We start from the raw sequence: 53,360 nt of genomic DNA on the forward strand, positions 1-53,360 counted from the left end.
GGTTCCGCGGCCGGAGCCGCCGGTTCGGCGATTCCGGCCGGAGCCGCGCCCCGTCACCCGTCAGTCCCCGCGGGCCAGTCCCCGCGCGTCAGTCCCCGGACGTGCCCGGCCTGCGCACCGACAGCAGGTCCTCCAACTGCTCCTCGCGGGCCTGGGCCGCCACGAACAGCAGCTCGTCGCCCGCCTCCAGGGCGTCGTCCGGGTTCGGCGCCAGGACCCGCGTGCCGCGGATGATCGTGACCAGCGAGGTGTCCTCGGGCCAGTCCACGTCGCCGACGCGGGTGCCGGCCAGCGCGGCCTCCGGGGGCAGCGTCAGCTCGACCAGGTTGGCGTCGCCGTGGCTGAAGCGCAGCAGCCGTACGAGGTCGCCGACGCTCACGGCCTCCTCGACCAGGGCCGACATCAGGCGCGGCGTGGACACGGCCACGTCGACGCCCCAGGACTCGTTGAACAGCCACTCGTTCTTCGGGTTGTTCACCCGGGCGACGACCCGCGGAACGCCGTACTCGGTCTTGGCGAGGAGCGAGACGACCAGGTTGACCTTGTCGTCACCGGTCGCCGCGATCACGACGTTGCAGCGCTGGAGCGCGGCCTCGTCGAGCGAGGTGATCTCGCAGGCGTCGGCCAGCAGCCACTCGGCCTGCGGCACCCGCTCCACCGAGATCGCGGTGGGCGTCTTGTCGATCAGCAGGATCTCGTGCCCGTTCTCCAGCAGCTCACCCGCGATGGACCGGCCGACCGCACCGGCCCCGGCGATAGCGACCCTCACCGTGTTTCTCCGTTCACTCCAGCGCGACGGCTGCCGGTGTTCCGCCCGTGCGTCATCGCCCGGCCTCCTCGGGTCCCTCGGCGCACACGGCCTCGACCTTCTCCAGCGCGTCGGTGCGCATCGTCACGTGCACCAGGTCGCCGTCCTGCAGGACCGTCTGGGAGTCCGGCAGTATGGCCTCCCCGAGGCGGGTCAGGAACGCCACCCGGGCACCCGTCTCGTCCTGGAGCCGGCCGACCCGGTGGCCCACCCAGTCGGGGGAGATGTGCACCTCGGCGAGCTGCACGGCGCCGCTCGGGTCCCGCCACAGGGCCTCGGCCCCGGAGGGCAGCAGCCGCCGCAGCATCTGGTCGGCCGTCCAGCGGACGGTGGCGACGGTCGGGATGCCGAGCCGCTGGTAGACCTCGGCGCGCCGGGGGTCGTAGATGCGGGCCGCGACGTTCTCCACGCCGAACATCTCGCGGGCCACGCGCGCCGCGATGATGTTCGAGTTGTCGCCGCTGCTGACCGCCGCGAAGGCGCCGGCCTCCTCGATGCCCGCCTCGCGCAGGGTGTCCTGGTCGAAGCCGACCCCGGTCACCCGCCGGCCGCCGAAGCCCGAGCCGAGACGGCGGAAGGCGGTGGGGTCCTGGTCGACGACGGCGACCGTGTGCCCTTGCTGTTCAAGGTTCTGCGCGAGGGCGGAGCCCACCCGGCCGCAGCCCATGATCACAATGTGCATGAGGTCCTTACCCCACACCTTTCGCTGCCGTGGTGGGCACCCGCCGGGGCCGCCACTGGTCCGTCATGTTCGTACGGCGGTAACGCTACCCGTCCGCGCCCGTGCGGAGGCCACCGCGGTCGCCGTGGCCTCCGCCGCCCGGTCCCCGTACGCCGGTGTCGTCGCGGCGGTGCCGCAGGGCACCCGGCCACCACACCCGCGGGCCGATGTCGCGCACCAGCGCGGGCACCAGGAGCGAGCGCACCACCAGGGTGTCCAGCAGCACACCGAAGGCGACGATGAACGCGATCTGGACCAGGAAGGCCAGCGGGATCACCACCAGCGCGGCGAAGGTCGCGGCCAGCACGACACCGGCCGAGGTGATCACGCCGCCGGTCGCGGTCAGCCCCTTGAGCACCCCGAACCGGGTGCCGCGCCGCAGCGCCTCCTCGCGCACCCGCGTCATCAGGAAGATGTTGTAGTCGACACCGAGCGCCACCAGGAACACGAACCCGTACAGCGGTACGGAGGCGTCGGTTCCGGTGAAGCCGAAGAGATGCGTGAAGACCAGGGCGGACACCCCGAGCGTGGCGACGAAGTTGAGCGCCACCGTCGCGACCAGCAGCAGCGGCATCAGCAGCGAGCGCAGCAGCAGCACCAGGACCAGCAGGATGATCGCGAGGACGACCGGCACGATCAGCGTGCGGTCGTGCGCGGCGGTCTGCTGGGTGTCGTACTGCTGGGCGGTGTAGCCGCCGACGGCGGCGTCCGCGCCCGGAACGGCGTGCACCGCGTCCCGCAGCCGCTGCACGGTCCGCTTGGCCGCGTCGCTGTCCGCGTCGTCCTCCAGCGTCGCGTCGATCTGCACCCGGCCGCCGACCACCAGCGGCTCGCCGCCGCCGGGCCTGCCGTCCCGGGTCACCGGCGCGGCCGAGGCCACACCGTCGGTGCGCTCGGCGGCCTCCACGACCCGCCCGGCGCGGTCCGCGTCCGCGATGATCACGGCCGGGTTGCCGGATCCGCCGGGGAAGTGCTCGCTCAGCACGCGCTGGGCGGAGACCGACGGCGCGCCGCCCACGAAGATCTCGTTCAGCGGGACGCCCTGCGCCTTGAGCCCGGGGGAGAAGGCCGCGCACGCCGCCAGCAGCAGCAGGGTCCCGGCCCACACCCGGCGCGGGGAACGGTCGACCAGCGCGGCCACCCGCCCCCAGACTCCCTGGCCCCTGCCTCCGGAGGCACCGGCGTCGTCCGGGTCCACGGTGGGGGCCGGCCGGGCGGGCCAGTACGCCGCCCGCCCCAGCAGTACGAGCACGGCGGGCAGGAAGGTGAGCGCGGCGAGCACCGAGCAGATGATGCCGATCGCGCCGACCGGGCCGAGGGCCCGGTTGTTGCTGAGGTCGCTGATCAGCAGGGCGAGCAGGCCCAGCGCGACCGTGGCGGCACTGGCGAACACCGCGCCCGCCGAGCGCCGCAGCGCGGCCCGGACGGCCGGGAAGCGGTCGCCGCGCGCGGACAGCTCCTCCCGGAACAGGGCGGTCACCAGCAGCGCGTAGTCGGTGGCCGCGCCGATGACCAGGATGAAGAGGATGCCCTGCACCTGTCCGTCGACGCGCAGCACGTCCCGCTCGGCCAGCGCGTAGACCACGGCGCAGGCCAGCGCCAGGGCGGAGACGGCGCTGAGGATCACGACGAGCGGCAGCAGCACGCTGCGGTAGACGAGCAGCAGGATCAGCAGGACGACACCGAGCGCGACACCGAGGAGCAGTCCGTCGATGCCCGCGAACGCCTCCGACAGATCGGCCTGCGACGCCGCCGGCCCGGCCAGGTGCACGGAGGCGCCGTCCACCCCGCCGGTGATGGCGCGGATGTCCTCCAGCGCCGGTTCGAGCCGCTCGCCGAGGTCACCGCGGAGCTGGATCACGCCTTGCAGTGCCCGGCCGTCCTCGGAGGGCAGCACGGGCGACGCCTTGCCCGTCACACCGGGCACGCCGGCGGTCTCCGCGAGCGCGCGGGCCGCCGCCTCGCGCAGTGCGGGGCCGACGCGCGCCCCGCCGTCCGCCTCCCAGACGACGACGACCGGCAGCGTGTCCTCCGGCGAGAAGGCCCCCTGGTCCTCGCTCACCTCGGTGGACTCGGCACTCTGCGGCAGGAAGGCGGACTGGTCGTTCGTCGAGACCTCGGAGAGCTTTCCGGCGTACGGACCGAACGCGCCGCCGGCACCCAGCCAGACGGCGATCAGGGCGACGGGGAGCAGCAGGCGGACGAGGCGCGGTACGGAGGTCATCGGCTCCCCGGATGGATGCGGCGCGTGCGGCGGAGGTGGCGCGGATCCGCCTACCCCGCGGGCGGCTGAATCATGGGCCGGGGCACCGGGACGGCGTAACCGTCGGGGCCCGCGGGTGCACTCCGCGTGTCGGACCGGCCGCCGCGGCGTGACGGACCCGACACGTCCGGGAGTTGCCGCGTTCGAGTTCCGTCAAGGTGTGCGGAGCGGCCCCGCACTCGTGCCGTTCGCCTCTCCGGAGAGGCTTACGATCCCCACCGTGTCCAAACTGACCGACGTGCCCAAGCGGATCCTGATCGGCCGGGCGCTCCGCAGCGACCGGCTCGGGGAAACGCTTCTTCCCAAGCGGATCGCGCTCCCCGTGTTCGCCTCCGACCCGCTCTCCTCCGTGGCCTACGCGCCGGGCGAGGTGCTGCTGGTGCTGTCCGCGGCAGGCGTGACGGCGTACCACTTCAGCCCCTGGGTGGCCGTCGCGGTCGCCGTCCTGATGTTCACGGTCGTCGCCTCCTACCGGCAGAACGTGCGCGCCTATCCCAGCGGCGGCGGCGACTACGAGGTCGCGAACACCAACCTGGGCCGCCGGGCCGGGCTGACCGTCGCCAGCGCCCTGCTGGTGGACTACGTCCTCACCGTCGCCGTGTCGATCTCCGCCGGGGTGGAGAACCTGGGGTCGGCCTTCCCGTTCGTCGTCGAGCACAAGACCCTCTCCGCGGTCGTGATGATCGTGGCGCTGACGCTGATGAACCTGCGCGGGGTCCGGGAGTCCGGCAAGCTCTTCGCGATCCCCACGTACGTCTTCGTCGGCTCCGTGTTCCTGATGCTCCTCTGGGGCGCCTTCCGCGGCCTCGTCCTCGGCCACGACATGCACGCGCCCACCGCGGACTTCGAGATCGCGGCCGAGCACCAGGGGATCGCGGGGTTCGCGCTGCTGTTCCTGCTGCTGCGGGCCTTCTCCTCCGGCTGCGCCGCGCTCACGGGCGTCGAGGCGATCAGCAACGGCGTGCCGGGCTTCCGCAAGCCCAAGAGCCGCAACGCCGCCGCGACCCTGGCGATGATGGGCGCGCTGGCCGTCACCATGTTCTGCGGCATCATCACGCTCGCGCTGTCCACCGACGTCAAGATGGCCGAGTGGCCGGCCCGCCAGCTGCTGCGCGACGGTGAGCCGGTCGGCCCCGGCTACCACCAGGACCCGGTCATCTCGCAGGTCGGCTCGGCCGTGTTCGGCGATGGGTCGGTGCTGTTCGTGCTGCTGGCCACGGCCACCGCGCTGGTGCTCTTCCTGGCCGCGAACACCGCGTACAACGGCTTCCCGCTGCTCGGCTCGATCCTGGCCCAGGACCGCTACCTGCCGCGCCAGCTGCACACGCGCGGCGACCGGCTGGCGTTCTCCAACGGCATCGTGCTGCTGGCCGGGGCCGCCGCGATACTCGTCGCCGTCTACGACGCCGACTCGACCCGGCTCATCCAGCTCTACATCGTCGGCGTCTTCGTGTCCTTCACGCTCAGCCAGACCGGCATGGTCCGGCACTGGAACCGGCACCTGGCCCGCGAGTCCGACCCGGCGGCCCGCCGCCGCATGCTCCGCTCCCGGGCGATCAACACCTTCGGGGCGTTCTTCACCGGCCTGGTGCTCGTGGTCGTGCTCGTCACCAAGTTCACCCACGGGGCGTGGGTCGCGCTGCTCGGCATGGTGGTCTTCTACGGGGTGATGACGGCGATCCGCCGCCACTACGACCGGGTCGCGGCCGAACTCGCGGTGCCGGACCAGCCGGGCGACGAAACGGTGCGGCCGTCCCGGGTCCACTCGATCGTCCTGGTCTCCAAGGTGCACAAGCCGACCCTGCGCGCGCTGGCGTACGCCAAGCTGATGCGCTCCGGCACGCTGGAGGCGCTGAGCATCGGCGTCGACCCGGAGGAGACGCGGGCGCTGCGCGCGGAGTGGGAGCGCCGGGGGATCGACGTACCGCTGAAGGTGCTGGACTCGCCGTACCGGGAGATCACGCGTCCGATCGTGGAGTACGTCAAGGGCATCCGCCGGGACAGCCCGCGGGACGCGGTGAGCGTCTACATCCCGGAGTACGTGGTCGGCCACTGGTACGAGCAGCTGCTGCACAACCAGAGCGCGCTGCGGCTGAAGGGGCGGCTGCTGTTCACGCCCGGGGTGATGGTCACGTCGGTGCCGTACCAGCTGGAGTCCTCGGAACGGGCGAAGGCCCGGGCCCGCAGGCGCGCGAACTGGAACGCCCCCGGCTCGGCCCGCCGGGGTCCGGCGGGGCCGCCGAAGGGCGGTGCGGGCGGGGAAACGGACCGCCGTCCGGGCCCGTAGACTGGACGGCTGCGGTCGGTACCGGATCCGGCCACCGCACCCCACCACTCAGGAGCACCGCCGCTGTGACGACGTCAGCCACCCCTTCTCCCTCAGCCGCCCCCTCGCTCGTCGGCGAGGAGTACGAGGTCGAGGTCGGGCCCGTCGCACACGGCGGGCACTGCATCGCCCGCACCCCGGGCGGCCGGGTGCTGTTCGTCCGGCACACGCTGCCCGGTGAGCGGATCGTCGCCCGGGTCACCGACGGCGACGAGAACTCCCGCTTCCTGCGCGCCGACGCGGTCGAGGTCCTCCAGGCGTCACCGGACCGGATCCCGGCGCCCTGCCCGTTCTCCGGCCCGGGCAAGTGCGGCGGCTGCGACTGGCAGCACGCGGCGCCGGGGGCGCAGCGGCGGCTGAAGGGCTCGGTGATCGCCGAGCAGCTGGAGCGGCTGGCGGGGCTGACCCCGGAGGAGGCCGGCTGGGACGGCACGGTCGAGCCGGCCCCGGGCGACAAGGTGCCCAAGGGCGAGGTCCCGGCGTGGCGCACCCGGGTGCAGTACGCGATCGACGACGAGGGCCGGGTCGGCCTGCGCAAGCACCGCTCCCACGAGGTGCAGCCGATCGACCACTGCCTGATCGCGGCGCCGGGCGTGGACGAGCTGGGCGTCGAGCAGCGGGAGTGGCCGCAGATCGCGGGCGTGGAGGCGATCGCGGCGACCGGCTCGAACGACCGCCAGGTGATCCTCACCCCGAAGCCGGGCGGCCGGCTCCCGATCGTCGAGCTCGACAAGCCGGTCTCGGTGATGCGCGTCGGTGAACGGGACAAGGGGGTGCACCGGGTCCACGGCCGCCCCTTCGTGCGCGAGCGCGCCGCGGGCCGCACCTGGCGCGTCGGCTCGGGCGGCTTTTGGCAGGTGCACCCGAAGGCGGCGGACCTGCTGGTCGAGGCGGTGATGCAGGGCCTGATGCCGCGCAAGGGCGAGATGGCGCTGGACCTGTACTGCGGCGTGGGCCTGTTCGCGGGCGCGATCGCGGAACGCGTCGGCGAGAAGGGCGCGGTGCTGGGCATCGAGTCCGGCAGGCGCGCGGCCGAGGACGCCCGGCACAACCTGGAGGACCTGGACCGGGTCCGCATCGAACACGGCAAGGTCGAGCAGATCCTGCCGCGCACCGGCATCACGGAGGCCGACCTGGTCGTCCTGGACCCGCCGCGCGCGGGGGCGGGCAAGCAGACGGTGGAGCGGATCGCGGCACTGGGCGCGCGCCGGATCGCGTATGTGGCCTGCGACCCGGCGGCGCTGTCACGCGACCTGGCGTACTTCCGCGAGGGCGGCTACAGGCTCCGCAAGCTGCGGGCGTTCGACCTGTTCCCGATGACGCATCATGTGGAGTGCGTGGCGATTCTGGAGCCTGCAGGAAAGGGGGCCTGACCTGCGGTTTTGCTGGCGTGTCGGAGGTCTCGACCTGTTTCGGCTTATGCAATAGGCCGAGGCTCGTGCATCCGTTTCACCTCGTGTTTTGTGCTGGAGTGAGGGGTGGGGCGGGCGGTTTTCGGAATTCTTGACGCTCATATGACGCTCATGACCTGTCGGCGAGACCGGGCCGCTGCCGGGGTGTGGTGAGGCCCATGAATCGCCTTGGCCCTTGGCGAACGCCCACAGGCCCCCCGCGCCAGGATGGCCCTGGTCGGCGAGGCCGAGGCCACCGCCGCTCGCCGCGGCACCGGCGATCTGCAACGCATGGGGCCTGCGGACACTGTTGGCATACATCAATGTGGTACATACGCAAGCATTGGTACACGTCGATGAAGCGGACCAATGTCTGCGCCGACCCGGAGGATCTCGCCATCCTCAAGGAGGCGGCCAGGCGGCGCGGCATCAGCGAGGCCGAGATCATCCGGCAGGGCATCCACCTCGCGGCGATGGCCAACCGTGTCCGGGACGAACCCCTCTTCTCCCGCACCTTCGAGGGGGCCGGCCGTACCCCGGTAAGCAAGAGGTGCGGGATGCCGTGGCCGACGCCGTACGCCGTGAACGTGGCACTCGCTGCCGACTACGACACTGACGCGGTCATCGCTCTCGACCGCCGCGACTTCCGTGCGGAGCGTTTGCTGGGTCGTCACAAGGCGTTCCGGGTGCTTCCCGATGACCTTCCGCTCTGAACCGGTAGGCGGAACGTCGTCTTCGCTCGTCGTGACGCTCGTTCGACGCTCTGGGCGACTGGGCGAGGAATGAGGGGCCGAGAGGTCGGCCGTGACCTGGTGTTCTGCGGGACCCGTCCGGTCCGGCACCTTCCCGACGACGCGCCATGTGGAGTGCGTCGAGGCGCCGGAGCCCGCCGGCAGGGGTGCCTGACCCGCTGCGGGTCCGGCGGGCGCGCCCGGCGGTGGCGAGGACTCCGGGGCCGGGTCGCGGCTCCGTCCCTCTCACCCGTCCCGCCCGCCGGCCGGGGTGGCGAGCACCCCTGAGACATGCAGGTAGAACGCCCGGGCCGCCTCCGCGGCGCTTTGCGTGCCGGAGAAACCCCGGTCGCGGGCGGCAGCGTCGAGTGCCGGCCGGTCCGAGGCCGGCACCTCCCAGCGGTCGGCGAGATGGGTGACCAGGAGGTCGGGGCGAAGCCGGGTCACGGAGCGGTGTGGGGCCGAGTCGGCCATGGCCTTGTTGGTCTGCCATGCGGTGCGGACCTCGGTCGCGCTGTCGAGGCGGTCGTCGATCAGGCGTGCGGCGGGTCCGTCCGGCCCCGCAAACCGGGGATGTCCCGCCATGCCCAGGCAGGACGAGCGGACCAGCAGACGGAGCAGTTGCTCCGTGGGGTCCAGCTGATGTGTCTCCGCGGGAGTCAGCCAGTGGCGGAGCTGCCGGGGCGAGAGTGAATCCCGTGTCAGGCCACGGGTGTGAGCCACTTCGACGGCTCGGGCCTCCAGGGAGGCCGGGTCCGCCGCGTCCTCGTCACCGGCCACCCACGCCAGCACGTATTCCCGCCAGCGACGGGGGAAGTCCGGGTCGTACAACCGCTGGTACTGCAGTTCGGCCGTGAACGGCACCCGTCCGCTCTCCGCGCTCCGGGGCCGGAATCGGCCCGCCCAGCTCCGCAGATACGGGGTGTGCCACGGGCCGGACGCCCAGGCACGGGTGTCCGGCGGGGTGAGAATCCCGGGCCTCCCGGGGCTTCCGGGCCTCCCGGGGCTTCCGGCCACGGCCTCGAGCGCGGTCAGCGCGTCGGCGTGTTTCTGCCCCGCCCGCGGAACGCCGCCGGGGAACGGTCCGTCGGCCCCCGTCCACCAGGCAGCGGCCCGCTCCGTGAGTGTGGAGTCCTTCGCCGCCGCCTGCTCCAGCGCCGCCTGGTGGCGGTGCGGGTAGGGGACCGATCGCGCGAGGCGCAGCAGGCGTTCCGACTCGTCCGGGTCCAGCATTCCCGCTCGTACGGCTTCGTCCAGGTGCCCGCGGATGTCGACCAGTGCCACCGTCAGCAGGCGGGAGCCGTCCGTGGTGTGCGCCACGGCGACCTCGTCGTCACCGTCGATCACTCCGTCCCGGTACATCTCGAAGATCCGGCCGACGCCGAGCATGCCGTAGGCGTGCAACTCGGCCGCCCGCAGCGCGCCCATGCTCGCCGCACCCACAACGGTGACGTCCCCGGCGAGCAGTCGCAGGATCTCCTTGTGCCGCACGGGAGGCGTGGCGTGGAACACGCCATCGATGACCAGGACGACGTCCCCGGGCCCGCAGTCGAGCGCCAGCAGGTCACCGTGGCGCACCGGGGGGTGTCTGTGCGCGGCGGGCAGGATCGCGGCGACCTCCGCGTCCGTGACGCTCGGACCGCGGAACACGTGCGTGGTCATCCGGCCCCGCCCACCCTTCGTCCGTCCCCACCGCTCATCAGCCGGCCCCTCACTCGGACAGCCGCATCCCCGGACAGATCACCTTCACCACGGCGAACTCCGCGCGGTCCTCCAGGATCACGCGCATGGGAGCATACGAGGTGATGTCCCGGATCCGTTCGGACAGCCGGGCGGCCTCCGCCACGTCCGTGTCCGAACTCGCAGCGTGGTCCGGGCGCGGTCCGCGCCGTGAGTCCGGATACGCGGACCGCACCTCGGCCCAGTCCAGGCAGGAGTCGGCCGGCAGGGGACGGGAGAAGTGGTCCGGACGGTAGGCGCCGGAGGGGATGTCGTCCCTGGTGCCGACGATCTGGGTGAGCCGTGACTGCGCGGCCTCGGTGATCGCCCGGGACAGGGCGACGGCGGGGTCGCCGTGCGCGCCCGCTCCCAGCGTCACCGTGGACGCCAGATCCTCGCGCCACAGGCGGGCGGCCGTGCACGGCACACCGGACCGGCCCGGCATGTCCTCCAGTTCGAGGAAACCGCCGGCCCGGCCGATGCGTGCGATCAGGTCCGCGCAGTGGTCGTCGTCGACCGTGTCCGGGTCGATGTACCGGCGTTCCCGTGCCGGCACGCCTCTCCGTGCCGCGACGGTGTCGCGTTCCATCACCTCGTACAGGGCGTGCACCGTGGCCTCGGCGACGGTGTTGCCGGAGGCCAGGCCGTTCGAGGACGTGGTCAGGCCCGGTATCTGCCACGAGTCGGCGGTCCGGCCGAGGAAGACGGCCGCCCGCGGGACCAGTACCGGCCCGCCGTGCGGCAGGAGGTGCGCCTCGATCCAGTCCAGCCGCGTCCGTGCGGTGATCAGGTTGCCGTCGGGCCACTCCAGCTCGCCGACGTCGTAGGGGATTCCGAGGGACTCGGCCGGAGCACCGCTAAGCACCGACTGGGGTACGGCGTTCTCCGCGTGCCACAGTTCGATGGCCTCCATGGCTGCCGAGACGCTCGCCAGGAGCTTGCTCACTCCCTTTCCCTGGGAGACGGACAGCGTGGTGGCCAGCGGCCGTACCGACATCACCACCGGGATGCCGAGGGTGTCCAGCCCGGTGACATCGGCGAGCCGGGTGATGCCGTAGTCCCGCAGGAGCGGGACCACGGCACGGTATGTGTCCTCCGGCGCACGCACCCGGTGGGTCCCGGTGAAGAAGATCTTGCTTGCGCCTGTCTCCGTCATCGCGCTGTTACTCGGGGATGTACACCAGTTCGTCGCAGATCCCGGACTGGCCCGGGTGCAGGCAGGCGTTCACGGCGCCGAAGTGGGAAAGGTCGATGTCCGTGAAGAGATCGTCGAGGCTGGCTTCCTGGGTACGCGTGGTTTCGCTCAGCATGCGAACTCCCCTCCATCCGGGGGTCGAGGATCGAAGCAGACAGCGGCACACATCACGTCCGGACGTGTCCGGGGAGCACGGCATGCAGCTCTCACGACACGTGGCAGGAGCATGATCAGACCACTGTAGAAGGGTGAACCAACCCTGACAACACGGCGTCGTGACCGGTCAATTGGGCGTCCGCAGGGGGCATGCTCCTCATGGACACGGGTCAAGTACGGTCCCGGCCGGCATCCGGGCGCGGCGCGTGGAGCCCGCTCGCCGCGGACGGCGTCACCGGCCGCGGGCCGGCCGGGGCCGTTCCCCCGCGGTCCCGGCACCGGCGCGGTCCGCCCGTGGCGAGGCCCGCCACGGGGTCCTTGCACGGCCCGCCGGGAACCCGCCCGCCGGGGATCCCGCCCGCCGGGAACCCACCCGGCGGGCCACCGTGCGGCCTGCCCGGAAACGGCTCAGAAGACCACCACCCGGCGCCCGCGCGTGTGACCGGCACGGCTGTCGATGTGCGCCGCCGCCGCCTCGGCCGGCGTGTACGACTTCTCGACGGGGATGTGCAGCCTGCCCCGCGCGATGAGGGCGACGGTCTCGGCGAGCGCGTCCGGCATGCTCCCGGCCGTGCCGGAGAACCGGACGCCGAGTTCCGGAGCGCCGAGATCGGCGATCGAGACCACCTTCCGCGGATCCCCGGTCAGCTCGACGAGTTCGCGGATGACGCCCGAACCGGCCAGGTCCAGGGCCGCGTCGACACGGCCGAGCTGCCGCACCCGCGCGGCCCAGCCCTCGCCGTACGTCGTGGCGAGGGCGCCGAGGCCGCGCAGATAGTCCTGGTTCGCGGCCCCGGCCGTGCCGATCACCGCGATGCCGCGGTCGCGGGCGATCTGCAGCACCGCCGATCCCACACCTCCCGACGCGCCGCTGACCAGCAGCGTCTGACCGGACCGCACACCGACCTCGCGAAGGACGCGCAGCGCGGTCTCCATCACGGAGGGGTACCCGGCCGCCTCCTCGAACGTCAGGCCCTCGGGCATACGGGCCCAGGCCGACAGCACGGCGAAGTCGGCATACGTGCTCGACCCTTCGCCGAACACGGGGTCGCCGGCCTCGACCCCTTCGACGCCCTCACCGACCTCGTCCACCACCCCGGCGGCGTCCTGCCCGACCCCGGAGGGCAGTTCGACCGGATGGGCCGACAGTTTCTGGCCCTCACGGATTCTCCAGTCGACAGGGTTCACGCCCGCCGCCCGGACGGCGATGCGTATCCGGCCGGGGCCCGCGTGGGGCTCCTCGGCGTCCACGAGTTGCAGGACATCGGGACCGCCGAACTCGGCGAAGCTCACTTTCCTCATGCGGCCGACCGTAACACTAACGGTTAGTTTTTTGAAACGGCTTCGCTTTTGTATTTGGTAGTGTTAAGGCATGACCGTGCCGTCCGGACGCCGTGAACGCAAGAAGGCCGCGACCCGCCAGAAGATCGCCGACACCGCCCTGCGGCTCTTCCTGGAACGCGGCTACGACGCGGTGGGCATCCGTGAGGTGGCTGCCGAGGCCGACGTGGCCGTCACCACGCTCTTCTCCCACTTCGCCTCGAAAGAGGCCCTGGTGTTCGAGCAGGACGAGGACTTCGAGCAGCGCCTCACCCGGGCGGTCACCGGCCGGGCGCCGGGCGAGCCGCTCATTCCCGCCCTGCGCCGTGAGATCCGGGCCCTGGTGCGCCACTGCACGGCGGACGCCGCCGCACCGGTCTGGCACATGGTCGAATCCTCGCGCTCGCTGCGGGAGTACGAGGAGTCGATGAGGCTGCGTCACGCGGAGTCGCTGGCAGCCGCCATCGCCGCCGATCCGGATCTGTCCCGGACCGCGACGGCGAGCCGGACGATCGCGAGGTTCGTCGTCGACGCCTACACGCTGGCCCGGGAGGCGGCCGATCCGGAGGCCGCCGTGGACGAGATCTTCCGGATGATCGAGGCGGCCTGGGAGGTCACCGGCCCCGGCCCGCGCGCGTGAGGAACGCCGTCGCGCCGCGGCCCGGCGCCGGAGGCACCGGCCCCGGCCTCGGAGGTGTGGCCGGCGGTGGGGCGGCCTGTTGAGCGAGCGGCCGGTTCACGGCCGTTCCCGGGCGCGCCGCCGGGCGGCCGGCAACGGGACGGGCTCCACACGGGGAACGACGGTGTTGGTGAGGGTCCCGAGGCCCTCGACGGTGGGGGAGACGGTGTCGCCCGGTCGCAGCGGCGGCGGGGTCCGCTCGCCGCGCAGTCCCCACAGCTCGGCGAGGCAGCCGCCGTTGCCGCAGGTGCCGGAGCCGAGGACGTCTCCGGGGACGACGCGGGTGCCGCGCGGGAGGCGTAGGCGGTCATCTCCTCGAACGTCCAGCTCATGTTGGACAGCAGGTCCTTCCCGACGACCCGGCCGTTGATCTCGGCGGTCAGGGCGAGACGCAGGAAACCGCCGGCGTCCCGGTACGGGTCCAGCTCGTCGGCCGTGACGAGGTGGGGGCCGAGGGTGATGGCGGTGTCCTTGCCCTTGCAGGGGCCGAGGCCGACCTTCATCTCCGCGGCCGATGTGGGTGGGCAGACAACCGCCGCCGTGGGCCGCGACCGGCTTCAGGCCGGGGTGGCGGTCGAGCACGCCGGAGAAGACCAGGTGGGAGAGCGCGACGGCGTTCTCGGTGGGCTGGCCGACGGTGTTGGGCAGGTACCACCGGTCCAGCCGCTCGTCGAGCGTGCAGCCGAACGGGCGCAGGAAGACGAGCGCGCCGGTGGCCTCGGCGCGCGCCCAGAAGGCTCGTAGGCCGGATCGGTGAGTTCCCGCCCCGGAGCGTGGCTGGAAATCTCCGCTCCGGCCCAGGCCCTGGTCCAGGGCGTCGTCCAGCGCGCGCACCATGAGGTCCGGGTGCTGGAGCGGCACGAGCCCGAGGCCGCGCAGCCGGTCCGGAGCGGCCGAGCAGTGCGCGGCCGTCGCCTCGTTGGCCAGCCGGCACACCTTCTCCGCCGTCTCCTCGTCGGCCCAGTAGTGGTAGTGCGACGGCGACGGGCTGATCAGCTGTACGTCCACCCGCTGCGCGTCCATCGCCGCCAGCCGCACGCCGGAATCGGTCATCCGGGGCATGCGCTCGCGCACCATGGAACCGCTGACGGCGAGGGCCGCGGCGCCGTTGCGCCGGGCGTCCGGCGCCCTCGCCCCGGCGAACCCCGGCCGCCCGGCGACCAGTGCCCCGGCCTCGGGCAGCATGACGTGGGCGTGCACGTCCACGGTCGGCGCCGTCACGGCAGCTCCCGCAGCATGGACATGGTGCGGGCCATCAGCCCCGGCACCTCGGCGTCGCGGACCCCGTCCAGCTGCCACTGCCCGAGCTGCACGGACGCCTCCACCACCGGGCGGACCCGAGCGGTCCGCCGCTCGTGGTACGCCCGGAACAGCGCGTCGTCCCAGGTGGCGGACTCCGTCAGCATCCGGGCCGGCACGAGCGCGTCCTCCAGCGAGAGGGCCGCGCCCTGGGCGGGGGTGGGCGGCAGTGCGCCGCGTCACCGATCAGCACCACCCGGCCGCGGTGCCGGGGCCCCTCCCGCGCGGCCGGACGCCGGCCCGCGGGACGACCGCGCCGTGCACCGTCACCGGCGGCCCGCTGCCGGTTCCGCCGTCTTGACGCCCGTCGCACCGCATCTGATGGTGTGCCGGGCGGGGGGAGCGCTCCCATGGATCCCTTCCCGCCCGGTCACGAGCAGTCCAGGACAGTGAAGGGAACCGCAATGCGCAGGTCGCGTCACCTCTCCCGGCGGACGTTCCTCACGGCCTCGGCCGCGGGCGTCGTCACCACCGTCGCCTCCCCGCCCCAGGCGTCCGCCGCCCGCGCCGTGCGGCCCTCCGCCGCCTCGGCCACGTACCGGACGGTGGGCCGGGTGAAGGAGGCGGCCGACGGATATGTGCAGTACGGCTGGCCCGGCATCGCCTTCGAGGGCCGTTTCAGCGGCACCGGCGTCGGCGTCGTGCTCGACGACGCCGTCAACGACTACGACGTCCGGATCGACGGAGAGACCGTCAGCACGCTGGTGACCCCGGGCCGGACCACGGCGTGGATCAGCGGCCTGCCGGACGGCGAGCACAGCGTGCGGCTGGTCAAGCGTACGGAGAGCACCTGGGCCGTGGGCCGGTTCGGCGGGTTCACCGCCGCCGGGGGAGGCCGGATGCTGCCCGCCCCGGCGGCGCGGAGCAGGCAGATCGAGTTCATCGGCGACTCCTACACCGCCGGATACGGCAACACCTCGGACACCCGTGACTGTTCCACCAACGGAGGGGTCGACCGGAACACCAACGCCGGCCTCGCCTTCGCCGCCCTCACCGCCGGGACCCTCGGCGCCGACCACCAGCAGAACGCCTTCTCCGGCCGCGGCATGGTGCGCAACTACAACGGTAGCGATCCGGGTACCGACTACCGCACCTACTACGAGCGGGCGCTGCTGAACGTCGAGGGCGACGTGTGGCAGAGGCCGGACACCTGGCACCCGCAGGTCGTCGTCATCGGCCTGGGCATCAACGACTTCTCGACCCCGCTCAACCCGGGCGAGCCCTGGGCCGGCCAGGACGAACTGATCGCCGCCTACGAGAGCGCCTACCACGGCTTCCTCGACAAGCTGCGCGCCCGCTACGGCACCGGGACCCACCTCGTGGTCGGCGCCACCGCCGTGTCCGGCACCACCGCTTTCGCCGACACCGCCGAGCGCATCGTCCGGGACCGCACCGCGCGGGGCGACGACCGGGTGGGTTACTGGTACTACGACGACCCGGCCCTGGACCGCCTCGGCTGCGACTGGCACCCGTCGCTGGCCGACCACCGGATCATCTCCGGCCTGCTCGACGCGTACCTCGCCACGCTTCCGCTGGACTGGTGACCGGCGCGGGCCGAGGCGGGGCGGCGGCCCCGCACGGCCGGCGGTCCGGTCCCGGCGCAGGCGTCCGGCCGGGCGGGGCCACCGTCCACCGGGCGGGGCGCACGACCAGGCCACCGGGCGGGTCGCAGGGCCGGGTCACCGGGCGGGTCGCACGACCGCCCCGGCCTGCGTCGGCCGGTCAGTCGGCGATGTGCCCGGTCGACTTGGCGTCGCTGCGGAAGTAGAACTGGTAGCGGGTCCGGTCCTTGACGTTGGTGGCGACGACCGTCCAGCTGCCGGCCTTGGCGAGCTTGTAGCCGGACTGGCACTCCGTCCCGCCGGACTGCGGGTGGAAGCAGACCTTCACGTAGCGGTCGGTGCCGGTCTTGATGTTGATGTCGGCGCAGCTGGTGGTCGTCAGCAGGTAGTTGAGGGTGGGGTAGTTCGGGTAGAGGTGCTGGCCCGACGCCTTGGTGTAACTGCTGGCGTCGCCGTAGCAGGAGCTGGCGCCCTGCTCGGCCGCGCCGGCCGGTCCTGCGGTGGCGACGAGGCAGCCGGCGGCGATGACGGTGCTCGCGGCGGCTGCGGCGATCCGGGTACGGACGAACATGGGCGGGTCCTCTCCTCGTGCTGGCGCTTTCGGAGGCAACGGAAGCACGGCGGCAGGCGCGGCAGACCCTGTGATGTTCCAGGTTCCCCAGGCGGAAGGCCGCCTGTGACCGTGAGGGCGGCACTCAGCCGTCGAATCCCCGGGGGATCTCATGAACACGCACAAGCGGCTCGTCACCTTCGCCCTGACCGGCACGCTCGCGGCCGCGGGCCTGGTCGGCGGTACGGCCGGCACCGCGGGCGCCGCCGAGCAGGGCGCCCAGTCCTGCTACGGCGAGGCGTGGAGCTACAGCAAGCCGTCCGGTACGAACTTCCAGCCGTCCAGCACCCTGTACTTCGCGACCGACAACTGCGCCGACATCAACATCAAGACCAACACCAGCCGCCGGGTGAAGGTGTGCTTCTACGCGAGCGGCGGTGGGCTCAACTACTGCCAGGGCAGCTACAAGACCACCACCGCGGGGCAGTGGAAGGTCATCGCCACGGACGTCATCGACGGGACGAAGTTCAGGTTTCAGTTCGCGAGTCCGGCCGCTTCGACGGGGATGCGCGCGCACTGACCGGCCGGCCGCCGGCCGGGCACGGGGCCCGCGCCGGCCGGTGCGTCTCCGCGCGTGCGCGGTGGTGCTCGGCTCCGCGCGTGCGCGGTGGTGCTCAGCGCGGCGCCGGGTGGAACCGCGCCGGGTCAGGACGGCGGGGCGGGCACCGGCATCGCGCCGAGCGCCCGCGCCGCGTGCACGAGGTTGGAGGCCATGGCGCGGCCGGTGGAGGCCGCCCAGTCGTGGCCGCGGTCGTCGTCGAGATAGTCCGGTCCGGGCCCGGGACCCAGATGCCAGTAGGTCCAGGCCTGACCGGGGACCGTGAAACCGATGTCGCCCAGCGCCCCGGAAATCTCGCTGATCACGTGGTGGGCGCCGTCCTCGTTGCCGGTGACCACGACACCGGCCACCCGGTTGAACGCGACGGGGCGCCCCTCGTCGTCCGTCTCGCTGATCATCGCGTCCAGCCGTTCGAGGACACGCTGGGCGACCGAGGAAGGGTGGCCGAGCCAGGTCGGCGAGGCGATGACCAGGATTTGCGAGGACAACACCTTCTCGCGTACGTCCGGCCAGTCGTCGCCCTCGCCCATGTCGTTCTCGACTCCGGGCTTGATGTTCAGGTCGACGGCCCGTACGACATCCACCTCCGCGCCGTGGCCGCGCAACGCGGTGACGACCGTGTCGGCCAGGGCTTCGGTGTTCGACGTCTGCGGGGACGGTTTGAGGGTGCAGTTGACCACGAGTGCGCGCATGCCTCTCCCTGTTCCCCGCCCGCCGCGCCCTGAACGGCCCACGAGGCGGGCGTTCACCCGGACGGCGGCGCACCGACGCCCGGGGCCGGGTCTCCCCGCACTGGGCGGGGCGGCCGGAGCACGTCTCGTGCAGCGCACCGGCACTGGGCCTCGGCGACGGCCGGCCGGTCATGGGGCCTGCCGGCTGCGGGCGTTGACCTCGGCCACCCGGGCGCTGAGGAGTTCCTCCGGCGTGAGGGGACGGACGGCCGCCGGATCGGCGTCCCACTCGCGGCCGCCGAGAAGTGGGCGGAGCTGGAGGTACTGGCCCTCGTGGTCCATGACGACGCCGACACGGTCCCGGGCGGTGTCGCGGACGGCCGTGCCGGTGGGCGGGGGAGCGCCGGGCCCGGGGGCCGGGGGGACGCCCGGCCCCGGGTCCCGGGCGGCGCCGGGCTCCGGGGCCGGGGTGGCGTGCGGGGTGTTCACCGGGCGGCGCCCCGGGCGATGACGGCCGCCAGGGCGAGGGCGACAGGGGGCGAGCAGACGCCGAGGTGGACGAGGGCGTAGCGGGCGCTGTCCGGGGTGCGGCCGTCGGCGGGGGCGGGTTCGCAGCCGCGGTCGCCGTCCGGCGCGGTCTGCCGGGGCCACGGCCGCTCCGGGGTGTCCGGGAGGAAGTCGCCCCACGGCGTGCGGACGTCCATCACGGGGAGCTGGATGCCGGCGCCGGTGAGTGCGGCGGCAAGGGCGTCGCGGGCGGCGGTGGCTTCCCGGAGCTTGGGGGCGGGCGGCTTACGGGGCTTGGCGCGGACCGGAAGCGGGGGGCGGTCCGGGGTCGCGTTCGGCATCGGCTGTCGTCCTTTCGGCAGGAGCGGAGCGAGGATTCGCCATTCGGGCGTCATGAAGGCGCGCGGCGAACTACCGTGTGTAGTCGACGCGTTACAAGAATGTCGCCCGCTGTGCCGGGGCGTGCTCGTGGCCGTGCTCCTGTTCCCCGCCGGGCGGCGCACGTTCCACAACTTCCACGGGCAGCGCCCTCGGTGGGCGGTGCGGGCATGTGTGGCGCGCGGGTACGGGTACGGGTACGAAGGACTCGCGGTACGCGGCACGGGCGGCGCCACGACTCCTGGAAGGGAACCGCCTTGCCGCAGCGACGTCTCGTCACGGGCCGCAGCCGAGAACCCCGCCAACGGTTCGCCGAGGAGTTACGCCAACTGCGCGCCCGGCAGGGCCACAGCCTGCGCCAGCTCGGGGAGCGGCTGGGATGGGACTGGTCGCTCTTCGGGAAGATGGAGAAGGGCGAGACGCTCGGGAGCCCGGAGGTCGTGCAGGCGCTCGACCAGCACTATGGGACGCCGGGCCTGCTGCTGGCGCTGTGGGAGCTGGCCGCCGGTGACCATACGCAGTTCCGTGAGCGGTACCGGCAGTACATGGCGCTGGAAGCGGAGGCGGTCAGCCTGTGGCACTTCGCGGTGAGCGTGCTGCCGGGGCTGTTGCAGACCCCGGGGTACGCGCGGGAGGTACTGGCCGCGGGGGGCAGCAAGGGCGTTGAACTGGAGCAGCAGGTCGAGGCCCGGATGGGGAGGCGTGAGCTGCTCGAGGGAGAGGACGCGCCGCCGTTCCGGACGATCCTCGCCGAGGCGGTGCTGCGGACGCCGCTGCGGAGTGGGAGCGAATGGCGGGCGCAGCTGGAGCACTTGGCGGACATGGCCGAGCGGCCGAACGTAGCGCTTCACGTGCTTCCCTTCACCGCGGGACCGTACGGGCTGGACGGCACCGACGTGTGGTTTCTGCGGCTGCTGGACGGGCGTACCGTTGCGTACACGGAAAACGCACTTCGCGGCGAACTGGTCGAGGAGAGCGGCCTCGTGGAGCGTCTGCAACGTGTTTACGATGCGGTGCGCGACTGGGCACTGTCCCCGGTCGAGTCGCGGAAGTTCGTGCTGCGCCTATTGGAGGAAGTACCGTGCGATCCATCGACCTGAGTGCCGCTACCTGGCGCAAGAGTTCCCACAGCAACTCGGACGGAGGCGCGTGCGTCGAGGTGGCTGACGGGTTCACCGACCTCGTGCCCGTGCGCGACAGCAAGAACCCGCACGGCCCTGTGCTCGCGTTCGCGTTCGACGGCTGGGCCTCGTTCGTCACCGCCGTGAAGCGTGGTGAGCTGGGCGCCTGACCCGCGCCGAAGCACCGAAGCGTCACGACGGCCCCGCGTCCGCCTGTCCGGTGGGCGCGGGGCCGTCGCCGTTTCGGGCCGCCCGGCGCGGGCGGCCGCAGCGGCGGTCCCCGGATTCGGTGTAGTCACTCGTGCGCAGGCCGTAACCGCAAGCCCCGTGCGGACGTTGAGGTAATCGCACCAACGGATAAGAGCCGGACGTCGATCCGGCCAACGAGGGAGGAACCCCCCATGATGCGCATCATCAAGACCGTCGCGGTCACCGCGGCCGCCGGAGCTGCCGTGTTCGCCGGGGCGGGCCTGGCCGCCGCCGAGAGCGGTGCGCAGGGCGCGGCAGTGGGCTCGCCCGGTATCGGGTCCGGCAATGTGATCCAGGTTCCGGTGCACATCCCGGTCAACGCCTGCGGCAACACCGTCAGCGTGATCGGCGTGCTGAACCCGGCCTTCGGCAACGTCTGCGTCAACCACTGACCCGACGCGCCTCACGGTTGTGGCCTCCCGGTTCGCCCGGGAGGCCACAGCCGTGTTCAGAGGCCGTCGGCGGGCGGCGTCCGCCCGCGGGCGTTGCGGCGCCGGGCCGCGGGAGACCTCAGGAGGCGGGCTCGTTCCACAGGTCGCACTGGTGGTCCCGTGGGAACGTGGTGCTGCCCGTGATCCCTTCCGGCGCGAGCGTCTGGACCTTCGGGAAGAGGTGCCAGCGCGGGGCGTCCCCGGCGTACGGGACGCCCGTCTTCGCGAAGTTGGTCCAGTAGCCCAGCATCGCGTCCGCCAGGGCGTTCTGGGCGGGGGTGCCCTCGACGCCGCCGAAGACGTACCGGATCTCCGAGCCGTGCGGGGCGCCGAGCGGGAAGCTGACCGGCAGGTTCAGATGGTCCATGGCGTGCGGGTCGGCGAACTCGTACTGGTAGGAGCGGGTGTGCTCGGCCATCAGTTCCGCGGTGCGGGACTGGAGGCAGGCGAACTGGGAGTCCGTGAACACGGCGCCCAGCGCCTCGGCCGGACTGCCGTGGTCCGACAGCGGGTAGCGCGCCAGGATCGCCTCGGCCCGGTCGCCGTAGATCGCGCGGACCGCCGGCGGGTAGCCCTCCGCGGTGAGTTGCCGGCCGGCCAGGTCGTAGCTGCCGGCGACCGTGAGCCGGCCCTCGTCGGCGGTGGTGCCCTGGAGTACCGGGACGCGGTGGAAGCGGCCCTGTTCCAGCGCGTCCGGCACCTGGAGCGGCAGCACCTCGCCGTCCACGTTGGGGACCCAGCGCGCGTTCGGGCGCAGCGAGGCGGTGAGCACCTGGTCCGCGGGCCGGCCGCGCAGGCAGGCCACGTCGGCGCAGTCCAGGGACTTGGCCCAGGCCGCGCCGCTGTTCTGCTGTGACTCCTGGGTGGGCAGCGGGAACCCGCAGCCCGACTGGGCCACGGCCCGGTCGAACAGTCCGGCGGCGCGCGGCGAGACCAGGTTCTGGCAGACGCTGCCGCCGCCCGCCGACTCCCCGAAGACCGTCACCTCGTCCGGATCGCCGCCGAACGCCGCGATGTTGTCCCGCACCCAGCGCAGCGCGGCCTGCTGGTCCAGCAGCCCGTAGTTGCCGGACAGCCCGCGCGCGGACTCCTCGGCCAGGCCCGGGTGGGCCAGGTAGCCGAACGCGCCGAGCCGGTAGTTGAGGGTCACGTTGACCACGTCGCCCCGGGCGGCCAGCTCGCTGCCGTCGTAGAACGTGCCGGAGCCGACCGTGAATCCGCCGCCGTGGATCCACACCATCACGGGCCGCTTGCGCAGCGACCGTTCCGCGGGCGTGTGGACGTTGAGGTACAGGCAGTCCTCGCTGGGCGTGCCCGGCCCCGCCAGATTGCCCCAGGGTGTGGACTGGTCGGCCGACTGCATGCACGGGTTCCCCGGCGCCGTGGCGTCCCGGACGCCCGGCCAGCGCTCGGGCGGGGACGGCGGCTTCCACCGCCGCGTCCCGACCGGCGGCGCGGCGTACGGAATGCCGAGGTAGGAGTGCGCGGTCTCGCCCCGCTTCCCCTCCACCTGTCCGTACCGGGTCGTGACCGTGGGGCCTCCGGACGCCGTGGCCGTCGCACCGGCGGCGGCGCCGGTGCCGCCGGTGGTGTCGGCCGTTGCTGTCGCGGGCACGAGAGCCGTCGCGACGACCGACAGCAGCAGAGCGCCCGACAGCGCCACTCTGCGTCGCGTACGGGTCAATCGCCGGCGATTCGCCGCCAGGCGTTTCGAGAGCGGACCGGACATCGGCACCTCCGTGCGGAAGGATCGCGGAAACTGCCGGTGAGTCTCGCCGGGGACCGCGCGTCCGGCATCGTGTGAATCGCCGGTCTCCGCCGCCGCGGCACCCGCCGGGGGCCGGCGCCGGGCCCGGGCCGCACGCCCGCGCCGTGGTCCGCACCGTGCGTGCCCGTTCCGTTCCGATCCTGTGCTGATCGTATCGGTGAACTGGTTTGCCGCCGCCCGGAGTTGCCTAGGCTAGGCGTACGATGTGCGGCTCCCGCCGGTGTACGGCCGGGCCGCCGAGCGATGTCGAACGATGAGGTCTCCATGAACAGCACACCGCCTCCGGAATCAGGCATCCGGGACCTGGGACAGAACCGGCCGCACAGTGCGCGGGTCTACGACTACTTCCTCAACGGCAAGACCCACTACGCCGTGGACCGCGAGGTCGCCGAGCGGCTGCTGGAGGCGTTCCCCGGTTTCCGGACGGCGGCGCGGGCCAACCGGGCCTGGATGCACCGGGCCGCCCGCTTCCTGACCGACCGGGGCATACGCCAGTTCCTGGACATCGGCACCGGCATCCCGACGCGGCCGAACCTGCACGAGGTCGTGCAGGAGGTGGCCCCCGATTCCCGCGTCGTGTACGTGGACAACGACCCCATCGTGCTCGCCCACGCCCGCGCGCTGCTCGACAGCACCCCCGAGGGCCGCACCGCGTACCTCGAGGCGGACATCACCGGCCCGGCGGCGATCCTGGAGTCCGCCGAGCTGCGGGAGACGCTGGACTTCGGCGAGCCGGTGGCCCTGTGCCTGGTCGGCCTCTTCCACTACATCACCGACGAGCAGGACCCGTACGGCATCGTGCGGCAGCTCGTCGACGCCCTGCCGTCCGGCTCCTATCTGGCGTTCTCGCACTGCACCCCGGACTTCGCCCCGGAGGAGTGGGAGATGGCGATGGAGTTCTACAAACAGGACGGGGGGAGCGCCCAGGTCCGCAGCCGGTCCGAGATCGAGAAGTTCTTCAGCGGCCTGGACCTGGTCGAGCCCGGCGTGGTCGTCCCGCACCGCTGGTATCCGGACGAGGACACCCTGCGGCAGGTCGAGGCCGGGACGCTGGACGACGCCTCCGTCAGCCTCTGGGTCGGCGTCGCCCGCAAGCCCTGACCCCGCCGGGCCGGGCACCAGCCGAGACCATGGCCCGCCGGGCACGAGCCGAGACCCCGGCCCGCCGCTCCGGGCGACAAAAAGCCGCGCGGACGAACCGGGGCGTCAGCTCCTGATCCCCGCCGACCGCAGCCGCTCCCGTACCGCTTCCCGGGACGGGTCGGCCGGCGCCGGGCTCTCTCCCCCCGTGGCCGTGTCCTTGAAGCCGCTGGAGGTCGTGACGCACACGACCGGGCCCTCGAAGCCGTCCGGACCGGGCAGCGTACGCAGCCCCGCGAGCCCGGCGGCGGCCGACAGCTCCACCCAGAGGCCCCGGCGGGCGAGTTCGTCCCGGGCCCGGCGCATGTCCTCGTCGCTCACGGTGAGAGCCCGGCCCTCGCTGCGCCGGACGGCGACCACGCCCCGGTAGCCGCCCACGGGGCAGCTGATGCCGTACGCGTCGGTGGGGCCCACCTCGACCCTGGCGCCCGGCCGTCCGCTCCGCAGGGCGGCGGCGAGCGGACCGCCCGCCGCGGGCTCGCAGCTGAACAGGCGCGGCACGCCGGGCAGCAGGCCGAGCCGGTGGAGTTCGGAGAAGCCCTTCCAGACGCCGAACAGCAGCTCGCCGTATCCGGTGGGCAGGAACACCGCGGCGGGCATGCCGAGGTCGGCCGCGATCTCGTAGGCGACCGTCTTGTAGCCCTCCGGGCCGTAGGCGTGCCCGGTGTGGAACGGCGTGAGATTGCTGACCGGGTGGAATCCGTACGCGTCGGCGATCCAGCGGGTGAGCGGCCAGCGGTCGGCCACCGGTACGGGGAGGACCACCGCTCCGTAGGCGGTGACGAACGAGGCCATGGCGGGCGGCAGGCCGGCGGAGGTGAGCACCACGCAGCGCAGACCGGCGCGGGCCGCGTACGCCGCCGCCGACGCTCCGTGATTGCCGGAGGAGGCCACGACGACGCCGGGGGCCCCGGCCGCCACCGCGGCGCTGACCGTGCAGCGGTTGAGCCGGTCCTTGTGGCTCCAGGTGGGGTTGCGCGACTCGTCCTTGACGTACACCCCGTCGCCGATGTCGATCAGCGGGGTGCCGCCTTCGCCGAGCCCGGGAGCGGCCAGCGGCGGCAGCAGGGCGGACCAGCGGTCCAGCGCCGGACCCGGGCCCGCGGGCCGCGCGGTGAGGAAGCCGTCCGGGACCCGCGCGTAGTCGTAAGTGACCTCCACCGGGTACGACATGGCGTCCGTGCTGGTCCGCGGGCAGCCGCTGACCAGCGGGGGGAGGAGCGGGTAGCGGATCTCCGGGTCGCCCAGGGAACGCTGGGCCGTCGCCAGGGAACGCCGGTCCACCGCCGGGGAGTCGCCGGCCGGTGCCCCCGGGGAGGCGCTCACAGGGCGGGGGTCCCGGCGCGCGGGACCCGTCGTCGCGGCGGGCGCCGGTCCCGTGCCCGCTCTTGATACGCCGGAAGGATCATCCACCCAGGCTAGCCAACGCATGGTCGTCGCGGTGGCCGAAATCCCGCCCCGGGGCCGGCCGGCGCGGGGGCCGGATCCTGCCCCGGGGCCGATCGGCGCGCGAGGGCCCTGCCCCGGCGCCGGCCGGCGCGTGGGGATCTCGCCCCGGCCCGCCCCGGGGGCCCGTCGGTTCGGAGGCCGGATCCCGCCCCGCGGGGATCCCACCCCGGATAGCTCCCGGTTCACCTCCCGTGCACCAGGTCCGCCTGGTCCGGGATCACGCTGCCGTCCTCCCGCAGCACCGGGCCGAGCGTGCCGTCCGGTCGGGTGTAGCCGGTGGTGGAGCACGGGTAGCCGTCGTCCTTGCGCGGCAGCGGGTCGATGAACATCGGGTTGACCACCCAGGCACCGTCCGCGTTGTCGTAGGCGCGGCACATGAGTTCGGGTTTGTTGCGGTTGACGACGAGGTGCGCCCCGGTGGCGTCGCCGACGATCGTCACATCGGTGTCCGAGTCGCCCGCGCCGATCACCGGCCGCTTCTCCGGCGGCTGCTTCCGCCACGCGTCGGGACCGGTGACGCCGAACGCCTCCTCGTTCAGCCGGCACCGCTTCCCCTCGATGTACGGCATCACCGCGCCGCCCGCGCTGTCCGGCTCCCCGCCGCAGCCCTTTTGGACGTAGGTGATGCGCCCGCGCCGGTCGAGCACGTTGCGGATCGCGATCGTGTGCTCGCGGTCGACGCCCACCCCACCCGTCCAGGCGACGGTCACCGGAGTCGCCCCGGCGGAGTCCACCCACACCTCGAACCCGGCCTTCCGCAGTGTCCGGATCAGATCCACGATCTGCGGGTAGTACCGGGCGTACGCGTGCAGGGTGTGGCTGCCGACCCGCTGCGTGGCGCCGACGGGCGCGGCCAGCGCCTCCGCGCGGGACTTCCGGGCGTACGCCGTGACCTCCGCCTCGGTGTGCCCGGCGAACAGCTGCGGCACCCAGGCGTACTGCGGCAGGGTGCGGCGGCTGTTCCAGTCGCCCGCGAAGGCGTCGTGGCCGTTCGTCAGGGCGGCCTCGCTGCGGATGGAGAAGATCTCGTCCGTGCAGTCGGTGTCGGTGGAGGTGGGCAGCGGCTCGCCCGCCGGAACCTCCGTGCCGCAGGCCTCGGTCAGCGTCCGGACGGCCTCCTCGGTCAGCCAGGGACTGGTGTCGGACCAGCTCTCCGGCCGCAGGATCTTGTCGTGCTTCAGGGCCCAGGCGACGGCCAGGTCGGTGATGTCGTTCTTGGTGACCGTGTTGTCCCAGTCGAAGACCGCGACGGGCCGGTCGCCGCGGCCCGGACCGGACCGCGGGCCGGAGCACGTTCCGTATGTGTCGATCACCGACTGCAGGCGCTCCCTGTTCGCTCCGTACCACGGGAGGCCGGCGGACAGTTGGGGGCAGCGGTGCCCGCCGTTGCCGTCCGCGGCGGGCCGCGCGGCCGCGGGGACCGCGGGGACCGTGGCGGCGAGCACGGCGGCGGCCGTCAGCGTGACGGCGAGGCTCAGGGATCGGGTGCGCACGGGGCGGCTCCTTCGTGTCGGCACCGGCGGGACGCGTCGCACCGTACGCCCGGCCGTCACCCGGGCACACCACCGAATCGCGCCGACTCCCTGCCGTGGCGGGCGAGTTCACCGGTACGCCCGGTGGTCCGGGGGTGCCGCTGCCCGGCCGCAACCGGTACGCCCGGCGGCCCGGGGGAGCCGCTGCGGCCGTAACCGGGAGCCGCGACCGGAGCCGTGGATCGGCCGGCACCCGGAGCCGTGGGCCGGGCCGTACCCGGAGCCGTGGCCGGGCCCGCGGCCGTCCGGGGCAGCCGCGGCCGTCCGGAACCGCCGACGGCCGCACGGGACCGGGCACGCTGCCCGTCGCCCGGGTTGCCGGCGGGGCGCCCGGTGAGCGCGGCGCGCCACCAACTGCGCCACCCCGCGCGCTCCTGCCCGGCGCGCTCCTGCCCCGCGCGTACCCGCCCCGTGCGCACCCACCTCGCGCCCCCGCCCGGAGCTGCTGTCCGAGGCAGCGCACCCGCGTCCGGCTGCGCTACGCTGACCTGCAAGAACAGTCAGTCGTCGACCGCGGATCGCGGATACGGTCGGCAGCCCCGACAGCATCAGGGAGGCGACCGCCATGGCAGGCCTGCGTGCCGTGCAGAAGGAGATGACCCGCAAGCTCCTTCTGTCGACGGCGCTGGAGCTGTTCCAGGCCAAGGGGTACGCGGCGACCACGGTCAACGACATCGCCAAGGCGGCCGAGACGACGCGGGTCACCTTCTACGCGTACTTCCAGTCGCGCAGCGACCTGGCCCGCGCCCTGATCGGCGAGCTGAACGAGATGCTGGGTCGCGGCGAGTCACGGCGGCACGGCCCCACCGCGAGCGCGCTGGCCGCCGCCGTGCGGGAGGGTACCCACACGTCGCTCGCGAACTGGCTGGACGAGCGGTCGCGGCAGTGGGAGGCCGTCCGGCCGTACGTGAACGTCACCATCGAGGCGTCCCTGGTCGACCCGGAGCTGCGCGGACTGGCCGACGCGTGCTTCGAAGAGGTCGTCGCGGACATCGAGGAGGGCCTCGGGCAGGCCGGCCGTTTCGCCCCGGCCACCCGGCGGGCGCGGGCGCAGCTGGCGTTCGCCCAACTGCACCATGCCGCCCGGAACTGGGCGGAGGGCCGGTGGGGCCTCGACCGCGCGGAACTCGTCGCCGTACTCGCGGAGAGCTGGGCGGGCGTGCTGACGGACGGCGCGGAGCGCACCGGCGGAGCGGGCCGCGCCGGAGACTGATCCGGTACCGGAGCAGGCCGGAACCAGCCCCGGACCCGGAACCAGCCGCATTCCGGTTCCAGGTCCGGACCCGGTTCCAGGTCCGGACTTCCGGGACCAGGCGCGCACCTCCGGGGCCCCGGATCAGGCTCCGGTTCCGGTTCCGGTTGCGGAACCGGGGGCCCAAGTCCGGTTCGCGGCCCGGGATGCCTCCGCGCGGGGACGGCCCCGGCCGCTGCGGACCCGGCGTAGGTTGGGTGCCGTGCCCGACCTTCCCTCCGACGCTGAAGCCGAGCGGCTCCTGGACCGGCTGGGCGTCTCGCCCCGGGACCGGGACGAGACGCTGCAGGCACGCCCCGACCCGTCGCGGCATCCGGAGCTGTGGCGCCATCTGGAACGGTGCTGCCACGACGTGACGAGCCACATGGGGTCGGGACTTCCGCCCCACGGGTACCGGGGCCTGCCGGCCATGCCGACCGCCACCGACCCGGTGGCACTCCACCTGTACGTCTGGCTCCATCTCGCCGTCCTGCCCGAAACGCTCCGCTTCCACGCCCGGCTCGGCATCGACCCCGGGACGTCCTGGGAGACCTTGTCGAGCCTCGGCGCGGCACTGGCCGAGCACCGGGCCGTGCACGGCCTCGGCGGCATCGGGAGGTTCGGACAGTGGTGCCCGCCACTGCAGTTGCGCGGAGCCGAATACCGGCTCGGCCGCCTCGCGTTCGACCGCGGCCGCGGCGAGGGGCCGGACGGCACGACGGAGTTCCTGCTGCACATCCACGTCCCGCCCGGCGCGCCCCTGTCCCCGGACGCCTGCGGTGAATCCCTCGACCGGGCCCGCCTGTTCTTCGGCCGCCACTTCGCCGGCGAACCGGTCGGGCACTTCGTCTGCCACTCCTGGCTGCTCGACCCGCAGCTGACCGAATACCTCCCCGAGCGGTCGAACATCGTGCGTTTTCTCCGCCGCTTCGAGCTGAAGCCACTGGTGCCCGGAGAGCACGACCGCGCGGACGGCGACATGCTGGAACACGTCTTCGGACGGCCCGGCCGGGACGGGCCGGTCGGCGCGGAGCTGCTCGCGGAGCTGCCCCGGGACACCGCGCTGCGGGAGGCGTATGTGACACACCTCCGCTCCGGACGGCACTGGCACGCCCGCACCGGCTGGATCGCCCACCGACCGGCGGTGGGACGCCCTTCGCCGCCGACCGCCGCGGCACCGGTCACCGCACGCGGCTGAAGGCCCCGCACGCCGGGATTCCCGTCCGCGCGGTCAGCCGCCGGCTTTCCGGGGACGAGCGCCCTGCCGCTGCCGGTCCGGCATGATTCCGCAGGTGTCGTGGAAGGCCCGGCGCACGGTGGTGATGCCGTCTCCCGCTCTGGTCGGGTGCACCCGGTTGGTCAGCAGCACGGCGTAGCGCCGCGTGGCCGGATCGACCCACAGGCTCGTACCGGTGAAGCCGGTGTGCCCGTACGAGTCCCCGCCGAACACCGTCCCGACCGGTGAGCCCGCCGGATCCCGGCCCTGCCAGGCCAGGGCGCGCCGCAGTTCCAGGCCGTCCGTATGGGGCGCCGTCATCAGGGCGAAGGTGCCGGGGCGCAGCAGCCCCCGGCCCCCGCCGGCGAGCGCGGTGCCGAGCAGTTCCATGTCCCCCAGCGTGGAGAACAGGCCCGCGTGGCCGCCGACGCCGCCGAGCACCACGGCGTTCTCGTCGTGGACCTCGCCGACGACGACGCGGCCGCGCCAGGGGCAGTTCTCGGTGGCCACCGCCCGCGCGCGGCCCTCGGCGTCCGGGCGGAAGACGGTCTGCCGCATGCCGAGCGGCGCGCACACCAGGTCCCGCACCAGCACGTCCAGGGGCTGCCCGGCCGCCGCCTCGGCGATCAGGCCCAGAATGATGAAACCCTGGGAGGAGTACTGGACGCGGGTGCCGGGCTTCGCGGTCAGCGGCAGCAGCCGTACGGCGTCCAGCAGGGACGCGCGGGCCGGGTGCTCGCGGTAGAGCGCCACCTGCCCCGGGATCCCCGACGTGTGGGTGAGGAGCTGCCGCAGCGTCAGCTCCGCCTTGTCTCCGCCCCGGTAGTCCGGCAGATACGTGCCCACGGTCGCGTCGAGCCCGAGCACGCCGCGCTCGACGAGTGCCATGACCGCGAGACCGACGACCGGCTTCGTCACCGAGGCGAGGTCCCAGAGGTCACCGCCGTCCAGCGGCGGTCCGTCCCAGCTCCGGGTGCCCGTCCAGCCCCGGTCCACCGGTCCGCCCGGCCCTCCCGCGGACCAGGCGGCGCCCGAGTAGACGCGCCGGCCGCGGCCGTCGGCGAGGAGCCGGGCAAGGGGGCTCAACGGCCCTCTCCCCGGCGGGCCGGTTTCACCACGCCCAGAGCCGGCGGCTGCGCGCCGAGGCCGGCGGACACCGTGCGGGCGGCGGCGCGGACCATCGGGCCGAACACCTCCACGCTGTCCGGGTCCAGGGTGAAGGCCAGGCCGCAGATGCCCATCGCGCCGACGACCCGGCCCTCCGCGTCCAGCACGGGAGCCGCCACCGACCGTACGTCCGGCGCGTCGTACTCGTCGTCGACGGCGTAACCGCGGAGCGCCGCCTGCGCCAGCACCGCGCGGAGCGCGGCGGGTTCGGTGGGTGTGTGCGCGGTGTGCGCATCGAGGCCCGGCGCGTCCAGGACGGCGCCGACGTCCTCGGGGGGCATCGCCGAGAGCATGGCCAGCCCCACTCCGCAGGTGTGCAGCGGGGAGCGGTGACCCGGCCGGGTGTCCATGCGGTACTCGCGGGCCGGTTCGGACTGCTCCAGACAGACGGCTTCCGAGGCGTGGCGTACGGCGTAGACCGCGACGTGCCCGGTGCGTTGGCGCAGGTCGGCGAGGGCGGGGCGGGCGAGTTCGAGGGCGCGGCTCTCGTTGAGGGCCGCGGCGGCCAGGCCCAGGAGGCGGGGACCCGCCCGGTACGTGCCGCCTTCCGCGGGTTCGGCGAAGCCGTTCTCCGCCATCGTCCGCAGGTGCCGGTGGACGGTGGGTTTGGCCAGTCCCGTCCGGCGGGCGATCTCGCCCAGCCGGTGGGGACCGCCGGGCCGGGCGAGTGCTTCGAGCACCTCCATCGCCTTGTCGACGGGGCCCTTCACGACTTCTCTGCCGACCGACCGGGTGTTGACCGCTTTCACCATGTCGCTTAGCTTAACCCAACCGCATTCCATTTGACGGAACGTAGGTGTTGTTCAGTGGAACGAAAATCTCAGGAGCGCCCGGTGGACCACAGCCGTCCGGCCCGGCGCGACGTCCTGCGGACCGGCGGCCTGCTGCTGGGAGGTCTCAGTGCCCCGGTGCTCCTCGGCGGGTGCGGCACGACGGCCGCAGCGGGCGGGAAGGGCAACGTCCTGCGGGTCTCCCAACCGGGTGACCCCAAGACGCTGGACCCGCAGAAGCAGGGCGACATGGTGTCGATGAACGTCCTGATCAACCTGTTCGACACGCTCACCACCCGCGGCCGGGACAACGAGCTGCACCCCGGGCTCGCCCTCGCCTGGAAGCCCACCGGCCGGCGCACCTGGCGCTTCACCCTCCGCCCCCGGGTGACCTTCCACAACGGTGAGGCGTGTGACGCGCGGGCCGTCGCCTTCAGCATCAAGCGGCTGCTCGACCCCGCCACCAAGTCACCGATCGTGGAACTCCGCTACGTCGAGGACGTCACCGTCGTCGACCGGCTCACCGTGGACATCCACACCACCGTGCACGACCCGATCCTCCCCGCCAAGCTCTCGCTGTTCGGCGGCGTGGTCGTCCCGCCGCGCCATCTGTCCGAGGTGGGCGACGCCGGTTTCGCCGAACGGCCGGTCGGCACCGGTCCCTTCACGTTCGTCCGCTGGCAGCGCGACCACGAACTGGTCCTGCGGTCCCACGACGGCCACTGGCGGGGCCGGCCGAGCATCGACGGCCTCGTCTTCAGTCCCGCGCCCAACGCCTCCTCCTCGCTGGCCGCCCTGCAGAGCGGCGGTGTCGACCTCGTCGCCGGGCTCACCCCGGACGCCGCCCAGCAGCTCGAGGGCTACTCCGGTGTCACCCTGGACGGCTACACGGGGATCCGCACGTCCTATGTCTCCCTGAACACCCTGGAACGGGGACCGCTCCGAGACCGCCGGGTGCGCCGGGCACTCAACCACGCCGTCGACGTGCCCCTGCTGATCAAGGCCGTGGCCGGCGGCATGGCCACCGAGACGCCCGCCCTGGTGCCGCGCGGTGCCTTCGGTTTCGACCCCACCGTCAAGCCCTTCACCCGCTCGGTGAGGACCGCGCGGGCCCTGCTCGCCGACGCCGGCTACCCGCACGGCTTCACCACGACGCTCACCGCGTCCAACGTCGACTCCAATGTCGCGGAGGCCCTCTCCGGGCTGCTGGCCGAAGCCGGGGTGCGGGCCCGTGTCAACCTTCTCGATCCCGGCACGTACGCCGCCCGGCTCACCTCCGACAACCCGGGGGCGCTCGGCCCGATGTACCTCGCCGCCAGCACCGTCTGGACGCTGGACGGGCAGAGCATCGTCCAGTCGAACGTACGCAGTGACCGCCGCCAGAGCCGCTGGCACTCCGAGGAGGCCGACCGTCTCATCGACGTCGAGGAGCTGTCCGAGGACCCGGGGGAGCGCAAGCGGGCCTTCTCCGACCTGCAACGGCTGATGCGGGAGGAAGCACCGTTCGTCTTCCTCTACCAGATGGACAACATCTTCGCCCGCAACGACCGGCCCCGCTGGAAGCCGGGCGCCGCGGGAGTCCTGGCCATGCACAGTGCGGAGATCTCCCGATGAGCGACCTCACCCCCGACAAGCCGCCCGCCCCCGCGGACACCGCGCCGCGCCGCCGGGACACGACCGGGCTGCTGCGCACCGTGCTCAAGCGCCTCGGCACCGCCCTGCTCGTCCTGCTGTGCACGGCGACCGTCTCCTTCTTCCTCGTACGGCTGTCCGGCGACCCCGTGAAGATCCTGCTGCCGCCCGACGCCACGGCCCGGCAGGAGAGCGTGCTCCGGGCGTCCCTGGGCCTCGACCGGCCGCTGGTCACGCAGTACCTCGACTATCTCTGGGGGCTGCCCCGCCTCGACTTCGGCAACTCCCTGGTTCACGGGCGTCCCGTCGGCGAGATCCTGGCCGAGCGGCTGCCCGCCACCGTCGAACTGGCCGCCGCCGCCCTGCTGCTGACGCTCCTCGTCGCCGTCCCGGCGGGCGTCTTCGCCGCGATGCGCCGCGGCCGCGGCTCCGACCACACCGTGATGACCGGCGTGCTGCTCGGCCAGTCCACCCCGCCGTTCTGGGTCGGCATCCTGCTCATCCTGGTGTTCGCCGTCTGGACACACGCCCTGCCCGCGTCCGGATACGGCACCTGGGCCAACCTGGTCCTGCCGGCCGTCACACTCGCCGTCTACTCCGTCGCCGTCGTCGCGCGCCTGCTGCGCTCCTCGCTGATCGACGTCCTGTCCTCCGACCACATCCGCAGCGCCCGCGCCAAGGGCTTCGGGCCGCTGAAGGTGGTCCTCCGCCACGGGCTGCGCAACGCCTCGCTGCCCGTGGTGACCGTCGTCGGCCTCGAAGTCGGGAACCTGCTCGGCGGGGCCATCCTCACCGAACGCGTCTTCTCCTGGCCCGGAGTCGGACAGCTGACCGTCGAGGCGGTCTCCAACCGGGACTTCCCGCTCGTCCAGGCCACCGTCCTGTTCTTCGCCGCCACGTTCGTCGTGGTGAACCTGCTCGTCGATCTCTCCTACAGCTTCCTCGACCCGAGGGTGAGGACGTCACGATGACTGTCACATCACCTGCCGCGGCCCGCCCGGCACCCGCACGGGCACCGTCCGGCGGCTCCCGGTCCGCCGTGCCGCGTGCCCTGCTGCGGAACAAGCTCGCCGTCCTGGCGCTGGCCGTGCTCGCACTCCTGCTGGCCGCCGCCCTGTTCGCCCCGCTCGTCGCCCCCCACGATCCCAACGCGCAGAACCTCCTGATGCGGCTGCGGCCCCCCGCCTGGCAGGACGGCGGCACCCGCGCCCATCTCCTCGGCACCGACCAGCTCGGCCGGGACATGCTCTCGCGTGTCGTCCACGGTTCCCGGGTCTCGCTGCTCGTCGGCGCGGGAGCCGCCCTCCTCGCCGGCGTCATCGGCACCGCCGTCGGACTGGTCTCCGGCTACTTCGGCGGCTGGGCCGACCGGACGCTCATGCGGCTCGCCGACGTCCAGCTCGCCTTTCCGTCGCTGCTCCTGGCCCTGGCCGTCGTCGGCTTCCTCGGCTCGGGCCTCGGGTACGTGATCCTGGTGCTCGGCTTCACCGGCTGGGTCTCGTACGCCCGGGTCGTACGCTCCGAGGTGATGTCCCTGCGCACGCGGGACTTCGTCACCGAGGCCCGGGCCATCGGCGTCACCGACATCACCCTCATGCGCCGCCACCTGCTGCCCAACGTGATGGCGCCGCTGGCCACCATCGGCACCCTGCACGTCGCGGCCGCGATCGTCGCCGAGGCGTCCCTGAGCTATCTGGGCCTGGGCGTGCCCAAGGAGACGGTCACCTGGGGCTCCATGCTCTCCGACGGCCAGCTCTATCTGGGCACCTCCTGGTGGGCCGCCGTCTTCCCCGGCATCGCGCTGATGCTGACCTCACTCGCCATCAACATCACCGGCGACGCCCTGCGGGACGTCGCGGACCCGAAGGCGTACCGCCGATGACCCACGACCGACCCGCCCCCGACCCGTCCCGGCGGCCTGCGGACGAGCAGCCGCTGCTGGAGATCAACCACCTCGGCGTCGACTTCGCACTCGGCACCTCCGTCGTGCACGCCGTCCGGGACGTCTCCCTCCACGTCCGCGCCGGGGAAACCCTCGCCGTCGTCGGGGAGTCGGGCAGCGGGAAGACCGCCACCGCGCTGTCCGTGCTGCGGCTCAACCCCAGCCCGCCCTGTGTCTACCCGAGCGGCGAAATCCTCTTCGACGGACACGACCTGCTCCGGCTCCCGGAGAAGCAGCTGGGGCGGATCCGCGGCCGCGACATCGCCATGGTCTTCCAGGACCCGATGACCTGCCTCGACCCGCTCCAGCGCGTCGGAGCGCAAGTGGCCGAGGTGCTCCGGCACCACACCGGCATGTCCCGCGCCGAGGCCCGGGAAGCCGCGCTCGCCGCGCTGGACGAGGTCGGCATCCCCGACCCCGCCCTCCGCTTCCGGCAGTACCCGCACGAGCTGTCCGGCGGCCTGCGCCAGCGCGTGATGATCGCGACGGCGCTGGTGGCCCGTCCCCGGCTGCTCATCGCCGACGAGCCGACCACCGCCCTGGACGTCACCGTGCAGCGGCAGATCCTCGATCTCCTCGTCGCCCTCCAGCACAAGCACCGGATGGCGGTCCTCCTGATCACCCACGACCTCGCGGTCGTCGCGGAGACCGCCGACCGCGTCGCGGTCATGAACCGGGGCGAGGTCGTCGAGACCGGTGACGTGCTGGACGTCTTCGAACACCCGGCCGACGACTACACCCGCACGTTGCTGGCCGCCACCCCGCGACTGGAGGCAGCATGAGCCCCGAAGCCACCGCACCGGCGCCCGCGGCCGGAAAACCCCTGCTGGAACTCGTCGGCCTGCGCAAGGAATTCGGAACCGGCACGGTGAACGTCGCGGTCGACGACGTATCCCTCGAGGTGTACGAGGGCGAGACCCTGGCCCTGGTCGGCGAGTCCGGCTGCGGCAAGACCACCCTCACCCGGCTGCTGCTCAAGCTCCTCCCGCCCACCGCCGGAAGCGTGCGCTTCGACGGACAGGACCTCGCCGCCCTCTCCGCGGCCGGCCTGCGCTCCGTGCGCCGCGAGATGCAAGTGGTCCTCCAGGACCCGTACTCCAGCATGAACCCGCGGATGCGCATCACCGACATCGTCGCCGAGCCACTGATCACCCACGACCCGGCGGCACGCGGACGGCGCGCCCGGGCCCGCACCAGGGAACGGGTCGGCGAGCTGCTGGAGGCCGTGGGGCTGGACGCCGGCATCCAGGACCGCTATCCGCACGAGTTCTCCGGCGGCCAGCGCCAGCGTGTCTCGATCGCCCGCGCCCTGGCGCTCCGACCCCGCCTGCTGGTCCTCGACGAACCCACCAGCGCCCTGGACGTCTCCGTGCAGGCCACCGTCCTCGACCTGCTGGCGGAGCTGCAGCAACGGCTCGGGCTCACCTATGTGTTCGTCTCGCACAACCTCGCCGTCGTACGGCAGGTGGCGGACCGGGTCGCCGTGATGCGCGGCGGCCGCCTGGTCGAGGTGGGCGCGGCGGAGGCGGTCCTGCGCACTCCGCGCCACCCCTACACGCGGCAACTGCTCGACGCGGTGCCCGTGCTCGACCCGCGCAGAGGCCGCCGTGCCGCCGCCCGTCCGGCCCCGACGAGGGAAGAGAGCCGATGACCGCCCGCACCCTATGCGCGGGACAGCACCAGTCCCGCGCCGCCGAGCAGCGCGACGTCGTCGACGGCTGCCGTGCTGACCAGCACCCGGGGCTGCTCGGCGCCCTCGAAGGCACCGGCCTCGCGCAGCCGCTCCTCCAGCGCGGCGCGGAACCCCTCACCACCCTCGCGCGCCTCGCCGTGCAGGATGAAGAGGCCGGGCGCGAAGAGCTGCTGCATGTTCGCCAGCCCCAGCGCGAGGTTCCGCACGTACTCCTCCACCACCCGCCCGGCGGATTCGCCCCCGCGGTTCACCAGCGCGTCCAGCGACGTGTCGTCCCCGAGTCCCGCGGCACGAGCCCGGGCCCGCAGCCAGCCGGTGGTGGCCAAGGTCTTCCAGCAGCCCCGCTTCCCGCAGGTGCACCGCTCACCGGTGGCCGCCACGGTCATGTGCGCGCCGCTGCGCCCGCCGGGCGGGGCCACCACCTCGCCGTCGTAGAGGATGCCCACCCCGAGCACCTCGCCGGTCGAGACCGACGCGAAGGACCGCCGTCCACGCCCCGCGCCGAACCAGCGGTCGCCGAGCACCTGGAGCCGCGCCCGGTGCTCCACCCGCACGCTCGCCCCGGTGAGCGCGGCGAGCCGCTCCGTGACCGGGTACCCGCGCAGTCCGGGTACGTCGTTCACCTCCAGGATCAGTCCCGCCCGGGGATCCACCAGCCCGGCGGCGGCCACCCCGATGCCCCGGATCGCGTGACCGGCGAAGATCCCGGCCGCTTCGGCCAGTGCCGCACCGATGTCCGCCGGGGCGGCGGTGGCCGCGTCGTACGACGTCTCGGCGCGGTCCACGATCTCGCCCGCCACGGACAGCACGGCGGCCCTCACCCGGCCCGGGACCAGCTCGACGGCCCCCAGCCGCCGCGGTGCCGGGGGAGCGGCCGGTCGCGGCGCTGCCTCGGTGACCAGCCGCAACGGAGAACGTTTGTGGACCATGCGCCGACTCTGCCACGGCCCTGTTTCGGAGAGGTAGGACCGTGAGCCAATCGAGACTGAGCGCCCTCACCTGGCGCGAGGTGCGGCGGGCCGGGGAGCGGGGCATCGCCCTGCTGCCCATCGGCTCGCAGGAGCAGCACGCCGGGCACCTCCCGATGGGAACCGACACCCTGCTGGTCGAGGCCGTCGTGGACCGGGCGCTGGACGTCCTCGGCCGGGAGGACTCCGCGCCCGAGCTGGTCCGGTTGCCGGTGCTGCCCTTCGGGCACAGCCCGCACCATCTGTTCGCCGCCGCCGTCTCGCTCTCCGCGGCGACGCTGGGCGCGGTCCTGGAGGAGGTCCTGGACTCGCTGGCGGCCAGCGGCCACCGCCGCGTCGTGGTCGTCAACGGGCACGGCGGCAACGACGAGGTCATGCGGCTCGCCGTGAAGCGGTTCGCGCTGCGTTCACCGGTGACGGTCGCCGCCTGCTCGTACTGGACCCTCACCGCGGGGGAGGAGGAAGCGGGCCGGCCGGAGGTCACCCCCGGACATGCCGGCTGGTTCGAGACCTCGCTGATGCTGGCCGCCCACCCGGAACTGGTGCGCACACCGGTGCCGGCCCGCGCCTCCGTCGAACCGCCGCCCCTGTTCGACAACCCGCCCTACGCGGGCCTGACCGTGGAACGCCACGGGGAGTGGGAGCGGGTCGACGGCTCCACGGACGACGCCTCCGACGCCGACGCGGCCCGCGGCGCCCGGCTGCTGGACGACCGGGCGCGGGGGCTGGCCCGCGCGATCCGGGCCTTCGACACGGCGACGCGCTGAGCACCTCCCGGCGAGCGTGCGCGGGTCCCGCCACGAGCCGGTCACCCCGATGACGCGAGGAGAAGAACATGAAGATCACCGATGTCGACGTGTGGGTCGTCAACCTGCCGCTCGTCAACCCGTTCACCAGTTCCTTCGAGACCAAGACGGGGGAGACGCGCACCGTGGTGCGCATCCGCACCGACGACGGCGTCGAGGGCTGGGGCGAGACGATGTGGGGCAGGCCGGTCGCCGCGATCGTCCGGTCGATGGCCCCGGACCTGATCGGCACCAGCCCGTTCGCGCTGGAGAGCTTCCACCGCAAGCAGCACATGGTGCCGTTCTTCCACGGTTACCTCGGCTACGCGGCGATCGCCGCCGTCGACGTCGCCTGCTGGGACGCGATGGGCAAGGCCACCGGGCAGTCCGTGACCGACCTGCTGGGCGGCCCCGTGCGGGACGAGGTGCCGATCACCGCGCTCGTCACCCGCGCCGACGCTCCGGGCGCGGGGGGAGCGGACCTGCCCGCGGTGCTGGCGGAGCATGCCGTACGCGTGGTGACGGAGGGCGGCTTCGAGGCCGTCAAGCTCAAGGGAACGAAGGACTGCGCGGGGGATGTCGCCATCCTGCGGGCGGTGCGCCAGGCGCTGCCCGCGGTGAACCTGCGCGTCGATCCGAACGCGGCCTGGTCCGTTCCCGACTCGGTACGCGCCGGGATCGCGCTGGAGGAACTGGACCTGGAGTACCTGGAGGACCCGTGTGCCGGAATCGAGGGCATGAGCCAGGTGAAGGCGAAGGTGCGCATCCCGCTGTGCACCAACATGTGCGTCGTCCGCTTCGAGGAATTCGCGCCCGCCATGCGGCTGAACGCGGTGGACGTCATCCACGGTGACGTCTACAAGTGGGGCGGCATCGCGGCGACCAAGGCGCTCGCCGCGCACTGCGAGACCTTCGGCCTGGGCATGAACCTGCACAGCGGGGGAGAACTCGGCATCGCCACCGCGGCACACCTGGCCGTCGTCGCCGCCACACCCGTACTCTCCCGCGCGATCGACAGCATGTACTACCTGCACGCGGACGACATCATCGAACCGCTGCACCTGGAGAACGGCCGGCTGCGGGTGCCGGCCGGGCCGGGCCTGGGCGTCAGCGTGGACGAGGACAAGCTCCGGCACTACGCCGCGGTCAACGAGCGGGACGGTGACCTGACGGGATGAGTGGACGGACCGGCGGGCGGGCGGTGCACGCGCCCGGCGCTCCCCCCGCCCCCGTCGCGCCCTGCCGAGCACCGGCCGGGCGGGAAACCCGGCAGCACAACAGCGAAAGCCCAGAAGCGAAAAGCACAGAGGCGCAGGAGCACAGAGGCGCAGGAGCACAGAGGCGCAGGAGTGCAGACGCCCAGGAGCGAGGAATCGCAGAAGCGCGAAAGCACAGAAACGGGCAATGAGCGCCCCGGGCGGGTGATACCGGCAGTCGTGCCCGGACTCGTCGGAAAACGGTCATCGGCCCGGAGGCCGGCTTCTGCCGTAGGGTGCATTCGGCACAGGGCGGACAGGAGACTGAGATGGCCGGGACGACGGTGACCGAGGTGATGGCCGAACTGGCCGAACTCGAGGACCCGAAGGTACGCGAGGTGAACGAGAGACACGGTGACGATCACGGTGTGAATCTCGGCAAGCTGCGCGCGCTCGCGAAGCGGCTGAAGACACAGCAGGAACTCGCGCGCCGGCTCTGGGCCACGGAGGACACCCCGGCGAGACTGCTGGCGCTCCTGATCTGCCGCCCGAAGTCGTTCGAGCGCGACGAATTGGACGCCATGCTGCGCGAGGCGCGCACACCCAAGGTGCACGACTGGCTCGTGAATTACGTGGCGAAGAAAAGCCCGCACGCCGAAGAGCTGCGCCTTGCCTGGTCCGCCGACGCGGATCCGGTGGTCGCGAGTGCCGGCTGGGCGCTGACGGCCGAACGCGTCACGAAGAAGCCCGAGGGCCTGGACCTCGCGGGACTGCTCGATGTCATCGAGGCGGAGATGAAGGACGCCCCGGACCGGCTGCAGTGGGCGATGAACAACTGCCTGGCTCAGATCGGGATCGCCCACGCCGAGCACCGCACCCGTGCCATCGCCATCGGCAACCGCCTGGAGGTGCTCAAGGACTATCCGACGTCTCCGGGCTGCACTTCTCCGTTCGCTCCCGTCTGGATCAACGAAATGGTCCGGCGGCAGCAGGGCGGTTAGCGGGATTGACGTTCCGGCGGAGAGGCGTTTCCGTTCCGCCTGGTCCGCCTGGTCCGCCTGGTCCGCCTGGTCCGCCTGGTCCGCCTGGTCCGCCTGGTCCGCCTTTTCGCCTTTTCGCACGGGCACCGCCTCAGCAGCGGGCTGCCTTTACCCGACGCCGGAGCGAAGGGAATCAACAGCCCTGGAATCGCGCCGGAGAGTCACCGGAGCCCCGGAATCGCGCTGGAGATCCACCGGAACCCGTTGCCGGGAGCGGTCGACCGGCGGGACGGCACCGTGAACCGAATCCCGGCATTGGCGCCATTTCAACGCGTATACGGGACGAGACCGGCCTTTCGCGCCCCTTGATCCGGATTGCAACCCGCCGCCCGCGCGCCGCGTCCTTGTGGGCGTGACCGAACCACCCGGCCTCCCCGGCCCCGCCGACCACACCGACTCCGACGGCGACGAAGCGTCCCTCCGTCCCGGCCCGCTGTGGCGCCATGCCCTGTGGGTGGCGGGCGTCACCGCCTTCGGGGCGGGCATGGCCTGGGCCAACGCGTCGCACCGCGTCGGCCCCGACGAGTACGGGATACCGCTCGCGGTTCCGGGGCAGGTGTGGCCGTACCTGCTGACCTGGATCGCGACCGGTCTGACGGTGGCAGCCGCGCTGCGGGCCGCCGCCACGAGGGTTCCGCTGGTCTGCCCGGAGGTGCCCGCGATCGTGCTCACCTTCATGGGCGCCCGGCTCTCACTGGGCTGGCGGCCGGAGCCGCCGGCGCTCTGTGCGATGGTCGCGGTCGCGCTGACGGTGACGGTCGTATGGTGCGCCGTGGCGCTGCGCCACGGCCTTCCCGGCCAGGGCGGGCGGCGCGTCGCCGATGACGGCCGTCGGGCCGGGTAGGGGCGGACCGGCGGCGGCCGCCGCCGGTAACTCAGGCGGGGCGGCCGTGTGGTGTGCCGGGCAGGCGCGGCAGGGCGGGCGCCGGCAACGGATCGCCGTTGTACCCCTCCACCCGCCCGAATCTCCGCCCGGCCACCCAGTCCTCCCGGGCCTGCTTGACCGCGTCGTGGGAACCGCCGACGAAGTTCCACCACATGACGATCGGCTCCTCGAACGGCTCGCCGCCGATGAGCAGGGCCCGCGTCGGCTCCCGTACGTCGATCCGCAGTTCGTCGCGGCCCCGGCCCAGATAGCCGAGCCGTCCCGGCCGCAGCGGTTCGCCGTGGACGGCGATCTCACCCTCCAGGACCACGACCGCGTACTCGAAGCCGGTCCGCAGCGGCACGGTCGTGGACCGGTGCAGAGCCAGCTCGGCGCCCATCAGCGGTGTGTCGTGCCGGGCGGGGCTGGTGAGACCGCCGAACTCGCCCATGAGCACGGTCGCCACGGCCCCGTCCAGCTCGCCCCGCGGCAGTTCCGCGTGGTGCTCGAAGGCCGCGGGCCCGTGCCGGGTCGCCTCCGGCAGTGCCACCCACAGCTGGATGCCCTCCAGGACGCCGCGGTAGTGCCCGGTGTCCACCTCGGCGTGCGAGACGGCGTTGCCGGCGGTCATCAGATTGAGCTGACCGGGCTTGATCACCTGTTCCGAGCCCAGGCTGTCGAGGTGCAGCGCCTGGCCGTCGGTGAGCCAGGTGACGGTCTGGAGCCCGATGTGGGGGTGCGGCCCGATGTCCAGGCCGCTGTTCCCGGTGATGTCGGCGGGGCCCATGTGGTCGGCGAAGCACCAGGCGCCCACCGTACGGCGGCCCCGGCGCGGCAGCGCCCGCCGGACGCGCAGCCCGCCGATCCGCGCCTCGCGGCTGTCACCGACCTCGACGCAGGGCGCCGACGGGTGTCCGGTGTCGGCGCGGGAAGCCGGCGCGTCGACCGTGCTGACGGGTCCGCTCATGACAGAACCTCTTCTCCGTACGGGCACCGGCGGACCGGCACCCCGGGTGGGCGTCACACGCCGCGCCGCACCCCGAGGCGATTCCGAAACGGTGCAAAACGCCCCGGGTGGGCCGTACCCGGAGGAGACCAGGCACACTTCAGGCACAGCGTTCTCACCATCAAGAGGATCACACATGATCACGTTGACGAAGGAAGACGGCCCGGCTGACCTCGACGGGGTCACCCATCTGTCGATCGGGGTGTCCTGGGACCCGACCGTGGGCAGCAGCGGCGGACTGATGGGCAAGCTCCGCCAGAAGGCGGGAACCGACCTCGACCTGATCGCCATCGCGATGCAGGGCGCGGACCCCGTACGGCTGGCCGGGCTGGACTCCCTGGACCCGCTGGGCAACGGTTCCCTGGTGCACACCGGCGACAACCAGACCGGGCACGGGGACGGCGACGACGAGACGGTGAACGTCGAGTTCTCCCGGATCCCCTCCAACATCACCGCCATCGTCTTCGTCGCCGCCGCGTACAAGAAGCGCAGCTCCTTCCAGAACGCGCGGAACATCAGCTTCAAGGTGTACGACGCGACGGGCGGCAGCACCCAGCAGGTCGCGGACATCTGGCCCAGCATGCTCACCAACGACAACGCCTGCGCCGTGGCCAAGGCGGTCCGCAACGGGGCGACCTGGCAGCTCCAGGTCATCAACGAGACCGGCAAGATCAAGCAGGGGGACGAGCAGGGCCTGATGCGGTTCGCCGTGAGCAAGTAGCGGCGGTGCGGGGGGTGCCGGGGGTGCCGGTGCGCCGCCGTTCCGGGCGGCGGGCCCGGCCGGGGCCGCACGGGGTGACGTACGGCCGTACGCGGTGGTGCGTCGGCCGTACCCGTTGGCGTTCCGGTCGGTGGCGCGCGGCCGCGTTCCGCCCGTACGCGGCGGCGCGCCGGCCCGCTCCCGGCGCTCCTGACGCCCCCTCCGCGGCACCGGGAACCGCCGCTCGGGCGGGGGCGGTGCGGTCCGGCGGTTTCTCCGTACCGGCGGTGTCTCCGGGCCGCCGCGCCGTGCCGTCTCCTGATCACCGGGGCCGTCCCGCACGCCGGGACCTGGGCGAAAGCCGGTGGTCAGGGACTCCGCACTGTGCTTCCATGCCGCGATGGAGTCGGAGATGGAGACGGAGACGGAGACCGGGCCCCGGCGCGGGCCCGCGTATGAGACCGGAGCCGGGAGCGAGCCCGGGAACGGCACCGGGCCCCAACGCGAGCCCCAGCCCGAGCCCCAGCCCCGGCCTCACAGCGGAGGCGGAAGCGTCTCCGGCGGAGCCGCGGCGGACCGGTGCGTCCGGGACCGCGCCGACGGCGGCCTCGACGACCGCGCCGACCGCGTCCGGGACCGCACCGACCGCGACCTCGACGACTGCGTAAGGGTGCTGGCAGAGGTCCACCAGCACGACGGCTACCCGGTGAACTGGCCCGGTCGTCCTCGCGCGTGGCTGTCCCCGGCATCGCTCCTCGCCGCATGGGTGGTGCGGCTGGACGGCCGGACCGCCGGTCATGCCGGCCTGGCCCGGAGCGCCCCGGGAGACGCGGCCCCCGTGCTCTGGAGCGCCCGTCCGGGGGCGGGCGGCGACACGACCGCCGTGGTCAACCGGCTGTTCGTCGCCCCGTGGGCCCGCGGCCACGGCATCGGTACGGCACTGATGGAACGGGTGGCCGCGGAAGCGCGGGCCCGCGGCCTGCACCCGGTCCTCGACGTGCTGGATTCCGACACCGCCGCCGCAGCGCTGTACGAACGGCTCGGATGGCAACTGCTGGGCAGGGTTGAGCGGCAGTGGGGGCCGAGGCGGGTGACGCTCCGGTGCTACGCGGCGCCGGGCCCGACACGCCGGCCCTCCTGCGACCCGCCCCGGCTCAGCCCTTCACGGTGAAGTCCGCCCGCAGCAGCGCCTCCTCCCGCGACGAGGGGCCCACCAACAGCTCGAAGCCGCCCGGTTCCACCACACGGTTGCCCTTGGCGTCCACCAGGGTGCATGCCGCGGCCGGAAGCTCGATCGCCACCTCGCGGGACTCGCCCGGGGCCAGCCGCACCTGCCGGTACGTCTTCAGCTCCTTCTCCGCCCAGGTCGCCGAGGTGACACGGTCGCTGATGTACACCTGCACCGTCTCCAGCGCCGGGCGGGAGCCGGTGTTGGAGACCGTGACCCGGGCAAGCACCGTGTCGCCCGGCCCGACCTCCGGCGTGCGCACCTCCAGGTCCGCGTACTCCACCGTGGTGTAGCTCAGGCCCTCACCGAAGGCGAAGGCCGGGCTCTGGGTGAGGTCGGCGTAGCGGGTGCCGTGCTGGCCGCGCACCTGGTTGTAGTACGTCGGCTGCTGGCCCGCGTGGCGTGCGTAGGAGATCGGCAGCCGCCCCGTGGGTTCGATCAGACCGAGCAGGAGTTCGGCGACGGCCCGGCCGCCGAGCATGCCGGGGTTCGCGGCGTGCACGATCGCCGCCGCGCCGAGCGCCGAGGGCGGCAGCACCAGCGGCTTGGCGCTGATGACCACGACGACCAGCGGCTTGCCCGTGGCGGCGAGCGCGTCGAGGAGCGCGATCTGGGCGCCGACGAGTTCCAGGGTCGCGGTGGACTTGCCCTCGCCGATCAGCTCGACGCGGTCGCCGACGACCGCGACGACATGGTCGGCGGCCCGCGCGGCCTCGACAGCCTCCGCGATGAGCGCCGGGTCCGGGGCGGCCGGCAGCACCACGTCGGGCCTGGGCTGCCCGTCGGGGAAGAACGCCCCTTCCGGGTCCGGCCCGACGGTGAGGATGTCGGCGCCGCGCGCGTACGTGACGGTCCAGTCCGCGGGCGCGTGTTCCCGGAAGCCGTCGAGGACGGTACGGATCATGTGGCGCGGGTGTCCGTCCGGCAGCCAGTCGGCCTGGCCCGAGGAGCCCGCCCAGTCGCCGAGCTGGGTCTGCGCGTCGTCGGCGTTCGGGCCGACGACGGCGACCGTACGCGGCGCCGACCCGGCCGGCGCGGCGGCACGCCCCTCGGAGTCCGGCCGGAACCCGCCCGCCAGCGGCAGCGTGCCGTCGTTGGCCAGCAGGACCAGCGAGCGGCGGGCCGCCTCCAGGTTCAGTTCGGCGTGCGCGGCGCTGCCGATGACCGCGCGCTGGCGGGCGGTGTCGGGGTGGCGCGGATTCTCGAAGAGGCCCAGCTCGAACTTGAGCGTCAGGACGCGGCGGACGGCGGCGTCGATCTCCGTCTCCTCCAGCATGCCCCGGGCGACCGCCTCCTGGGCGCCCTCGAAGAACTGCGGGGTCGTCATCACCATGTCGTTGCCCGCACGGACGGCGGCCGCCGCGGCCTGGGCGTGGTCGGCGAACACCCGCTGCTCCCACACCATCCGGCCGACGTTGTCCCAGTCCGTCACCAGGGTGCCGGTGTATCCCCACTCACCGCGCAGCACGTCGTTCAGCAGCCAGTCGTTGACGGTGACGGGCACCCCGTCCATGGACTGGTAGCCGAGCATGAACGTACGGCAGCCCTCGCGCGCGACCCGTTCGAAGGGAGGCAGGAACCACGAGCGGAGCTTGCGCCGGGAGAGGTCCGCCTCGCTCGCGTCCCGGCCGCCCTGGGTTTCGGAGTAGCCCGCGAAGTGCTTGGCGCAGGCCAGGATCGCCGTCGGGTCGCCGAGCCCGTCCCCCTGGTAACCGCGCACCATGGCCGAGGCCAGTTCGCCGATCAGGTACGGGTCCTCGCCGAACGTCTCGCTCACCCGGCCCCAGCGCAGATCGCGGGCGATGCAGAGCACGGGGGAGAACGTCCAGTGGATGCCGGTCGCCGCCACCTCCACGGCCGTGGCCCGCGCGACCCGTTCCAGCAGCTCCGGGTCCCAGGACGCGGCCAGGCCGAGCTGGGTGGGGTAGATGGTGGCGCCCTCCCAGAAGGAGTGACCGTGGATGCAGTCCTCCGCGACGAGCAGCGGAATGCCGAGCCGGGTCCGCCCGGTGAGTTCGGCCGCCTCCCGGACACGTTCGGGGGCGGCGTGCAGGATCGACCCGGCGTGCAGGTCGTCCACGAGGTGCCGTACGCCGTGCTTGGCGTTCAGCTGGAGCATCTGACCGACCTTCTCGGGCAGCGTCATGCGTCCGAGGAGGTCCTCGACCCGTTCGGGAACGGGCAGCGACGGGTCGCGGTAGGGCGGAGTGGAGCCCACGGATGGTCCTTTCACAGCGGTGGTACGTCTCGCGTCGTGCGATCGCGCCGACGGCTTCCCACAGGCCGGGACACCGCGACACGTCATCAGATCCTCACCGCACCGACGTAGATCGTCCACCAGCCGTGTGTTCCGGATGGGCAGCCTGTGGTCTGGACAAATCGGCCGAGGCGCCGTTCCATGACCAAGGCCGCGCGTCAGCAGGGTCGTTCCATCAGCAAGACCGTTCCGGTTCACACAGGTGTCGATCAGGGAGGTCCGTCGGTGAGGGTGCACAGGGCAGACAGCTACCGGGAGAAAGCACCGCTGAGCACGTCCCCGGCCGGGCGGCGGGAGGGCCGCCCGAGGTTTCGGAAACTCGGACTCGGGCTGCGGGGCCTGGTCGGCGCCGCGGTCCTCGTCGTCGCCTTCCCCTCCGTCGCGTTCGCGGCGCCCCCGGCCGCGCTGCCCGGCAACGCCACGGCCGAGGAGTCCAGGTGGCAGCCCGCGATGGACTACGACGGGGACGGCTGCTACCCGACCCCCGCCATCGGCCCGGACGGCACCCTGAACGGGGGCCTCAAGAACACCGGTGCCCTCAACGGCGACTGCCGTGACCTCTCCGATCTGGAGAACACCAACTCCTACGTGCGCTCCAAGTGCAACAACGGCTGGTGCGCGTACCTCTACGACTTCTACTTCGAGAAGGACCAGGCCGTCCCCGGGCCCGTCGACTGCTGCGGCCACCGGCACGACTGGGAACACGTCGTGGTGTGGGTGAGCGACGGGGCGGCGCGGTACGTCTCGACCTCCGCCCACGGGGACTACCGGACGAGCCCCGCCTCCGAGGTCGCCTGGGAGGGGGAGCATGCGAAGATCGTGTACCACAAGGACGGGGCGAGCACGCACGCGATGCGCCTGGCGAGCGCCTCCGAGGCGCCGGAGAACCACAAGGGCGCCTGGCAGTACCCGACGCTCGTCGGCTGGGACGGCTACCCGGCCGGCATCCGTGACATCCTCACCTCCGCCGACTTCGGCAGCGCCAGCATGGCGATCAAGGACAGCTCGTTCAACGGCAACCTGGAGTCCGCCAAGCCCGGCGGCATCCCGTTCGACCCCCACGCCTGAGCGGTGTTCCGCTCCTGACCCGGCTGCCGCGCCGCCGGCCGGCGCGCGGCAGCCGGCGCGGGCCGCGCGAAATCCGGCCGTCCGCGCTGTGTGCTAGACATGCCTCAACCAAAGGGGCTCATGTGCACCAGCTCAAACTCGGAGTTCTGTCGCAGTCCCGAAAAGAGAACGAATGGCGGCTGCCGATCCATCCGGCGCACGTCGACCGGATAGACGCCGACCTCAGGCAGCACATCTACCTGGAACACGGATACGGCGAGCGCTTCGGCGTCGGCGACGCCGAACTCGCCGCGTCCGTCGCCGGGCTCAGGTCCCGGGAGCAGCTCGTCGCCGAGTGCGACGTCATCCTGCTGGCCAAGCCGCTCGTCGAGGATCTCGCGGAATTCCGCGAAGGCCAGATCCTGTGGGGCTGGCCGCACTGCGTCCAGGACACGAAGCTCACCCAGACGGCTGTCGACCGGCGGCTGACCCTGATCGCCTTCGAGGCGATGAACCACTGGACGCCGGACGGCCGGTTCAATCTGCACGTCTTCCACAAGAACAACGAACTCGCCGGCTACAGCTCCGTCCTGCACGCCCTGCAGATCAACGGCTCCACCGGTGACTACGGGCGCCGGCTGCGCGCGGCCGTGCTCGGCTTCGGCGCGACGGCACGCGGGGCGGTGACGGCCCTGAACGCCCATGGCGTACACAATGTCGACATCCTCACCCAGCGGGGCGTCACCGCGGTCAGCTCGCCGATACATTCGGCGCGGATCGTACAGTTCGATCACGACAACGCCGACCCGCGCCGCAGCGAGGTCCTCATCGGGAACGAACGGCAGCCGCTGGCCGAGTTTCTCTCCGGCCACGACGTGATCGTCAACTGCGTGCTCCAGGACACCGACGCCCCGCTGACCTTCCTCGTGAACGAGGACCTGGGCGCCCTCGCTCCCGGAACGCTGATCGTCGACGTGTCCTGCGACGAGGGCATGGGCTTCAGCTGGGCGCGGCCCACCACGTTCACCGAACCGAGCTTCCTCGTCGGTGACAACGTGCGCTATTACGGCGTGGACCACAGCCCCTCCTATCTGTGGAACTCCGCCACCTGGGAGATCAGCGAGGCCCTGCTGCCGTATCTGCGCCCCGTGCTGCGCGGGCCGGAGGGCTGGGAGTCGAACCGGACCCTGAGAAGCGCCGTCGAGATCCGTGACGGTGTCATCCAGAACCCCGCCGTGCTGTCCTTCCAGGGCCGGTCCCCGGAGTATCCGCACGAGCCCGTCCCCGCCTGAGCGCGGGTGCCGGCCCGCCGGCCGAACGGAGCCTCCGTGCCGGTGCCCGCCTGAGCGCATGCGCCCGGCCGCTCAATCGAGTGCCCGCGCCCGTGCCGCGTGCCCGCCGGGGCGTGGCCGTCGCGTCCGGCGGCATCCCGGCATCCACGGGCATCCCGGCATCCACGGGCATCCCAGCGCCCACGGGACTCACACCCGCCGGTACAACCGGCACCCCGGCATGCCCGGCGCCCCGTACGACGAACGGTCGTGCGGGGCGCCGCCGCGTCGCGAGGTTTCCCGGCCCCGAGCGCCCGGAGGAGCTTCGGAGGGGCCCGGAGCCATTACCTCCTTTGGCATAGGTGATTCTTCCCAGCGACATGGCCGGGTGCCCGACCGATCCCTCCCCGCAGCAGACCTCGACCGTGTGGCCCAGCGCCTCACGGCGCTGCTGCCTGTGCTCGTGAGGGCCGTCGACCGGCGGCTGGCGACCGATTTCGCCCACCCCAGGCCCCCGGAGGGCCGGCTCGCCCTGCTGCGCCTGGTGGGGGAGCGGGACGGCATCACCGTCCGCGAAAGCGGCACAGACGCTGCTCATGAAGCCCGACAACGTCAGCGCGCTGGTGTCCGAACTGGTCGAACTGGTCCGGCAGAGCGAACTGCTCCGCCGGCAGGACAGCCGGGACAAGCGTGTCGCGCATCTGCACGTCACGGACGTCGCCCGGCAGCGGCTGGACGAGGCGCGCCGCCGCCCCCCGGGGACGCCACGGGGCTGGCGCGCCTCCGGCGGAACTGCCGGGGCCGGCCGGGGTGTGCGTCCCGGCCGGCCCCCGGCGTCGTGGTCCCGGCGTCGTGGTCTTCGTGTTGTCCCGCCGTTGTCCCACCGGCGCCTCGCTGTTGTCTCCCCGTTGTCTCACCGGCGACGGCGAGTCAGCCTCGGCAGGGCCGGGCGGCCGCCGGCGCCGGCGGACCGGACGGTGGATCAGAAGTCCGCCGCGCTGCCGCGCACGACGCAGGAGCGCTGGTTCTCCCAGCCCCAGCCGTCGCCGTCCGGGTCCGAGGCGCTGCCGTTCACGCAGTACGGGTAGCCGTTCGGGGCTGTCCCACCGTCGCTGCCCCCGTCGTCACCACCCCCGTCGTCACCGCCGCCGCTGTAGACAGCGGCCTCGCGGGAGGTGGACGCGACTCCGTTGCTGCCGTTGAAGAAGCGGTTGCCCCAACTGGTCAAGGAGTCCGGGTTGAAACCGCTGACCATGTCCAGGTATTCGACACCGCTGCCGTTGCCGCTCCAGGACCAGCCGATGTAGCCGATGCCCAGCGACTGGGCGGTCGCCATGATGGCGTTCTCGTCGGGGTTGCCGTCGCTGTGGTTGTCGCCGAACTCGCCGATGACGAGAGGCAGGCCGCTGTTCACGAAGTGGTTGAGGTACGACTGCACCTCGGACGCGGTGTCGTAGACGCCGTACATGTGGATCGAGAAGATCGTGTTGCGGTCGGGGTCGGAGGCGAACACCGACGCGGCGTTGTCGCGCATCGTGCCGGACCAGTCCTGCCCCCAGTTCGGCGCGTCGACCATCAGGGCGTGGTCGAAGCCCGCGTTCCGCATCTTCGCCACGGCGTTGGAGGTCGCCGATGTCCAGGCGCTGTAGTTGTTGTTGCCGTACGGCTCGTTGCCGATGTTGATGACGACGTAGTTCTCCTGGCCGTCGAGCGCGCTCTTGACGCCGGTCCAGTAGTTCACGGCCTGGTCGAGCGTGGCCGCGCCGCCCTCCTCGCCGTAGCCGGTGGTGTCGTGCACCTCCAGGACGCAGATCAGCCGGTTCTGCTTGCACCGGCCGACGATGTCCGAGACCTCGGAGGCGCTGGTCTGCGACCACCGCTGGCCGCTGGCGAGCACCACACGGACCGTGTTGGCGCCCTTGGCCTTGATGGCGGCGAGCGAGGAGGAGGTCTCGCCCGGGTACCAGGCGTGGGCCGCGTTGACGCCGCGCATGACGAAGTCGCTGCCGCCCGCCTCGACGACGCGGCCGTTGCTCACCTTGATCCCGGTCGCCGCCTCCGCGTCCGGCGCGGGGCCGGACACCGAGACCAGCAGCCCGAACACGGCGGTGGCCGCGGCCGTCAGAAAGGTGCGTCTCGAGCGTGGGTTCACTTCTGCTCCTCGGGAGGACGTGGGGTGACACGGGCGAGGTCTGTGCTGCTCTCCTGACAACGTTGTCGGATGGTGACAACGTTGTCGGGCTTTGTCGGGCCCTGCCCGTACGGGATGGGACTCGGTCGTTCCTGTGTGCTGACCGGCTCGCCGGTGATCTCGTCCGCCGTGCCCAGCGGCGGCGTCGCAGCGGTGCCGGGGAGTTCCCGGGGAGGAACCGCCGCACCCGTCGGCTCTTCCCGGCCCCTGGCGGTGATGGTGCCGTGCGGCGTCCGCTGCGCGGCTGCCGTGTTCCGCCTCCCACATGACGCCCGATTGTTCCCGCCATGTCAATAGCCGGTGACGGAGAGTTCTCCGTGCGCGCTCCCGTGCTCCGCGCTCCCGCACTCCCGTCCGCGGGCCCGCGCGGCGGGCGGCGGGCGGCGCGGCGGGGTGCCGCCCGCGGGGGCGGCCGCTCCGCCTTCCGGGAATTCCGTCCGTACCCGGTCCGCGACGGCGGACCTTGGCTAAACTGCGGCCCTTGACAGGGGCAGGGGCCCAGAGGTGCCGTGTTGGGGGTTGCGTGGTGGTCACCGGTCGTGTTGTGCGTTTCGACAGCGCGCGAGGCTATGGATTCATCGCTCCCGATCATGGTGGCGAGGATGTCTTTCTGCACGTCAACGACCTGTTGATACCCGAGCATCACGTACGCGCGGGACTGGCCGTGGAGTTCGAGATCGAGGAGGGCGAGCGCGGGCTGAAGGCGTCCTCGGTCCGGTTCGCGCCCGGCGCGGAAGCGCCTCGCGGAGGCCCGTCGTCGAGCCTGCCCGCGACAGTGGTGTCCTCGGCACCGGCCCTGCGGGCGGCCCCGGCCGGCGACATGATGTGCGATGTGCTCAGCGCCGACGAGTACACCCGCGACGTCACCGAACTGCTGCTGGACGCGGTCCCGTCGCTCACGGGTGACCAGATCCGGCTCGTCCGCTCCGCGATGCTGCAGTTCGCCAAGCGGCACGGCTGGACCGAGGGCTGACCGGAGCGGCGAGGGCTGATCGGGGCGTCGGGGGCTGACGAAGCGCCGGGGGCTGAGGCCGGGACGCCGAGGGGGTGCGTGAGGCCGGGCCGGTCAGCAGGCCGGCCGGCAGCCCGGATTCCGGTCCGGCGGCGGTCTTCCGCCGGTCACCGCGCCGCTGCCGGGCCGTACGTACGTCCCGCCGTCGCCAGGACGTATTGCGGCCGTCCCGGCGCCGCCGGAACGGTACGGCCCGCCGTGACCGGGCCGGCCGCTCGGCCCTCCCGGTCGGCGGTGGCCCGATTCCCGCCGGTCAGTTCCTCCCGCCGGAACCCGCGGCGGGAACGTGCCGCTGCCACCCGAACGGCGGGGGACCGCCCGGCGGCACCGGCGCCGTGTGGCCGTGTTCGGCCGCGAGGTCCTCGAACGAGGTGCCGTCGATCCTGCGGTCCAGGGTCTCGGTCATGTACGGGCACTCCTGCGCGGGATGGTCCGCGGGGCACCGCAGGGCGTGTCCCAGGAAGTGCTGCGCCGCCCGGGCCCGGGCGACGAGTTCGTCGAGCGCGTCCAGCTGTTCCCGTACGGCCGCACGCCACTGCTCGCCCGGGTCGTCGAGAACCGCGCCCGCGGCGTCCAGACTCATGCCGACCCGCTGCATCAGTTGCAGGAACACCAGGCGGCGCAGCTGCTCCCTGCCGTACATCCGGCGCCCGCCGCGCCGCTCGGCGGGCCGCACCAGCCCGCGTTCCTCGTAATAGCGCAGTGCCGACGCGTTGACCCCGGTGATCCGGGCGGCTTCGCCGATTCCCACGAGTTCCATGCGGGCCATTTGACTTCAAGCCGACTTGAACCACCAGCCTCTTCCGCATGGACACCACATCGCACGCGTGGGCCGTGGACCGGCCCGTCACCTCTGCCTTCGCCCACCCGTCCGGTCTGAAGGGGCGGCTCGCCGGGCGGTTCATGCTGCGGACGAACAACCAGTGGGGCGTCCTCGGCGTCCTCGGCGTCCGGCCGGGCGACCACGTGCTGGAAGTCGGCTACGGCCCCGGCGGACTCATGCGGCTGCTGGCGGACCGGACCGGGGCCGCGGTCGTCCGGGGCGTGGACCCCTCGCCCGAGATGCGCGCGCTGGCGAGCCGGGTCAACCGGGCCGCCGTCCGCGCGGGCCGGGTCGTGCCGAAGACCGGCACGGCACAGGACACCGGCCTGGACGACCGTGCCGTCGACCGGGTCGTATCGGTCAACAACGTGGCGATCTGGCCGGATCTGGAGGCCGGGATCGAGGAGTCGCGCCGGGTGCTGAGGCCCGGGGGAGTGCTGGTGGTCGCCTGGCACGGCGGTACGGATCCCGGGCGCGCCGCCGGCCGGCTGCGGCTGCCCGCCGACAAGCTCGACCGGATCGAGGAGGCTCTGGAGTCCCGCTTCCCCCGGGTGACGCGAGGGGCGCTCCGGGAGCTGGACGTCTTCCGGGCCGTGCGCTGAGCCCCGGCAGCTCGACGGGCGTGCGGCGGAACGGGCCGGGCTCCGGGCCTGTTGCGGTCGGGGTGCGTGGGGCACGTCCCGCGGGGCGGGGACCGGGCTCCGGGTCCGTTCCGGCGGGGGGTGCGGGCGCCTT

The 53,360-nt window shown here is 72.9% G+C and carries 48 protein-coding genes and 4 pseudogenes; 28 read left to right on the top strand and 24 right to left on the bottom strand.

The features are described 5' to 3' along the window. Window positions 1-88: 88 nt before the first annotated feature. The 3 genes from GCU69_RS22045 to GCU69_RS22055 all read right to left on the bottom strand — a co-directional run bounded on the left by GCU69_RS22045 (window position 89) and on the right by GCU69_RS22055 (window position 3,753). Window positions 89-769: a potassium channel family protein gene (locus GCU69_RS22045; RefSeq protein ID WP_098754037.1), complete on the bottom strand. Its 681-nt coding sequence runs from the start codon at window positions 767-769 to the stop codon at window positions 89-91. 52 nt (window positions 770-821) lie between these two features. Beyond that, the gene (locus GCU69_RS22050) at window positions 822-1,490 is read right to left on the bottom strand and encodes a potassium channel family protein (protein WP_098754038.1); all 669 of its coding nucleotides are present in this window, start codon (window positions 1,488-1,490) and stop codon (window positions 822-824) included. 85 nt (window positions 1,491-1,575) lie between these two features. Continuing rightward, complete coding sequence (locus tag GCU69_RS22055) at window positions 1,576-3,753, bottom strand: MMPL family transporter (RefSeq protein WP_156206973.1); 2,178 nt, start codon at window positions 3,751-3,753, stop codon at window positions 1,576-1,578. 259 nt (window positions 3,754-4,012) lie between these two features. On the opposite strand from GCU69_RS22055, the gene GCU69_RS22060 reads away from it, so the two are divergent. From GCU69_RS22060 to GCU69_RS22070, 3 genes are all read left to right on the top strand, one after another. Then, the gene (locus GCU69_RS22060) at window positions 4,013-6,079 is read left to right on the top strand and encodes an APC family permease (RefSeq protein WP_156206974.1); all 2,067 of its coding nucleotides are present in this window, start codon (window positions 4,013-4,015) and stop codon (window positions 6,077-6,079) included. Window positions 6,080-6,144: 65 nt separating this feature from the next. After that, entirely contained in the window at window positions 6,145-7,491 is a 1,347-nt protein-coding gene (locus GCU69_RS22065) for a class I SAM-dependent RNA methyltransferase (protein WP_156206975.1), read from the top strand. A gap of 374 nt (window positions 7,492-7,865) precedes the next feature. Beyond that, a complete protein-coding gene (locus tag GCU69_RS22070) occupies window positions 7,866-8,222 on the top strand; it encodes a ribbon-helix-helix protein, CopG family (protein ID WP_235978627.1) in 357 nt (118 codons plus the stop codon). Between the two features lie 264 nt (window positions 8,223-8,486). Here the strand turns inward: GCU69_RS22070 and GCU69_RS22080 are convergent, their stop codons facing one another. The 4 genes from GCU69_RS22080 to GCU69_RS22095 all read right to left on the bottom strand — a co-directional run bounded on the left by GCU69_RS22080 (window position 8,487) and on the right by GCU69_RS22095 (window position 12,612). Beyond that, complete coding sequence (locus GCU69_RS22080) at window positions 8,487-9,902, bottom strand: TfuA-like protein (protein ID WP_098754315.1); 1,416 nt, start codon at window positions 9,900-9,902, stop codon at window positions 8,487-8,489. 49 nt (window positions 9,903-9,951) lie between these two features. After that, window positions 9,952-11,115 carry a YcaO-like family protein gene (locus GCU69_RS22085; protein ID WP_156206976.1) on the bottom strand — a complete coding sequence of 388 codons (1,164 nt, stop codon included), beginning with the start codon at window positions 11,113-11,115 and terminating at the stop codon, window positions 9,952-9,954. A 7-nt stretch (window positions 11,116-11,122) separates the two neighbouring features. Continuing rightward, a complete protein-coding gene (locus tag GCU69_RS22090; protein ID WP_156206977.1) occupies window positions 11,123-11,269 on the bottom strand; it encodes a hypothetical protein in 147 nt (48 codons plus the stop codon). A 449-nt stretch (window positions 11,270-11,718) separates the two neighbouring features. Beyond that, window positions 11,719-12,612: an NADP-dependent oxidoreductase gene (locus tag GCU69_RS22095; RefSeq protein WP_098754317.1), complete on the bottom strand. Its 894-nt coding sequence runs from the start codon at window positions 12,610-12,612 to the stop codon at window positions 11,719-11,721. 70 nt (window positions 12,613-12,682) lie between these two features. Between GCU69_RS22095 and GCU69_RS22100 the strand changes: the two genes are divergently transcribed. Continuing rightward, entirely contained in the window at window positions 12,683-13,270 is a 588-nt protein-coding gene (locus GCU69_RS22100) for a TetR/AcrR family transcriptional regulator (RefSeq protein ID WP_098754318.1), read from the top strand. Between the two features lie 96 nt (window positions 13,271-13,366). Here GCU69_RS22100 and GCU69_RS22105 read toward each other — a convergent pair. From GCU69_RS22105 to GCU69_RS22115, 3 pseudogenes are all read right to left on the bottom strand, one after another. Next, window positions 13,367-13,815, bottom strand: a pseudogene (locus tag GCU69_RS22105) (fumarylacetoacetate hydrolase family protein); the annotation flags it as partial. Window positions 13,816-13,876: 61 nt separating this feature from the next. Next, window positions 13,877-14,494, bottom strand: a pseudogene (locus GCU69_RS22110) (amidohydrolase family protein); the annotation flags it as partial. A 32-nt stretch (window positions 14,495-14,526) separates the two neighbouring features. Next, window positions 14,527-14,828: pseudogene (locus GCU69_RS22115) on the bottom strand (FAD-dependent monooxygenase); the annotation flags it as partial. Window positions 14,829-15,012: 184 nt separating this feature from the next. Between GCU69_RS22115 and GCU69_RS22120 the strand changes: the two are divergent. Continuing rightward, window positions 15,013-16,152 carry an SGNH/GDSL hydrolase family protein gene (locus tag GCU69_RS22120; RefSeq protein ID WP_156206978.1) on the top strand — a complete coding sequence of 380 codons (1,140 nt, stop codon included), beginning with the start codon at window positions 15,013-15,015 and terminating at the stop codon, window positions 16,150-16,152. A gap of 178 nt (window positions 16,153-16,330) precedes the next feature. On the opposite strand, the gene GCU69_RS22125 is transcribed toward GCU69_RS22120, so the two are convergent. Further along, a complete protein-coding gene (locus GCU69_RS22125) occupies window positions 16,331-16,741 on the bottom strand; it encodes a hypothetical protein (RefSeq protein ID WP_098754321.1) in 411 nt (136 codons plus the stop codon). A 151-nt stretch (window positions 16,742-16,892) separates the two neighbouring features. Here GCU69_RS22125 and GCU69_RS22130 point away from each other — a divergent pair, with 151 nt between their 5' ends. Further along, the gene (locus GCU69_RS22130; RefSeq protein WP_156206979.1) at window positions 16,893-17,300 is read left to right on the top strand and encodes a hypothetical protein; all 408 of its coding nucleotides are present in this window, start codon (window positions 16,893-16,895) and stop codon (window positions 17,298-17,300) included. Between the two features lie 125 nt (window positions 17,301-17,425). Here GCU69_RS22130 and GCU69_RS22135 read toward each other — a convergent pair whose 3' ends face one another. The 3 genes from GCU69_RS22135 to GCU69_RS22145 all read right to left on the bottom strand — a co-directional run bounded on the left by GCU69_RS22135 (window position 17,426) and on the right by GCU69_RS22145 (window position 18,858). Next, the gene (locus GCU69_RS22135) at window positions 17,426-18,031 is read right to left on the bottom strand and encodes a flavodoxin family protein (protein WP_170315910.1); all 606 of its coding nucleotides are present in this window, start codon (window positions 18,029-18,031) and stop codon (window positions 17,426-17,428) included. Window positions 18,032-18,199: 168 nt separating this feature from the next. After that, on the bottom strand, window positions 18,200-18,499 hold the full coding sequence (locus tag GCU69_RS34410) for a hypothetical protein (RefSeq protein WP_156206980.1): 300 nt from the start codon (window positions 18,497-18,499) through the stop codon (window positions 18,200-18,202). Continuing rightward, entirely contained in the window at window positions 18,496-18,858 is a 363-nt protein-coding gene (locus GCU69_RS22145; protein WP_156206981.1) for a hypothetical protein, read from the bottom strand. Before GCU69_RS22145 ends, GCU69_RS34410 begins: the two co-directional genes overlap by 4 nt. Before the next feature lie 294 nt (window positions 18,859-19,152). Here GCU69_RS22145 and GCU69_RS22150 point away from each other — a divergent pair, with 294 nt between their 5' ends. From GCU69_RS22150 to GCU69_RS22160, 3 genes are all read left to right on the top strand, one after another. After that, the gene (locus GCU69_RS22150; RefSeq protein ID WP_156206982.1) at window positions 19,153-19,995 is read left to right on the top strand and encodes a helix-turn-helix domain-containing protein; all 843 of its coding nucleotides are present in this window, start codon (window positions 19,153-19,155) and stop codon (window positions 19,993-19,995) included. Further along, a complete protein-coding gene (locus GCU69_RS22155) occupies window positions 19,977-20,186 on the top strand; it encodes a DUF397 domain-containing protein (RefSeq protein WP_098755365.1) in 210 nt (69 codons plus the stop codon). The genes GCU69_RS22150 and GCU69_RS22155 overlap by 19 nt, the downstream gene beginning before the upstream one ends. Window positions 20,187-20,417: 231 nt before the next feature. Then, the gene (locus GCU69_RS22160; RefSeq protein WP_257156005.1) at window positions 20,418-20,657 is read left to right on the top strand and encodes a chaplin; all 240 of its coding nucleotides are present in this window, start codon (window positions 20,418-20,420) and stop codon (window positions 20,655-20,657) included. 118 nt (window positions 20,658-20,775) lie between these two features. Here the strand turns inward: GCU69_RS22160 and GCU69_RS22165 are convergent, their stop codons facing one another. After that, the gene (locus tag GCU69_RS22165) at window positions 20,776-22,380 is read right to left on the bottom strand and encodes a carboxylesterase/lipase family protein (protein ID WP_235978628.1); all 1,605 of its coding nucleotides are present in this window, start codon (window positions 22,378-22,380) and stop codon (window positions 20,776-20,778) included. A gap of 348 nt (window positions 22,381-22,728) precedes the next feature. On the opposite strand from GCU69_RS22165, the gene GCU69_RS22170 reads away from it, so the two are divergent. After that, window positions 22,729-23,565 (top strand): SAM-dependent methyltransferase, encoded by an 837-nt coding sequence (locus tag GCU69_RS22170; RefSeq protein WP_218037964.1) that lies wholly within the window; start codon window positions 22,729-22,731, stop codon window positions 23,563-23,565. Window positions 23,566-23,670: 105 nt separating this feature from the next. Here GCU69_RS22170 and GCU69_RS22175 read toward each other — a convergent pair whose 3' ends face one another. Next, window positions 23,671-24,930 carry a threonine synthase gene (locus GCU69_RS22175; protein ID WP_235978629.1) on the bottom strand — a complete coding sequence of 420 codons (1,260 nt, stop codon included), beginning with the start codon at window positions 24,928-24,930 and terminating at the stop codon, window positions 23,671-23,673. Between the two features lie 305 nt (window positions 24,931-25,235). Further along, on the bottom strand, window positions 25,236-26,546 hold the full coding sequence (locus GCU69_RS22180; RefSeq protein ID WP_235978630.1) for an HAD family hydrolase: 1,311 nt from the start codon (window positions 26,544-26,546) through the stop codon (window positions 25,236-25,238). Window positions 26,547-27,150: 604 nt separating this feature from the next. Here GCU69_RS22180 and GCU69_RS22185 point away from each other — a divergent pair. Both GCU69_RS22185 and GCU69_RS22190 read left to right on the top strand, forming a co-directional pair. Beyond that, a complete protein-coding gene (locus GCU69_RS22185) occupies window positions 27,151-27,798 on the top strand; it encodes a TetR/AcrR family transcriptional regulator (RefSeq protein ID WP_156206984.1) in 648 nt (215 codons plus the stop codon). 241 nt (window positions 27,799-28,039) lie between these two features. Then, window positions 28,040-29,014: an acyltransferase domain-containing protein gene (locus GCU69_RS22190; RefSeq protein ID WP_156206985.1), complete on the top strand. Its 975-nt coding sequence runs from the start codon at window positions 28,040-28,042 to the stop codon at window positions 29,012-29,014. A gap of 33 nt (window positions 29,015-29,047) precedes the next feature. Here the strand turns inward: GCU69_RS22190 and GCU69_RS22195 are convergent, their stop codons facing one another. Together GCU69_RS22195 and GCU69_RS22200 are read right to left on the bottom strand one after the other, a co-directional pair. Next, entirely contained in the window at window positions 29,048-30,118 is a 1,071-nt protein-coding gene (locus tag GCU69_RS22195; protein WP_098754845.1) for a serine hydrolase domain-containing protein, read from the bottom strand. Further along, the gene (locus GCU69_RS22200; RefSeq protein WP_098754846.1) at window positions 30,115-30,951 is read right to left on the bottom strand and encodes an IclR family transcriptional regulator; all 837 of its coding nucleotides are present in this window, start codon (window positions 30,949-30,951) and stop codon (window positions 30,115-30,117) included. Before GCU69_RS22200 ends, GCU69_RS22195 begins: the two co-directional genes overlap by 4 nt. A gap of 81 nt (window positions 30,952-31,032) precedes the next feature. Here GCU69_RS22200 and GCU69_RS22205 point away from each other — a divergent pair, with 81 nt between their 5' ends. Genes GCU69_RS22205 through GCU69_RS22225 form a run of 5 tightly spaced genes read left to right on the top strand, consistent with a single transcriptional unit; the run spans window position 31,033 to window position 36,194 of the window. Further along, complete coding sequence (locus GCU69_RS22205; RefSeq protein ID WP_156206986.1) at window positions 31,033-32,583, top strand: ABC transporter substrate-binding protein; 1,551 nt, start codon at window positions 31,033-31,035, stop codon at window positions 32,581-32,583. Continuing rightward, a complete protein-coding gene (locus tag GCU69_RS22210) occupies window positions 32,580-33,572 on the top strand; it encodes an ABC transporter permease (protein WP_098754848.1) in 993 nt (330 codons plus the stop codon). Before GCU69_RS22205 ends, GCU69_RS22210 begins: the two co-directional genes overlap by 4 nt. Beyond that, entirely contained in the window at window positions 33,569-34,483 is a 915-nt protein-coding gene (locus GCU69_RS22215) for an ABC transporter permease (protein WP_098754849.1), read from the top strand. Before GCU69_RS22210 ends, GCU69_RS22215 begins: the two co-directional genes overlap by 4 nt. After that, window positions 34,480-35,325, top strand: coding sequence for an ATP-binding cassette domain-containing protein (locus GCU69_RS22220; RefSeq protein WP_098754850.1), 846 nt, complete (start codon window positions 34,480-34,482; stop codon window positions 35,323-35,325). The genes GCU69_RS22215 and GCU69_RS22220 overlap by 4 nt, the downstream gene beginning before the upstream one ends. Next, a complete protein-coding gene (locus GCU69_RS22225) occupies window positions 35,322-36,194 on the top strand; it encodes an ATP-binding cassette domain-containing protein (RefSeq protein ID WP_156206987.1) in 873 nt (290 codons plus the stop codon). The genes GCU69_RS22220 and GCU69_RS22225 overlap by 4 nt, the downstream gene beginning before the upstream one ends. An 11-nt stretch (window positions 36,195-36,205) precedes the next feature. Here GCU69_RS22225 and GCU69_RS22230 read toward each other — a convergent pair whose 3' ends face one another. Then, window positions 36,206-37,144 (bottom strand): ROK family protein, encoded by a 939-nt coding sequence (locus tag GCU69_RS22230; RefSeq protein WP_235978633.1) that lies wholly within the window; start codon window positions 37,142-37,144, stop codon window positions 36,206-36,208. Between the two features lie 62 nt (window positions 37,145-37,206). Here GCU69_RS22230 and GCU69_RS22235 point away from each other — a divergent pair, with 62 nt between their 5' ends. The 4 genes from GCU69_RS22235 (at window position 37,207) to GCU69_RS22250 (ending at window position 41,069) form a co-directional block, all read left to right on the top strand. Further along, window positions 37,207-37,971 (top strand): creatininase family protein, encoded by a 765-nt coding sequence (locus GCU69_RS22235; RefSeq protein ID WP_098754853.1) that lies wholly within the window; start codon window positions 37,207-37,209, stop codon window positions 37,969-37,971. A 68-nt stretch (window positions 37,972-38,039) separates the two neighbouring features. After that, entirely contained in the window at window positions 38,040-39,167 is a 1,128-nt protein-coding gene (locus GCU69_RS22240; protein WP_098754854.1) for a mandelate racemase/muconate lactonizing enzyme family protein, read from the top strand. 347 nt (window positions 39,168-39,514) lie between these two features. Next, entirely contained in the window at window positions 39,515-40,186 is a 672-nt protein-coding gene (locus GCU69_RS22245) for a DNA alkylation repair protein (protein WP_156206995.1), read from the top strand. A gap of 391 nt (window positions 40,187-40,577) precedes the next feature. Continuing rightward, window positions 40,578-41,069 carry a hypothetical protein gene (locus tag GCU69_RS22250; protein WP_098754858.1) on the top strand — a complete coding sequence of 164 codons (492 nt, stop codon included), beginning with the start codon at window positions 40,578-40,580 and terminating at the stop codon, window positions 41,067-41,069. A 31-nt stretch (window positions 41,070-41,100) separates the two neighbouring features. Here the strand turns inward: GCU69_RS22250 and GCU69_RS22255 are convergent, their stop codons facing one another. Then, complete coding sequence (locus GCU69_RS22255; RefSeq protein ID WP_098754856.1) at window positions 41,101-42,057, bottom strand: pirin family protein; 957 nt, start codon at window positions 42,055-42,057, stop codon at window positions 41,101-41,103. 175 nt (window positions 42,058-42,232) lie between these two features. On the opposite strand from GCU69_RS22255, the gene GCU69_RS22260 reads away from it, so the two are divergent. Both GCU69_RS22260 and GCU69_RS22265 read left to right on the top strand, forming a co-directional pair. Next, complete coding sequence (locus GCU69_RS22260) at window positions 42,233-42,817, top strand: TerD family protein (RefSeq protein WP_098754857.1); 585 nt, start codon at window positions 42,233-42,235, stop codon at window positions 42,815-42,817. A 649-nt stretch (window positions 42,818-43,466) separates the two neighbouring features. Then, window positions 43,467-43,967 (top strand): GNAT family N-acetyltransferase, encoded by a 501-nt coding sequence (locus GCU69_RS22265; protein WP_098754282.1) that lies wholly within the window; start codon window positions 43,467-43,469, stop codon window positions 43,965-43,967. Here GCU69_RS22265 and GCU69_RS22270 read toward each other — a convergent pair. After that, window positions 43,951-46,242: an exo-beta-d-1,3/1,6-glucosidase gene (locus tag GCU69_RS22270; protein ID WP_098754281.1), complete on the bottom strand. Its 2,292-nt coding sequence runs from the start codon at window positions 46,240-46,242 to the stop codon at window positions 43,951-43,953. The genes GCU69_RS22265 and GCU69_RS22270 overlap by 17 nt on opposite strands. Before the next feature lie 369 nt (window positions 46,243-46,611). On the opposite strand from GCU69_RS22270, the gene GCU69_RS22275 reads away from it, so the two are divergent. From GCU69_RS22275 to GCU69_RS33965, 3 genes and pseudogenes are all read left to right on the top strand, one after another. Then, a complete protein-coding gene (locus GCU69_RS22275; protein WP_235978634.1) occupies window positions 46,612-47,349 on the top strand; it encodes an NPP1 family protein in 738 nt (245 codons plus the stop codon). Between the two features lie 122 nt (window positions 47,350-47,471). Then, window positions 47,472-48,620 carry a N(5)-(carboxyethyl)ornithine synthase gene (locus GCU69_RS22280; RefSeq protein ID WP_098754279.1) on the top strand — a complete coding sequence of 383 codons (1,149 nt, stop codon included), beginning with the start codon at window positions 47,472-47,474 and terminating at the stop codon, window positions 48,618-48,620. 367 nt (window positions 48,621-48,987) lie between these two features. Further along, window positions 48,988-49,345 (top strand): annotated as a pseudogene (locus GCU69_RS33965) (MarR family transcriptional regulator); the annotation flags it as partial. Window positions 49,346-49,581: 236 nt separating this feature from the next. Here GCU69_RS33965 and GCU69_RS22285 read toward each other — a convergent pair. Continuing rightward, on the bottom strand, window positions 49,582-50,751 hold the full coding sequence (locus GCU69_RS22285; protein WP_235978631.1) for a cellulase family glycosylhydrolase: 1,170 nt from the start codon (window positions 50,749-50,751) through the stop codon (window positions 49,582-49,584). Window positions 50,752-51,316: 565 nt separating this feature from the next. On the opposite strand from GCU69_RS22285, the gene GCU69_RS22290 reads away from it, so the two are divergent. Beyond that, window positions 51,317-51,763 carry a cold-shock protein gene (locus GCU69_RS22290; protein WP_098754285.1) on the top strand — a complete coding sequence of 149 codons (447 nt, stop codon included), beginning with the start codon at window positions 51,317-51,319 and terminating at the stop codon, window positions 51,761-51,763. A gap of 292 nt (window positions 51,764-52,055) precedes the next feature. Here GCU69_RS22290 and GCU69_RS22295 read toward each other — a convergent pair whose 3' ends face one another. Beyond that, a complete protein-coding gene (locus GCU69_RS22295; protein ID WP_156206992.1) occupies window positions 52,056-52,562 on the bottom strand; it encodes a MerR family transcriptional regulator in 507 nt (168 codons plus the stop codon). Window positions 52,563-52,609: 47 nt separating this feature from the next. Here GCU69_RS22295 and GCU69_RS22300 point away from each other — a divergent pair, with 47 nt between their 5' ends. Continuing rightward, the gene (locus tag GCU69_RS22300) at window positions 52,610-53,227 is read left to right on the top strand and encodes a class I SAM-dependent methyltransferase (protein WP_156206993.1); all 618 of its coding nucleotides are present in this window, start codon (window positions 52,610-52,612) and stop codon (window positions 53,225-53,227) included. Window positions 53,228-53,360 lie beyond the last annotated feature (133 nt).

The sequence above is a fragment of the Streptomyces lycii genome (assembly GCF_009735685.1).
GTDB classification, from domain to species: Bacteria; Actinomycetota; Actinomycetes; order Streptomycetales; family Streptomycetaceae; genus Streptomyces; species Streptomyces lycii.

Bases quoted from the DNA above. Each gene is read 5' to 3' on its own strand.
- GCU69_RS22050 (WP_098754038.1), bottom strand. From the start codon at position 1,490: ATGCACATTGTGATCATGGGCTGCGGCCGGGTGGGCTCCGCCCTCGCG.
- GCU69_RS22055 (WP_156206973.1), bottom strand. From the start codon at position 3,753: ATGACCTCCGTACCGCGCCTCGTCCGCCTGCTGCTCCCCGTCGCCCTG.
- GCU69_RS22070 (WP_235978627.1), top strand. From the start codon at position 7,866: ATGAAGCGGACCAATGTCTGCGCCGACCCGGAGGATCTCGCCATCCTC.
- GCU69_RS22080 (WP_098754315.1), bottom strand. From the start codon at position 9,902: ATGACCACGCACGTGTTCCGCGGTCCGAGCGTCACGGACGCGGAGGTC.
- GCU69_RS22085 (WP_156206976.1), bottom strand. From the start codon at position 11,115: ATGACGGAGACAGGCGCAAGCAAGATCTTCTTCACCGGGACCCACCGG.
- GCU69_RS22090 (WP_156206977.1), bottom strand. From the start codon at position 11,269: ATGCTGAGCGAAACCACGCGTACCCAGGAAGCCAGCCTCGACGATCTC.
- GCU69_RS22095 (WP_098754317.1), bottom strand. From the start codon at position 12,612: ATGAGGAAAGTGAGCTTCGCCGAGTTCGGCGGTCCCGATGTCCTGCAA.
- GCU69_RS22100 (WP_098754318.1), top strand. From the start codon at position 12,683: ATGACCGTGCCGTCCGGACGCCGTGAACGCAAGAAGGCCGCGACCCGC.
- GCU69_RS22120 (WP_156206978.1), top strand. From the start codon at position 15,013: ATGCGCAGGTCGCGTCACCTCTCCCGGCGGACGTTCCTCACGGCCTCG.
- GCU69_RS22125 (WP_098754321.1), bottom strand. From the start codon at position 16,741: ATGTTCGTCCGTACCCGGATCGCCGCAGCCGCCGCGAGCACCGTCATC.
- GCU69_RS22130 (WP_156206979.1), top strand. From the start codon at position 16,893: ATGAACACGCACAAGCGGCTCGTCACCTTCGCCCTGACCGGCACGCTC.
- GCU69_RS22135 (WP_170315910.1), bottom strand. From the start codon at position 18,031: ATGCGCGCACTCGTGGTCAACTGCACCCTCAAACCGTCCCCGCAGACG.
- GCU69_RS22145 (WP_156206981.1), bottom strand. From the start codon at position 18,858: ATGCCGAACGCGACCCCGGACCGCCCCCCGCTTCCGGTCCGCGCCAAG.
- GCU69_RS22160 (WP_257156005.1), top strand. From the start codon at position 20,418: ATGATGCGCATCATCAAGACCGTCGCGGTCACCGCGGCCGCCGGAGCT.
- GCU69_RS22170 (WP_218037964.1), top strand. From the start codon at position 22,729: ATGAACAGCACACCGCCTCCGGAATCAGGCATCCGGGACCTGGGACAG.
- GCU69_RS22185 (WP_156206984.1), top strand. From the start codon at position 27,151: ATGGCAGGCCTGCGTGCCGTGCAGAAGGAGATGACCCGCAAGCTCCTT.
- GCU69_RS22200 (WP_098754846.1), bottom strand. From the start codon at position 30,951: ATGGTGAAAGCGGTCAACACCCGGTCGGTCGGCAGAGAAGTCGTGAAG.
- GCU69_RS22210 (WP_098754848.1), top strand. From the start codon at position 32,580: ATGAGCGACCTCACCCCCGACAAGCCGCCCGCCCCCGCGGACACCGCG.
- GCU69_RS22215 (WP_098754849.1), top strand. From the start codon at position 33,569: ATGACTGTCACATCACCTGCCGCGGCCCGCCCGGCACCCGCACGGGCA.
- GCU69_RS22220 (WP_098754850.1), top strand. From the start codon at position 34,480: ATGACCCACGACCGACCCGCCCCCGACCCGTCCCGGCGGCCTGCGGAC.
- GCU69_RS22225 (WP_156206987.1), top strand. From the start codon at position 35,322: ATGAGCCCCGAAGCCACCGCACCGGCGCCCGCGGCCGGAAAACCCCTG.
- GCU69_RS22240 (WP_098754854.1), top strand. From the start codon at position 38,040: ATGAAGATCACCGATGTCGACGTGTGGGTCGTCAACCTGCCGCTCGTC.
- GCU69_RS22245 (WP_156206995.1), top strand. From the start codon at position 39,515: ATGGCCGGGACGACGGTGACCGAGGTGATGGCCGAACTGGCCGAACTC.
- GCU69_RS22255 (WP_098754856.1), bottom strand. From the start codon at position 42,057: ATGAGCGGACCCGTCAGCACGGTCGACGCGCCGGCTTCCCGCGCCGAC.
- GCU69_RS22260 (WP_098754857.1), top strand. From the start codon at position 42,233: ATGATCACGTTGACGAAGGAAGACGGCCCGGCTGACCTCGACGGGGTC.
- GCU69_RS22295 (WP_156206992.1), bottom strand. From the start codon at position 52,562: ATGGAACTCGTGGGAATCGGCGAAGCCGCCCGGATCACCGGGGTCAAC.
- GCU69_RS22300 (WP_156206993.1), top strand. From the start codon at position 52,610: ATGGACACCACATCGCACGCGTGGGCCGTGGACCGGCCCGTCACCTCT.